Below are 57,205 nucleotides of genomic sequence, written 5' to 3' on the forward strand. Positions count from 1 at the left end.
CGTGTGAAAGCCCTCCGTCGCTTTACCGTCCGTGCCCATCTGCCCGAGCGGCTCGCCGCACTGGAACAGCTGTCGATCAATCTGCGGTGGTCCTGGGACAAGGCGACGCAAGACTTATTCGCGAGCATTGATCCAACGCTGTGGACGAATTGTGGCAACGATCCCGTGGCCCTGCTGGGCGCCGTCAACCCGGCTCGTCTCGACGAGTTAGCGCTCGACGAAGGGTTCCTGCGCTGGCTCGACGAGCTGTCCGCCAACTTGAACGACTACCTGAACCGTCCGCTGTGGTATCAGCAACAGCAGGAGGCCGGGGTCGCGACGCCGACCGGTATTGCCTACTTCTCGATGGAGTTCGGGGTTGCCGAGGTGCTGCCCAATTACTCGGGCGGCCTGGGCATCCTCGCCGGCGATCACCTCAAGTCCGCGTCCGATCTGGGCGTACCGCTGATCGCCGTGGGGCTCTACTACCGCTCCGGGTATTTCCGGCAGTCGCTGACCGCGGAAGGCTGGCAAAACGAGACCTATCCGTCGCTGGATCCGCAGGGGCTCCCGCTGCGGTTGCTCACCGATGCCGCCGGTGATCCCGCGCTGGTGGAACTGACGTTGCCCGACGCCGCGCGCCTGTCCGCGCGGGTATGGGTGGCGCAGGTGGGTCGGGTTCCGCTGCTGCTGCTCGATTCCGACGTTCCCGAGAATGAGCACGATCTGCGCAGCGTGACCGACCGCCTGTACGGCGGCGACCAGGAACACCGGATGCGACAGGAGATCCTGGCCGGCATCGGTGGGGTGCGAGCGATCCGCGCGTTCACCGCTATCGAAGGCCTGCCCGCCCCCGAGGTATTCCACATGAACGAGGGGCACGCGGGGTTCCTCGGCGTGGAACGCATTCGCGAACTGATTACCAATTCCGGATTGGACTTCGACACTGCCCTCACGGTGGTGCGGTCCAGCACTGTCTTCACCACCCACACGCCGGTGCCTGCCGGTATCGACCGCTTCCCGGTCGAGATGGTGCGGCTCTACTTCGACGACCACCTGGACGAGGATCTCGACGACCGGGCGCCCGCGTTGCTGCCGGGTGTGCCGATCAATCGGGTGATCGCGCTCGGCGCCGAGGACGATGTGACCAAGTTCAATATGGCGCATATGGGGATGCGGCTTGCGCAACGGGCCAACGGCGTCTCGCTACTTCACGGCCGAGTGAGCCGGGCCATGTTCAACGAGCTCTGGCCGGGATTCGACCGCGCCGAGGTGCCGATCGGGTCGATCACCAACGGCGTGCACGCCCGCACCTGGGCGGCGCCGCAATGGTTGCAGCTGGGCCATGAGCTAGCCGGTTCGGACTCGTTCAGCGATCCGGGCGTGTGGCTGCGACTGCGGGAAGTCGACACGGGCCACCTGTGGTGGATCCGCTCACAACTGCGATCACTCCTCGTCGACGACGTCCGGCGGCGGCTGCGCCGTTCGTGGCTGGAGCGCGGCGCGTCTGACGCTGAATTAGGTTGGATTGCAACTGCTTTCGATCCAGAAGTGCTCACCATCGGGTTCGCCCGTCGGGTGCCCACCTACAAGCGGTTGACGCTGATGCTCAGCGACCCCGACCGCCTGGAACAACTGCTGCTGAACGAAGAGCGGCCGATCCAGTTGATCGTCGCCGGTAAATCACACCCGGCCGACGACGGGGGCAAAGCCCTGATCCAGCAAGTGGTGCGCTTCGCCGACCGGCCCGAGGTGCGCCACCGCATCGCCTTCCTGCCCGACTACGACATGTCCATGGCCCGGTTGCTGTATTGGGGCTGCGACGTCTGGCTCAACAACCCGCTGCGGCCGTTGGAGGCCTGCGGCACTTCGGGAATGAAGAGCGCGCTCAACGGCGGATTGAACCTGTCCATTCGCGACGGTTGGTGGGACGAGTGGTACGACGGCGAAAACGGTTGGGAGATACCGTCGGCCGACGGGGTGAGCCACGAGGAGCGGCGCGACGAGCTGGAGTCCAGCGCCCTCTACGACTTGCTGGAGCGAGCGGTGGCGCCGAAGTTCTATGAGCGCGACGAACACGGGGTGCCGCCGCGCTGGATCGAAATGGTGCGGCACACCGTCCAAACGCTCGGCCCCAAGGTGCTGGCTTCCCGGATGGTGCGCGACTACGTCGAGCAGTACTACACGCCGGCGGCCGAATCGCTGCGCAAGACCATCGCCGACACTGGTGAGGGCGAATTCGGTGCCGCGCGCGAGCTGGCCGCCTACCGGCGGCGCGCCGAGCAGGCGTGGCCCAAGATCCAGATCACCGACGTCGATTCCACCGGTTTGCCCGATACTCCGGTGCTCGGCTCGAAGCTCACCCTGACCGCGACCGTGCAGCTCGCCGGGCTCGCGCCCGACGAGGTCACCGTGCAGGCGGTGGTGGGCCGGGTCGACACCGGTGATGCACTGCTGGACCCGGTCACCGTCGAAATGTCGTACACCGGTACCGCCGAAGGGGGCAGCCAGGTGTTCTCGACGACCACCTCGCTGCCGGTGGCGGGAGCGGTCGGTTACACGGTCCGGGTGCTGCCGCATCATCCGATGCTGGCGGCCGGCAGCGAGCTCGGCCTGGTCACTCTCGCCGGATAGCCCGTGTCAGGCGGACAGGCCGTCGGGCGTGGCGCGTAGCCGCTCGAGGGCGCTGCGGACCTGCGCGGCGTTGGTGGTCTGCCAGAACGGCGGCAGCGATGCGCGCAGGTAGCCGCCGTAGCGGGCGGTGGCCATCCGCGAGTCGAGTACCGCCACCACTCCGCGGTCGCTGACGCGGCGCAGCAGCCGCCCCGAGCCCTGCGCCAGCAATAGCGCCGCATGGCTTGCCGCGACGGCCATGAAACCGTTGCCGCCGCGGGCGGCCACTGCTCGCTGCCGGGCACCCAGCAGCGGATCGTCCGGCCGCGGGAACGGGATCCGGTCGATCAGCACCAACGACAGCGACGGCCCCGGCACGTCGACGCCCTGCCACAACGACAGCGTGCCGAACAACGAGGTTTCCGCTTCGGCGCTGAACTGTTCGACCAACGCCGAGGTGCTGTCGTCGCCCTGACACAACACCGGCGTGGACAGCCGTTCGCGCATGGCCTCGGCCGCGGACCGGGCGGCGCGCATCGACGAGAACAGCCCCAGGGTGCGCCCGCCGGCGGCGGTGATCAGTTCGGCGATCTCGGTCAACTGCTCGGCAGAGCCGGTGCCGTCACGCCCCGGCGGCGGCAAATGTGCGGCCACGTAGAGGATTCCCGCCTTGGCGTGCTGGAACGGCGATCCGACATCGAGGCCACGCCAAGACGGGTAGTCGGTGCTGTCGTCGGGTCCGGTCAGACCCCATGCCGCGGCCATCGCGTCAAAGGACCCGCCGACCGTCAGCGTGGCCGAGGTCAGCACGGTCGTCGACCGAGAGAACACGTGGTAGCGCAGCAGGCCGGCCACCGTCAGCGGCGCCACTCGCAGTACGGGGCGCGGTGCACCTCGGTTGTCCTCGTGATCCAGCCAAACCACTTCGGTGCGATCGGGAATAGCCGGCCCGAACGACGCCAGGATCCGCGACGTTGTGTCGGTGATCTCACTCAGTGCCGCAACGGCTTCCGCGCGCGCCGCGGCCGCCTTGGCGTCGCTGGTGGTGTCGATGTCGGAGCGCGCCGCGCTGGCCACGTCGCGCAGCGCCCGCAGGTAGGTCGCCATCTCGTCGTCGAGATGATCGATACGGCCCGGTGTGGCGTCATGGATGGCCGCGGCGAAGGTGGCGGTCGTGGCCTCCAGGCGATGGATCAGCTCCGGATGCACCAGGCGGGTGATCCGCCGGGCGGCGACACCCAGGGACGCCGACGTCAACTCCGCGGTGGCCACCGATGTCACCCGGTCGACCAACTCGTGCGCCTCGTCGACTACCAGCAGCGAATGTTCGGGCAGCACGGTCGATTCGGAGACGGCGTCGATGGCCAGCAGGGCGTGATTGGTGACGACGACGTCGGCCACGCCGGCGCGGCCGCGGGCGCGTTCGGAAAAGCACTCCGAGCCAAACGGGCAGCGGGCGACCCCGAGACATTCCCGCGCCGAAACGCTGACCTGTGACCAGGATCGTTCTGGCACACCGGGTTTGAGGTCATCACGGTCACCCGTATCGGTCGTCGAGGCCCAGGCGGTGAGTCGTTGCACGTCGCGGCCCAGGGCGCTGGCCGCCATCGGGTTGAACAGCTCCTCTTGTGGCCGTCCCTCGTCGGCATCCGGCTCGTCGGTAGAGCCGTTGTGAATTTTATTCAGGCACAGGTAGTTCCGTCGCCCCTTGAGCAACGCGAACTGCGGGGAATGCGGCAGCGCGTCGGCGAGTGCGTCGGCCAACCGCGGCAGGTCGCGATCGACAAGCTGGCGCTGCAGGGCGATCGTCGCGGTCGAGACCACGACCGGCGTCTCGTCGGCGATCGCGTGGACGATCGCGGGAATCAGATACGCCAGCGACTTGCCGGTTCCGGTGCCCGCCTGCACGGCAAGGTGTTCACCGGTATCGAATGCGCGCGCGACCGCGGCGGCCATCTCCTGCTGGCCGCTGCGGTCGCTGCCGCCGAGCGCGGCCACGGCAATGGCCAGCAGCTCGGGCACGGACCTGGAAGCGGACTCCGACACGTGTCGACGTTATCCGAATCCGGTGATCAGGCCGGTATGTGCAGCGTCGGAATTGCCGGGTCCCCGTGCGCCAACTTCAAGCCCTCCCACGGCAGGCTGTGCAGCCCGGACGCCACCAGTCCCCGGGCGGCGGTCAGAGCCGCGTGGTGCGTGCCGGCCACCACCTCGCCGCCGCGGACCAGCGGGGTGGTCAGCACCCGGAACGGTTCGGTGGTCGAGGGTGGACGGCCCGCCGGATGCACAACCTCTTCGGTGATCGTGCCGGTCGGGCGGGAGAGTCGCAGCGCCTCTTTGTGGCCGCCCTGGGATTCCTTGTGGCTGCTGCGTTTCTGCACCGGTATGCCGTCCACTTCGACCAGTTTGTAGACCATGTTCGCGGTCGGGGCGCCCGACCCGGTGACCACCGATGTGCCGACGCCGTAACTATCCACCGGCTCGGCACGCAGCGCGGCGATGGAGAACTCGTCGAGATCGCCGGACACCACGATGCGGGTGCGGGTAGCGCCCAGCTGGTCGAGCTGCTGGCGCACCTGACGGGCCAGCACTCCGAGCTCACCGGAGTCCAGCCGCACCGCACCGAGCGTCGCCCCGGCCGCGGCCACGGCATTGGCCACGCCGCTCGTCACGTCATAGGTATCCACCAGCAGCGTGGTGCCCACGCCCAACGCGTCGACCTGGGCGCGAAACGCCGCCAACTCGTCCGGCCCGCCCTCGCCGGTGTGCAGCATGGTGAACGCGTGCGCGGCGGTGCCTTCGGTAGGTACTCCGTATCGCCGCTGCGCCTCCAGGTTGGACGACGCGGCGAAGCCGGCGATATAGGCCGCACGGGCCGCGGCGACGGCGGCGCGTTCGTGGGTTCGCCGTGATCCCATCTCGATGAGCGGACGTTCGCCGGCCGCGCTGACCATCCGGGCCGCCGCGGACGCGATCGCCGTGTCGTGGTTGAACATCGACAGCGCCAGCGTTTCGAGCACCACGCATTCGGCGAAGCTGCCGCGCACCGACAACACTGGAGACCCGGGGAAATACAGCTCGCCTTCGGCGTAGCCGTCGATGTCGCCGCCGAATCGGAATTCGCGGAGATAACGCAACGTGTCCGGGTCGAGAAACTGCGCCAGCAACAGGCATGCATCGTCGTCGAACCTGAACTGCGGCAACGATTCCAGCAAACGGCCGGTCCCGGCGACCACGCCGTAACGCCGGCCTTCGGGAAGGCGGCGGGCGAACAGTTCGAATGTGGTCCGGCGCTCAGCAGTGCCGTCGCGCAGCGCCGCTGCCAGCATGGTCAACTCGTACTTGTCGGTTAACAGCCCAGCTAAGGCCGGCGCGTTCATCCCGCAACGGTAACGGCTGGCGGCGGGCAGCCGGTCTCTCGGTATCCTGGAGGTCATGGTTGTTGCGTCAGCGCCCACCAAGCCCGGCACCACCGGGCAACGCGAGGCCGCTCCGGTGCACGTCACGGCCAGTCCATGGGTCACAGTCGTGTGGGACGACCCCGTCAATTTGATGACCTATGTGACGTATGTGTTCCAGAAGTTGTTCGGCTACAGCGAGCCGCATGCCACCAAGCTGATGTTGCAGGTGCACAACGAGGGCAAGGCGGTGGTATCGGCCGGTAGCCGGGAATCCATGGAAGTCGACGTGTCCAAGCTGCACGCTGCCGGTTTGTGGGCGACGCTGCAGCAGGACCGCTGAGATCCGAGGGTATCCGGGATATCTTGTGCGCAAATGGAAGCGGGTCGAGACCGCTGAGGGTCCCCGTTTCCGGTCATCGTTGGCTTCGCATGAGGCGGACCTGCTCAAGAACCTGGTCAACGCGTTGATCGACTTGCTCGACGAACGCGAATCATCTTCGCCGCCAGACGAACTCGAGGAGATCACCGGGATCAAGACCGGTAATTCGGAACCTCCCGGGGATCCGACGCTGCGTCGGCTGCTGCCCGATTTCTTCCGGCCCGGCGACGAGGACACCACGGGCTCCGGAACCGAGACGCCCGCCGGTCTCAACGCCGCGCTGCGCAATCTGCACGAGCCGGAGATCATCGATGCCAAACGTGTTGCGGCACAGCAGTTATTGGACACAGTTCCGGAGAGCGGTGGACGGTTCGCGCTGACCGAGGACCAGGCGAACGCCTGGGTTTCGGCCGTCAACGACATTCGGCTGGCGCTGGGGGTCATGCTCGAGATCGGGCCGGACGGGCCCGAACGGCTGCCTACCGACCATCCGATGGCCACGCACTTCGACGTCTACCAGTGGCTCACCGTCCTGCAGGAGTACCTGGTCGTGGTGCTGATGGGGCCCCGATCATCTTGACGGCGGACCGGACGAACTCGCTCACCGATGTCGGTGGCATCCGTGTCGGCCACTACCAGCGGCTGGATCCTGACGCGTCGTTGGGCGCCGGATGGGCCAGCGGCGTCACCGTCGTACTGACACCGCCGGGGACTGTCGCTGCGGTCGATTGCCGCGGCGGCGCGCCCGGCACCCGGGAGACCGATCTGCTGGACCCGGCCAACACGGTCAGGTTCGTCGACGCCGTACTGCTCGCCGGCGGCAGCGCCTACGGTTTGGCCGCCGCCGACGGTGTCATGCGCTGGCTGGAGGAACACGATCGGGGCGTGGCGATGGATGGCGGCGTGGTGCCCATCGTGCCGGGCGCGGTCATCTTCGACCTGCCGGTCGGCGGCTGGGGCTGCCGGCCGACGGCCGAATTCGGCTACGCCGCCTGCGAGGCCGCCGGCGCACTGACGGCCGTCGGCACGGTCGGCGCCGGTGTGGGGGCGAGGGCCGGTGTACTCAAGGGCGGTATCGGCACGGCGTCGACGACGCTGCCCTCCGGCGTCACCGTCGGCGCGGTCGTCGCGGTGAACTCCGCCGGCGAAGTCGTGGACCGGGCCACCGGCCTGCCGTGGATGGCGGACTTGATCGAGGAGTTCGCGCTGACGCGGCCGCCGGCCGACCAGATCGACGCGCTCGCGCAGCTGCGTTCTCCGCTGGAGCCGCTCAACACGACGATCGCCGTGGTGGCGACCGACGCGGCGCTGAGCTCGGCGGCCTGCCGGCGCATCGCGATCGCCGCCCAGGACGGCCTGGCCCGCACCATCCGGCCGGCGCATACCCCGCTGGACGGTGACACCGTGTTCGCCTTGGCCACTGGGGCGGTCGAAGTGCCCCCGCCGGCTGATGCGCCCGCCGCGATGTCGCCCGAGACGCGGTTGGTCACCGAGGTGGGCGCCGCCGCGGCCGATTGCCTGGCCCGTGCGGTGCTGGTCGGTGTGCTTGCGGCCGCGTCGGTCGCCGGAATACCGACTTACCGCGACATGTTGCCCGGCGCATTCGGCCGAGGGGGCAGTTGACGTGCTGGTGATTCGCGCCGACCTGGCGGAGGCGATGGTTGCCCACGCCCGGCGCGACCACCCCGACGAAGCGTGCGGGATATTGGCCGGCCCGGAGGGAACCGACCGCCCCGAACGCCACATCCCGATGGCCAATGCGGAGCGCTCGCCGACGTTCTACCGCTTCGACTCCCACGAGCAGCTCATCGTGTGGCGAGCGCTGGACGACGCCGATGAGGTGCCCGTCGTCATCTACCACTCACACACCGCGACCGAGGCGTACCCCAGCCGCACCGACGTGCAGCTGGCCGCCGAACCGGGCGCCCACTATGTGCTGGTGTCCACGCGCGACCCCGAGCGCCACGAGCTGCGCAGCTATCGCATCGTCGACGGCGAGGTCACCGAAGAAACCGTCGATATCGTCGAGCAGTACTGACACGTCGACCGGCGCCTATGCCGGTAGCCTGGACGATGCCGAAGAAGCTTTAGAAGGGCAGTTGTGGGGATGACCGGACAAGGCGGACAACCCGCGACGCAGACGACCAAGCATCCGCGGTGGATGGTGGGCGGCGCGACGATTCTCACTTTTACGGCGCTGCTCTACCTGATCGAGCTGATCGACCAACTGTCTCAGCACTCCCTGGACGCCAACGGCATCAGGCCACTGGAAACCGACGGCCTGTGGGGGATCCTGTTCGCACCGGTGCTGCACGCCAATTGGCCGCACCTGATGGCCAACACGATCCCGCTGCTGGTGCTCGGATTTCTGATGACGCTGGCCGGATTGTCCCGATTCGTGTGGGCCACCGTGATCGTGTGGATCCTCGGCGGCTTCGGCACCTGGCTGATCGGCAACTGGGGCAGCAACTGCGGGCCGACGGACCACATCGGAGCCTCCGGGCTGATCTTCGGCTGGTTGGCTTTTCTGCTGGTGTTCGGAATATTCGTCCGGCGGTTCACCGACATCGTCATCGGTCTGGTGGTGCTGTTCGTCTACGGTGGCGTCCTGATCGGCGCGATGCCGGTGCTCGGTCGGTGCGGCGGGGTGTCGTGGCAGGGCCATTTGTGTGGTGCCCTCGCCGGCGTCGTCGCGGCGTATTTGTTGTCCGCTCCCGAGCGCAAGGCCCGGGCGCAGCGAAAAGCCGGCACTGCGCCGCGCCTGACGACATGAGCTCTCCACTGGCGCCCGTCGGGGTCTTCGACTCCGGCGTCGGGGGACTGACGGTAGCCCGCGCGATCATCGACCAACTGCCGGACGAAGACATCGTCTACGTCGGCGACACCGGCAACGGTCCCTATGGTCCGCTCACCATCCCCGAGGTGCGCGCCCACGCACTGGCCATCGGTGACGATCTGGTCGGCCGCGGCGTGAAGGCGTTGGTGATCGCCTGCAATACGGCCTCGGCCGCATGCCTGCGCGATGCCCGCGAGCGCTACGACGTGCCCGTCGTCGAGGTGATCCTGCCGGCGGTGCGCCGCGCCGTCGCCACGACCCGCAACGGCCGCATCGGCGTCATCGGCACTCAGGCGACCATCACCTCGCACGCCTACCAGGACGCGTTCGCAGCCGCCCGCGACACCGAGATCACCGCGGTGGCCTGCCCGCGCTTCGTCGACTTCGTCGAGCGCGGCGTGACGAGCGGGCGTCAGGTGCTGGGACTGGCCGAGGGGTATCTGGAGCCGCTGCAACGCGCCCAGGTCGACACGTTGGTGCTGGGATGTACGCACTATCCTTTGCTGTCCGGGTTGATCCAGCTGGCGATGGGCGAAAATGTAACGCTGGTTTCCAGCGCCGAGGAAACCGCGAAGGAAGTGCTGCGGGTGCTCACCGAACGGGATTTGCTGCGCCCGCATGATGCGGCCCCGGCCACCCGCGTTTTCGAAGCTACTGGCGACCCCGAGGCGTTCACGAAATTGGCGGCGCGATTCCTGGGGCCCGCCGTCAGCGGTGTCCGGCCGGTGCATCACTCGCCCATCGGCTAGCCCGCAGAGAGATTCTCATCACATCAATGCGGCGATGTTTTTCTCATGGTGCTTCCGGGCATGGCACAGTAGTGTCCGTGCGAATAACCGTGCTCGGCTGCTCAGGCAGCGTGGTGGGTCCGGATTCGCCTGCGTCGGGATATTTGCTTCGCGCGCCGGACACTCCGCCGCTGGCCCTCGACTTCGGCGGGGGTGTGCTAGGCGCCTTGCAGCGCTACGCCGACCCGGCTTCGGTACACGTGCTCTTGTCGCATCTGCATGCTGACCACTGTCTGGATATGCCGGGCCTGTTCGTGTGGCGTCGTTACCATCCCTCGGCGCGTCCCCTCGGCAAGGCGATGCTGTACGGCCCGAGCGACACCTGGTCGCGATTGGGTGCCGCGTCGTCACCCTACGGCGGTGAAATAGACGACTGCTCGGATATCTTCGACGTCCGTCACTGGATCGACGGCGAAAAGGTCGACATCGGTGCGCTCAGCGTGACGCCGCGAGTGGTGGCTCACCCCACCGAGTCCTACGGCTTGCGGATCACCGATCCCAGCGGTGCCTCGTTCGTCTACAGCGGCGACACCGGAGTCTGTGATCAGCTCATCGATCTGGCTCGCGACGCCGACGTGTTCCTCTGCGAAGCATCCTGGACGCATGCGCCGGATCGCCCGCCCGCCCTGCACTTGTCGGGTACCGAGGCCGGCCGGGTCGCCGCGCAGGCCGGGGTTCGTGAGCTGCTGCTGACACACATCCCACCGTGGACCTCGCGCGAGGACGTGATCAGCGAGGCCAAGGCCGAGTTCGATGGTCCCGTGCACGCGGTGGTGTGCGGCGAGACGTTCGACGTTCGGCACTCCGAACGAGTCTGATCCAACCCACCCGGCCCCTTCGCCGCCGCGCGGCTGGGGTGCCCCACCAGCCGCCGCTGTGACGCACCGGAGAGCTAGGGTGGCGTCGTGTCGAAACGAGAAGACGGTCGCAATGACGACGAGCTTCGCCCGGTGGTCATCACCCGGGGCTTCACCGAAAACCCCGCGGGCTCGGTACTGATCGCATTCGGTCAAACCAAAGTGCTGTGCACCGCCAGCGTCACCGAGGGGGTGCCGCGCTGGCGCAAGGGGTCGGGTCTGGGGTGGCTGACCGCGGAGTACGCGATGCTGCCGTCCGCCACCCACACCCGCTCGGACCGGGAGTCGGTGAAGGGCCGACTGTCCGGGCGCACCCAGGAAATCAGCCGGCTCGTCGGCCGGTCGCTGCGCGCGTGCATCGACCTGGCGGCATTGGGGGAGAACACCATCGCCGTGGACTGCGACGTGTTGCAGGCTGACGGCGGCACCCGCACCGCCGCGATCACCGGTGCCTATGTCGCGCTGGCCGACGCGGTGAGCTACCTGTCGGCGGCGGGCAAGCTGTCGGATCCACGGCCGCTGTCATGTGCGATCGCCGCGGTCAGCGTCGGCGTGGTCGACGGCAGGGTCCGGGTCGATCTGCCGTACGAGGAGGACTCGCGTGCCGAGGTCGACATGAACGTCGTCGCCACCGACACCGGAACACTCGTGGAGGTCCAGGGCACCGGTGAGGGTGCGACGTTCCCGCGTTCGACGCTGGACAAGCTGCTCGACCTGGCGCTCGGCGCGTGCGACACGCTGTTCGCCGCACAGCGCGAGGCGCTGGAGTTGCCGTACCCGGGTGTATTGCCGGACGGGCCGAATCCATCGAGGGCGTTCGGAAGCTGACCCGGCTGCTGGTCGCCAGCCGCGGTTAGGGTGCGGGCGGGGCTGGCGGTGCGGGCGGAATTGCCCCGTCGCAGCCACCGGGCGGTGGCGGTGCCGGGAAGGTGTTGTTGCCGCTGTCGCCGACGCAGTCGTAGTACCACTTCGGCCCGCCGAAGTTGTTGGTTTTCATCCACTGGTGCCAGTAGGACCCGTCGGGATACTTCTCGCCGTCGCACACTCCCAAACTGCCGAACCCCCATTGTCCGCCCGGGCAGTAGCTCTTCGTGATGTCCGGCTTGTGAGGGTCGGGCGGATCGGCGCTGGCAACCGCAGCAGGAAGCACGATCGCCGCAGCAGCACCAAGCATCGCAGCGCACATGCGAAGAGGTTTTAACTCCATGTCGACTCCATGTCCGCAAGAACGCCGAGAGCGCCAAATCCTTTCAAGATGCGACAAATGTCACGGTGGCGGAACTGCTCATGAGCGCCTCACTTACAGGCCGCCACACTGTGCCGGGCCGCTGAAGATTGTGGCCCAGGGAGGACAACTCGGGTCACGCGGCGCCGGGCCCGTTTCCGCCTGCATGTGTGGCCCAGGTGGGTAGTCCTGATCGGAGAAGTGGTAGTCGTGGCAGGCGGTCATGTCCCAATCGCCTACGACATGGCCCCCAGCGGGCATCCGCTGTCCCGGGCACCAACAGGCCGAATATTGACTGCAGCCGGGCGGGTTGGCGTGGGCGGCACCTGCGGTCAATCCCAGACCGGCCAGCCCTAAGCCGCCGGATACAACCACCGTCGCTGCGAACCATGCGGTTGGTCGCCTCATAAGCTGCGAATTATCCGCCGTTTCTGCGGGCGTGTACAGGTGTCACCTGCGGAGCTGGCGAACGGATAGTAAGTGAGGAAGATTCATGCGCTCTGTTCGGAATGACTGTTGACCCGGCTGCTGGTCGCCAGCCGAAACTCCAAGAAGCTGGCCGAACTGCGCCGGGTACTGGACGGCGCCGGATTGTCGGGGCTGACGCTGGTGTCGCTCAACGATGTGGCACCGTTCGACGAGGCGCCCGAGACCGGTGCCACGTTCGAGGACAACGCGTTGGCCAAGGCGCGGGATGGGTTCGCCGCAACGGGGTTAGCCACCGTGGCCGATGATTCCGGCTTGGCGGTGGCCGCGCTGGGCGGCATGCCCGGCGTCCTGTCGGCGCGCTGGGCGGGCAATCACGGCGACGACGCCGGCAACACCGCGCTGCTGCTTGCCCAGTTGCGTGACGTGCCCGACGAACGGCGCTCGGCGGCGTTCGTGTCGGCCTGCGCGCTGGTCTCGGCGGGCGGTGAAGTCGTCGTCCGCGGCGAGTGGCCGGGCGCGATCGCCCGCGAGCCACGCGGCGACGGCGGGTTCGGCTACGACCCGATTTTCGTCCCGGTTGGCCTTGAATTCGGGGCCCGCACCGCGGCGCAGCTCAGCCCGGAGGAGAAGGACGCGGCCTCGCATCGTGGTCGCGCGCTGGCCCTGCTGTTGCCTGCATTGCTCGAGCTCAAAGCCCGAAGCGGGCCTTGATCGACTTGGTCTGGAAGTGCTCGACGATGATGCCCAGCAGCGGGATCGTGCCGGCCAGCAGCACGCCGACGGTCTTGCCGATCGGCCAACGGACCTTGATCGCCAGATTGAACGCCGTGAGCACATACGCGAAATACACCCAGCCGTGCACCACTTCGATCCACCGAATCTCACGGTGGAATGCGAGGTGCGAGACGATCTCGTAGCACAGTGCGATCAGCCACAGACCCGTCGTCCACGCCATGATCCGGTAGCCGAGCAGGGCAGGGCGGATCCGGTCAGCGGAGACGGCTCCGGGTGTCTCGGGTGTCGTCATGCGGTGGTCCTGTTCTGCTTTTCGGCATCTTTGGCAGCGAGCTCGGCCAGGTAAGCGTTGTACTCCCGCAGCGCGGGATCGTCGGGTGGTTGCGGCACGGGCTCCGGCCGCTCGGGTAGCAGCCCGGCCGGTATCTCGGTGAGCATGCCCTGGTTGCGTGGCTCCGGCGGTGCCTCTTCGTAGCGGACGAAGTTGCGGTACGCGTAGATGCAGAACCACGCGAATAGCGGCCACTGCAGCGCGTAGCCGAGGTTCTGGAACGTGCCCGACGGCGACTGAAACCGTGTCCATTGCCACCAGCCGAGGGCCAGGCAGCCACAGGCCGCAGCGATCACCAGAATGATCAGTGCGGGCCGGTGATGGCGCCTTCGATGGGCCTCGCTGGACACCTCTCGACGGTACCGTGCGGTCGGCCGTGTGACGGCCACGTGGCGAGCAGGTCGACTATGCATTCAGTGAACAATTGTTTATTGAAGGCCGTTCCGGGGAAGCCGACGGTAACCGTGTTCTCAGCCGACGCACGGAACCTTCGACCAACCACACCGGGACAAATTATGGGTTCTACCCTGCGCAGCCTCACTCGTTGGAGCACGGCGCCTGCGAAAGGCGTTGAAACCGTCAAGTCCTGGGTCAACGTGCCACGCGGGCTTGCGGCCCGCGCGACCACGCCGTTGCTGCCCGATGACTACCTCAAAATGCTCAACCCGCTGTGGTCGGCGCGCGAACTGCGCGGCCTCATCGTGGATGTGCATCCCGAGACCGCGGATTCGGCAACGGTGACGATAAAGCCGGGCTGGGGGTTTTCCGGCAGATACCGACCGGGACAGTACGTCGGCATCGGATTGCGGATTGACGGCCGGTGGCACTGGCGCTCGTATTCATTGACATCGATTCCACGGCGCGACAACAAGAACATCACGATCACCGTGAAGGCCACTCCCGAGGGTTTCCTGTCGACACACCTAGTGACGGGGGTAAAGCCGGGGACCATCGTGCGCCTGGCCTCGCCGAAGGGGGAGTTCGCGCTACCCGACCCGCCGCCGGCCAAGATCCTGTTCGTCACCGCGGGCAGCGGCATCACGCCGGTGATGGCCATGTTGCGGACGCTGAACTCCCGTAAACAGAGCGCCGATATCGTGCACATTCACTCGGCGCCCAGTGCGGACGACGTGATCTTCCACGACGAGTTGCGCGAGCTCGAAGAATCCCAGGACGGGTATCGACTTCGCTTGCAGCTCACCGAATCTCAGGGCCACGTCGACTTCGACGAGATCGACGACGTCGTGGCCGACTGGCGGGACCGCCACGCGTGGGTGTGTGGACCGACGGCTCTGTTGGACACGGTCGAAGAGGTCTGGAAGGGCGCGGATCTGGAAGATCTCCTGCACACCGAACGCTTCAGCATCGCCGCCACCGACAAGGGCGGCGAAGGGGGCACTGTTACCTTCGCGATTTCCGATAAAACCATCGAAATCGATGGCGCCACTTCGCTTTTGGAAGCCGGTGAAGAGGTAGGCATCCAGATGCCGTTCGGCTGCCGGATGGGTATCTGCCAGAGCTGTGTGCTCCCGTTGGAGTCCGGGCACGTACGCGACTTCAGGTCCGGGACCGAACACGGCGAAGGCGATCGCATCCAAACCTGCATCTCCACGGCATCCGGCAACTGCACCCTCAAGATTTAAGGAGAACTAATGGCTATCACCGACGTAAAGCAATACGCACACCTCAGCGCCGAGGACGTCGAAGCGCTAGGGCGCGAACTCGACGCGATCCGCACCGACATCGAGGAGTCCCGGGGCGAACGCGACGCCCGCTATATCCGCCGATCCGTCCAGCTGCAACGCGCCTTGGTGGTCGGCTCTCGGATCGTGTTGATGGCTAGCGGCAATAAGTACGCCTGGACCGCTGGGACGGCGATGCTCGGCACCGGCAAGATCATCGAGAACATGGAACTCGGGCACAACATCACCCACGGTCAGTGGGACTGGATGAACGATCCGGAGATCCACTCCACCGAATGGGAGTGGGACACCACCTCGCCGAGTGTGCATTGGAAGAAGTCGCACAACTTCATCCACCACAAGAACACCAACATCGTCGGCATGGATGACGATGTCGGCTACGGCATCATGCGCGTCACCCGGGACGAGCCCTGGAAGCGCTGGATGATCGGTAACCCGATCTACAACATCCTGCTGGGCACATTCTTCGAATGGGGTGTCGCCGCACACGGACTGGAGCTTTCGGCGGTCCGCAGGCACGACAAGACTTGGGCTGAAGTGCGCAAAGACCTGCGGATCATCGGTAAGAAGGTCGGTAGGCAGGTCGGCAAGGACTACGTCGTTTTTCCGGCGTTAGCCGGGCGCAACTGGAAGCACACCCTGCGGGCCAACGCGGTCGCCAACCTGATCCGCAACTACTGGTCCTACATGGTGATCTTCTGTGGCCACTTTCCCGACGGTGCCGAGAAGTTCACCAAGGAGGAGTTCGAAAACGAGACGCAAGGGGAGTGGTATCTGCGCGAGATGCTCGGGTCGGCGAACTTCAACGCCGGACCGGTGCTGGCATTTATGAGTGGCAATTTGTGCTATCAGATCGAGCATCATCTCTTTCCGGATCTGCCGAGCAATCGCTACCGGGAGATCTCGGTGCGGGTGCGCGAACTGTGTGAGAAGTACGACCTGCCCTACACCACGGGATCTCTTGCGCGGCAGTACTGGCAGTCGTTCTGGACGATCTTCAAGCTCGCGCTGCCCGACAAGCTGCTCAAAGGGACGCCCGATGACGCCCCGGAGACCAATTCCGAGTTGAAGTTCCGGGTCCGCGACGGATTGCGGGAAAGCTTCGTCGACCCAGCGACAGGTAAACGGCGGGGCCTGCGCACCGCGCTGCGTGAACTGCGGGCCGCTTCCAGCGCGGCGTAACTCGAGGGCTCCGACGGTGTAACCCTCACCACTAGGAAGAAGGCTAGCCTAGCCTTATCTCACCGTGTAGGGTCGCTGGCCATGGCCTCCTCTTCTTCTACGGTGACCACTGCGCTGCAAAGCATTCTGCGTGAAGACCTCAACGTCGACATGGCCCGGGTCACCCCCGAAGCCAGGTTGATCGACGACGTCGGGTTGGACTCGGTGGCGTTTGCTGTCGGCATGGTCGCCATCGAAGAGCGGCTCGGCGTCGCGCTGTCCGAGGAAGAGCTTTTGACCTGTGACACCGTCGGCGATCTCGACGCGGCGATCGCGGCAAAATCGGGCACATGAGCGAACTCGCGGCGGCGATCACGCGGTCGATGCAGACCGCGACATCTGAATTGGCCGTCTTCGACCGCGAGACCTCGGCGTGGCAACGGCGCGCGTGGCCGGAAGTACACGGGCTGGCCGAAGGAGTTGCGGCCTGGCTACTGGCCCATGATCAACCCGCCGCTGTCGGTCTCGTCGGCGAACCGACCGTCGAGTTCATCGCCGCGATCCAGGGCACCTGGCTCACGGGCGCGGCCGTCTCGATACTGCCGGGGCCGGTGCGCGGCGCCGACTTACGGCATTGGGCGGAGTCGACGCTGACCCGATTCACCGAGATCGGGGCACGCACGGTCCTCAGCCACGGCTCCTATCTCGACGGCCTGCGGGAGGCCGCGCCAGTAGATGTCGTTGTCGAAGATGTCGCGACAGCAGCGCGCACCAGTCGATCAGCAGCAGGAACGCCGAGCGGAGACGGCACCGGCCCCGCCATCCTGCAAGGAACCGCGGGTTCCACTGGCGCACCCAAAACCGCCGCGCTTGCCCCGGCTGCCGTACTCAGCAACCTGCGCGGGCTCGACCAACGGTGTGCCCTCGACTCGTCGATCGACGCCTGTTGTTCATGGCTGCCGCTTTATCACGACATGGGGCTCAGCTTTGTGTTTGCCTCGGCGTTGGGCCGGTTGCCGCTGTGGCTGGCCCCGACGGCGGCGTTCGCTGCGTCGCCGTTCAATTGGTTGACGTGGCTCTCGGACAGCCATGCGACGATCACCGCCGCGCCAAACTTCGCCTACAACCTGCTCGGCAAATATGCCCGGCGAGTATCCGACATCGATCTCGGCGGACTGCGGGTGGCGATCAACGGTGGGGAACCGGTGGACTGCGAGGGGTTCCAACGTTTCGCCGAAGAAATGGCGCCGTTCGGATTCAACGCCGGCGCGGCTGCGCCCTCGTACGGCCTCGCCGAGTCCACATGTGCGGTAACGATGCCGGTGCCGGGCACCGGGTTGCGGTTGGCCAGCTTCTCAGACGACACCGGCTCACACAAACACGCGGTCCTCGGTGATCCGATCCCCGGCATGCAGGTGCGGATCTCCTCCAGCGATCGGTACGACAACGTGACCGGCCCCGAGGTCGGCGAGATCGAGATTCGCGGTACGTCGATGATGAACGGCTACCTTGGACACCCGGCCATCGATCGCGACGACTGGTTTCCCACTGGCGATTTGGGCTTCGTCGGCGATGGAGGTCTCGTCGTGTGCGGGCGGGCCAAGGAAATCATCTCGATCGCGGGGCGCAACATTTTCCCGACGGAGATCGAGCTGGTCGCGGCCCAAGTACGCGGTGTGCGGGAAGGCGCCGTGGTCGCTTTGGGTACCGGCGAACGCTCCGCCCGCCCCGGTCTGGTCGTCGCGGCCGAGTTTCGTGGGCCTAATCAGGACGAGGCGCGCACCGAAGTGATCCAGCGCATTGCCTCGGTGTGCGGAGTGGTTCCGTCGGACGTGGTCTTCATGTCGCCGGGGTCCCTGCCGCGCACCTCCTCGGGCAAATTGCGCCGTCTGGAAGTCCGGCGTTCGCTTGAGCTGGTGGACTGAAATGATCGCGATAAGCGAGACCGTCTTCGATGTTGACTATCGCGCGCTGCTCTCCGAGGTTTTCGACGACCGCGTCACGGAGTGGACGGCCGAAGCCGAGGTGCAGCAACGCTTTCCGCGGAAGCTGATCGAGCATCTGGGAGCAAGCGGTGTCTTTGCCGCCAAGTGGTCCGACCAAACCCAGCCCGATGTCAACAAGCTGGTCGAGCTCGCCTTCGCGCTGGGCCACCTGGCGTCCGCCGGCATCGGAGTGGGCGTAAGCCTGCACGATTCGGCCATCGCCCTGCTGCGCCGTTTCGGCAAGTCGGACTACCTGAAAGACATTTGCGAACAAGCGATTCGCGGCGAAGCCGTGCTCTGCATCGGTGCCTCGGAAGAATCCGGCGGATCGGATCTACAGATCGTCGAAACCGAGGTTCGCTCGTGTGACGGTGGTTTCGAAGTCCGCGGCGTCAAGAAGTTCGTGTCGCTTTCGCCCATCGCCGACCACATCATGGTTGTGGCACGCAGCGTCGACCACGACTCGGCCAGCCGGCACGGCAATGTCGTGGTGGTGGCGGTGCCGACCACCCATGTCAACGTGCAGCAGCCCTACAACAAGATGGGTGCGGGGCGGCTGGACACCGCGGCGGTTCACATCGATACCTGGGTTCCGGCCGATGCGCTCGTCGCACGGGCCGGTACCGGGCTGGCCGCCATTAGTTGGGGATTGGCGCACGAGCGGATGTCGATTGCCGGGCAGGTCGCGGCTTCGTGCCAGCGGGTGATCGGAATTACCTTGGCCCGCATGATGACTCGGCGTCAGTTCGGCCAAACGCTGTTCGAGCATCAGGCCCTGCGGCTGCGGATGGCGGATCTGCAGGCGCGGGTCGACCAGCTCGGCTACGCGCTGCACGGCATCGCCGCGCGGGGGCGGCTGGATTTGCGTGCGGCCGCCGGCATCAAGGTAACCGCGGCCCGCCTCGGCGAAGAGGTAGTCGGCGAGTGCATGCACATCTTCGGTGGGTCGGGCTATCTCGTCGACGAAACACCCCTGGGCAGGATGTGGCGAGACATGAAGCTGGCCCGGGTCGGCGGCGGCACCGATGAAGTCCTCTGGGAACTGGTCGCGGCCGGCATGAAACCCGATCACGCCGGCTACGAGGACTGGGTAGGACGCTCCAACGCATAGAGCACCATGCGCCGATTTGGCGTGTCGTGCTCGCCGAGAGAACGGCATCCGACGTACTCGCACAATCGGCGGACAACGGTGTTGCGGTGATCGGGGTCGAACATGATCCGGCCGCAGCGGGGTTCCTGTGCGAACAGGCTGGCCACGATTCGCGGGAGTAGTCGCGGGCCGAGGCCGCGGTTGACCAGCGCCAGATCCGCGATGGCGGCGTGCAGCCCCACATCGTAGGGATCGGCGTCATAGTGATGCGAAATCAGATCCTTTGCTGCCCAGTAGATTTCTAAATAGGCGCACTCTTCGCCGCGCAGGGTTCCGATCACTGGCAGCGAATAGGTACCGTCGAGCTGCGCCGTGATGTGTTGGCGCCAGCGCGAGGTCGGCCAGGCGTATTCCCACGCCTCGGCTAGATGAGGGCGATTCATCCACTCCGCCACCATCTCTGCGTCGCTGCTTGCCGCGGCACGCAGGGCGTATGGGTGCTCCACCTCCGGGACGGCAAGCCGGTCGATGCGCTGTACCTCTTCGGATACATCCGTGCGCTCGCGCTTCAGTACGTGAGTCGGCGCGTCATCGGTCTGGGTGCGTGGGGCGGCTCCGTTCATCGTTTGCTGACCTTACCCGAGCAGGGTTCATGGATTAGGTTAGGCATGCCAAATTTTGATGCGGATGCCTTAACAGGGCATCCGCGGTGGGTCGCCGCAGTGATGTTTGCTCGGCCGCCGGAGCGGTAATATCGCTAGGCCCAGGCGCGAGTGGCGGAATTGGTAGACGCGCTGGATTTAGGTTCCAGTGTCTTAGGACGTGGGGGTTCGAGTCCCCCCTTGCGCACTCCGGCGTTTCAGCCGAAGAGGTCGCGGTGTTGTTCGAGGAATTCCCGCACCGATTGCGGGGGGTGGCCGGTGATGTCTTCGAAGTCGTGGGTTGACCGGTTGTAGCGGTCTTCGCGGTGCAGCCGGGCCATGGTGGCGATGTGTTGTTGCACGTGAGGCGGCAGTCCGACCTGGCTCAAAACTTCCTGCCACTCTTCATAGGGCGGCCGGGCCGCGGATACGGGTCGGCCCAGGGCTTGTGCGTACTGTGCGGCGAGCTCGTCGATGTCCAGGGTCGTGGGACCGGTCAATTCGTAGACCGCACCCAGATGGTCACGCGGTGCGCACAGCACCGTCGTCACGACTTCGGCGACGTCGCGGGACGCGAGCGGTGAAGTGCGGCCTGTTCCGAACGGAAGGGATAGTTGGCCGGTCTCCCGGATGGAGCGGGCCGCCAAGGTCGCGAAGAGAGGATTCTCGAGCAAGACGGTCGGCCGGATGTGCACGGCTGGGATGCCCGACCAGTCGATGACGTGCTCGGCGAGCCAGTGCAGGCGTTGCTGTTTGGATTCTTCGGTGCTGGTGACGGTCATCTGAGAGACCGTCATTTGCGACATGTTGACCAGAACTTCGAGGTTGTCCAGCTCCTTTGCCATCGCGCACGCCAGAGCGGTGGCTTGCAGGTAATCCGGTGAGACGCTCATGTTGAAGAACATCCGCGTGACACCGGACATCGCCGCGAAGACGTCGGCCGGGTTGGTCAGGTCGCCGACGACCACATCGGCACCCTGTACACGCAGCGCGTCGGCCCGGGCGTCGTCATGGTGCACCATGGCCCGGACCGTCTCGCCGCGGTCGCGGAGCCGGGTCACCACCTGTGGGCTGATACCGGCGACTCCGCCGCCAGCGCCGGTGACCAGGTAGGTCGGTGACTTACTCATGGAAGTGGCCCTGTTTCAACTGATCTCGTAGCGCAGCCGTCGGATCGAGTGCGGAAACCGCGGAACACAATCCTAACCCGGTCGGCTTGCGCGCTACCGCTGTCACCGTGAGTCCGCCGCCGTCGAGCACCGCTCCTCGACCCACCCGTGAGCTTCGGCTATGGTAAGGCAACCCTTAGTTGACGGGTAACTACTTCGTCCAGGTGTGAAAGGACCGCTGATGGCACGCGGGTTTCAGGGCGCGATGCTGCGCGGTTTCGGCGCGCGCGATCACACCGCGACGGTGCTCGAAACCGTGCAGATCGCACCGCATTTCGTGCGGATACGGTTGGAGTCAGCGACTCTGTTCGACGACGCGGAGGCCGAGCCCGCAGCGTGGCTGCGGTTTTGGTTCCCCGACCCGGACGGATCGAATACCGAGTTCCAGCGCGCCTACACGATCTCCGAGGCGGATGTGCCCGCCGGCCGCTTCGCCGTCGACGTCGTGCTGCACGAGCCCGCCGGCCCGGCGTCGAAATGGGCACGCACCGTCGAACCCGGCACCACGATCGCGCTGATGTCGCTGATGGGGTCCTCGCGGTTCGACCCACCCGAGGAGCAACCGGCGGGTTATCTGCTGATCGGCGACTCGGCATCGATCCCCGGGATGAACGGAATCATCGGCACGGTTCCCGACGATGTCCCGATCGAGATGTACCTCGAACAGCATGACGAAAACGACACGGCGATCCCGATCGCGCAGCATCCGCGGCTGCGGCTGCACTGGGTCAGCCGTCGCGACGAGAAATCGCTGGCCGACGCGATCGAGACGCGGGATTGGTCGAATTGGTATGCCTGGGCGACCCCCGAGGCCACCACGCTGAAAAACGTTCGCAAGCGACTGCGTGATGCGTTCGGTTTCCCCAAGTCGGAGGTCCACGCGCAGGCGTATTGGAGCGCCGGCCGCGAGATGGGCACCACCCGCGGCGGCGAGCCGGAGGAGGCTACCGACAGCATCGCCCCGGTGCCCGGTGACGACCTTGCGCCGGAAAGCGTTGCAGCCCAGCCCGAGACACCGCCGGCCGGCACCGACGATGTGTTTGCCCCGGCTAACCGCGGTAGTTGGCGCGCTCAGGCCGCCGGCCGGTTGCTCGCGCCGCTGCGATCGGCGCTGATCGTCTCCGGCGTGCTGCAAGCGGTGATCACGCTCGTGCAGCTCGCGCCGTTCGTGCTGCTGGTGGAACTGTCCCGGCTACTGGTGTCGGGCGCCGACGCGTCCCGACTGTGGGGCGTCGGCATCGCTGCCGTTTCGCTGCTGGGTTTGGGCACCGTGCTCGGTGCCGCGCTCACCCTCTGGCTGCACGTCATCGACGCACGGTTCGCGAGCGATCTGCGGTCGCGGCTGTTGAGCAAGATGTCTCGGCTGCCGCTGGGCTGGTTCACCGCCCGCGGATCCGGTTCGATCAAGCAACTGGTGACCGACGACACGCTGTCGTTGCACTATCTGGTCACCCACGCGATACCGGACGCGGTCAACGCGGTCGTCGCGCCGGTGGCGGTGCTGGTCTATCTGTTCGCCGTCGACTGGCGAGTGGCGCTGGTGTTGTTCGCTCCGGTACTGGTCTATCTGGTGATGACGTCGTCGTTGACGATCCAATCCGGCCCGCGGATCGTTCAAGCACAGCGCTGGGCCGAAAGGATGAACGGCGAAGCCGGTGCCTATCTCGAGGGCCAGCCGGTGATTCGCGTCTTCGGCGGGGCGGCGGCCTCCAGCTTCCGGCGCCGGTTGGACGGGTACGTCGGATTCCTGGTGGCCTGGCAGCGCCCGCTGGCGGGCAAGAAGACCGCGATGGATCTGACCACCCGCCCGTCCACCTTCCTGTGGCTGATCGCGGTCGCCGGCACCCTGCTGGTCGTGTCGCACCGGATGGATCCGGTCAACCTGCTGCCGTTTTTGTTGTTGGGCACCACATTCGGTGTCCGACTGCTCGGCATCGCCTACGGGATCGGCGGCATCCGCGCCGGAATGCTCGCCGCCCGGCGTGTCCAAATTGCACTCGACGAACAAGATCTCGCGGTACAAGAACAGCCGGGCGCGGCGCCCGGTGGCGACGCGGCCACGGTGGTGTTCGACCACGTCGGATTCAGCTACCGCCCCGGGGTTCCAGTGATCCAGGACGTATCACTGGAACTGCGCCCGGGCACGGTTACCGCGCTAGTCGGCCCGTCCGGATCCGGGAAGTCGACGCTCGCAGCGCTGCTGGCCCGGTTCCACGACGTCGAACAAGGCGCGATACGCGTTGGGGGACAAGATATCCGGTCGCTGACGGCCGACGAGCTCTATGCCCGAGTCGGCTTCGTGCTGCAGGAAACCCAACTCGTGCACGGCACTGTCGCGGAGAACATCGCGCTGGCTGTCCCCGATGCCACCCCCGAACAGATCCAGGCCGCGGCCCGCGAAGCGCAAATTCACGACCGGGTGCTGCGGCTGCCGGATGGTTACGACACCGTGCTGGGTGCGAGCGCCGCGCTATCCGGTGGTGAGCGCCAACGCCTCACCATCGCCCGCGCGATCCTTGCCGACACTCCAGTCCTGATCCTCGACGAGGCCACGGCATTCGCCGATCCGGAGTCGGAATATCTTGTGCAGCAAGCACTTAACCGGCTTACCCACGATCGGACCGTGTTGGTGATCGCCCATCGGCTGCACACCATCACCCGGGCCGATCAGATCGTCGTGCTCGATCACGGACGGATTGCCGAACGCGGTACGCACGAGGAGTTGCTCGCCGCCGACGGTCGGTATCGCCGGTTGTGGGACACCGGCCAGGGCAATCCGGTGGCCGTGACCGGGGCGGCGCAGGAGGGCGGGCGATGATCCGCACCTGGATAAGCCTGGTTCCGGCGGACCGCCGCGCCAAGGTGACCGTCTATGCCGTGCTCGCGTTCGTTTCGGTCGTGGTGCGCGCGGTGGGTGCGGTACTGCTCGTCCCGCTGGTAGGGGCGTTGTTCAGTGACGCACCGCAACACGCGTTGGCGTGGCTGGGCTGGCTAACCGTTGCGACCGTGAGCGGATGGATCGTCGATGCCGTGATCGCGCGGATCGGCTTCGATTTGGGTTTCGCCGTGCTCGACCACTCGCAGCACGATGTCGCCGACCGGCTTCCCGGGGTGCGGCTGGACTGGTTCACCGCCGACAACACCGCGATGTCCCGCCAGGCGATCGCGGCCACCGGGCCGGAACTCGTCGGCCTAGTGGTCAACCTGCTGACGCCGCTGACCACGGCGGTTCTGCTGCCCCCGGTCATCGCCCTGGCGCTGTTGCCCATCTCCTGGCAACTCGGGGTGGCGGCGCTGGCCGGTGTGCCCTTACTGCTCGGGGCGCTGTGGGCCTCATTGCGTTTGACGCGTCGCGCTGACGCGGCGGCCGGTGTCGCCAATACCGCACTGACCGAACGGATCATCGAGTTCGCGCGGACCCAGCAAGCGCTGCGCGCGGCGCGACGGGTCGAGCCGGCCCGCAGCCTGGTGGGCTCCGCCCTGGCCGCACAGCACACCGCGACGATGCGCCTGCTCGGCATGCAGATCCCGGGTCAGCTGTTGTTCAGCGTTGCCAGCCAGCTGGCATTGATCGCGCTGGCCGGTACCACCACGGCGCTGACCATGGACGGCACGCTCAACGTGGCCGAGGCGGTCGCCCTGATCGTCGTGATCGCTCGCTACCTGGAGCCGTTCGCCACCGTCAGCGAGTTGGCGCCGGCGCTGGAGAGCACCCGCGCCACGCTCGACCGCATTCAGGGCGTGCTGACCGCACCGGCCGTCGTGGCCGGGGCCGATAGCTTGCGTGATGCGGCCGTTGCCTCGCACATCGAATTCGATGACGTCGCTTTCGGTTACGACGGCGCCAGCACACCGGTGCTGGACGGGGTCAGCTTCGCCTTGCAGCCGGGAACCACGACGGCGATCGTCGGGCCGTCGGGCTCCGGAAAAAGCACGATCCTGGCGCTGATCGCCGGGCTGCACCAACCGACCCGCGGTCGCGTGGTCATCGACGGCGCCGACGCCGCCACGCTGAGCGCGGAGGCGCGCCGCGCAGTCAGCAGCGTGGTATTCCAGCACCCGTACTTGTTCCACGGGACGATCCGCGACAACGTATTCGCCGGAAACCCCACCGCCGGCGACGACCAGTTCGGCCGGGTCGTCGCGCTGGCGCGGGTCGACGAGCTGATCGGCAGGTTGCCCGACGGCGCCGACACGATCGTCGGCGAAGCCGGCTCGACGTTGTCCGGCGGCGAGCGGCAACGGGTCAGCATCGCGCGTGCGCTGTTGAAGGCCGCTCCCGTGCTGCTGGTCGACGAGGCGACGAGCGCCCTGGATACCGAGAACGAGGTTGCGGTGGTCGACGCGCTCACGGCCGACCCCCAAGCACGCACCCGAGTGATCGTGGCCCATCGGTTGGCCAGTATCCGCCACGCCGATCGCGTTCTCTTCGTCGACAATGGGCGAGTGGTCGAGGACGGTTCGATCGACGAATTGCTGACGGCGGGCGGCCGTTTCAGCGAGTTCTGGCGCCAGCAGCATGAGGCCGCCGACTGGCACATCGTCGCCGAATAGGCCACGGCGGGTGACTCTTGCCGTATGCCTTACAGTTGATCAGTCAGTCGGCTGGTTGAGTCCTGGAGGCGTGGTCACTTATGAGTGCTGTGGTGTCGATTCCGCGGTACCCCGGCGACGTGACACCCGAATGGTTATCCGCAGCGCTTAGCGAACGCCACACACCGGTCGAGGTGTCCGATGTCGACGTGGTGGCCATTGGCACCGGCCAGACCGGGGCGACCTATCGCGTGACGGCCCGCTACGCCGCGGAGCGCGGTGACCTGCCACAAACATTCGTGATCAAGCTGCCCGCCCAGGACGACGCCGTGCGCGACCGCGTCGTCATCGGCTACCGCAGCGAATGCGCGTTCTACACCTCGGTCGCCGACCGGGTGCGGGTGCCGACCCCGAGCTGCTTCTACTGCCAGATCACCGACGACGCTATGGAATACGCGCTGCTGCTCGCCGACCAAGCGCCGGCGGTGCAAGGAGATCAGATCGCGGGCTGCGGCGAGCAGGAGGCGCGGCTCTCGGTGATGGCGCTGGCCGGGCTGCACGGGCCGAGCTGGTGTGACCCCTTCTGGCTGGATCTGCCGGGCCTGGCGTTTCCCCGTCCGGATGAGGCCGGGGCCAAGGGTCTTGGCGACGTGGCGAAGATGAGCGCCGACATCACCCTGGAAAAGCTGGGTGACCGGATGAGCGCCGAAGACCGCGAGACCTTCACCACCACAATGGGTTTGGTGACGCCGTGGCTGTTCACCGAGCGGGATCGGTTCGCGCTGCTGCACGGTGACTACCGGCTCGACAACCTGCTGTTCGACCCGGCGCACAGCTGGGTGAGCGTGGTCGACTGGCAGACGCTCGGCGTGGGTCTGCCGGCGCGGGATCTCGCGTATTTCACGGCAACGAGCCTGAATTCGGAGCTGCGGTTGGCAATCGAGAACGACCTTGTCGACGAATATCATCGAGCGTTGTTAGGTTATGGCGTTACCGGCTACGACCGTGAAACATGTTGGCGCGATTACCGGCTCGGGATGCCGCAGGCGCTGCTGATCTCGGCGCTCGGATTCGCGTTCGCCACCGCCACCGAACGCGGTGACGACATGGTGCTCGCCATGCTCAGTCGCGGCTGTCAGGCCGTCCGCGATCTGGGAACCGTGGAGCTGCTCAGTTGAGCGTGGTTACCGGCTGAACCGTCCGGCCAGGTACTCGGCCCGGCACGCATTGCGGGCGAGTTTGCCGCTGGTGGTGCGGGGAATGGCGCCGGCGGCGACGAGCCGGATCTCGGCGACCCGGACCTGATGATTGCGGGCGATTGCTGCCCGCACGGTCGCGGCGATTGCGTCCGGGTCTGCGCGCCCGACACCTGCGGCACGTTCGGCGACGACCACAAGCTGCTCGCGGGATTCGCTGTCCGGAACCGAAAATGCGGCCACGTAGCCGGTCCGGATCGCGGGCGAAGCATGACTGACGGTGGTCTCGATGTCGTGCGGGTAGTGGTTGCGGCCATCGATGATGACGAGGTCTTTTATCCGTCCCGTCAGGTACAGCTCGTCGTCGATGTAGACGCCGAGATCGCCGGTGGCCAACCAGTAGCAGTTGTCCGGGGCGCCCTCGGCGTGGCTGTCCTGCTCGGTCCGAGACTGCAGCTTGTTGCCGAATGTGCGTTGTGATTCTTCCTCGCGGCCGAAGTATCCGCGGGCGATGTTGTTGCCGTGCAGCCAGATTTCCCCGACGGCGCCGTCGGGCACCTCGGCACCGTCCGGGCTGGCGATCACCGCCCAGACATCCCGGAAAGGCTGGCCGCAGGAGACATAGGCGACCGCACCGTCGGCGTCCGGCTCGACGATCACCGCGTGTCCGGCGGCGAGTTGAACACGGTCGAGGAACACCGCGTGGGCCGCCGCGTCCGGGGCGGTCATGGCCACTCCCAGTGTCGCTTCGGCCATCCCGTAAGCCGGTTTGACCGCCGTCGCGGGTAGGCCGTAGGGGGCGAACGTCTTGGTGAATTTCTCGATGGCCGACATGGTCACCGGCTCCGAGCCGTTGAGCAGCCCGACGACGTTGTGTAGGTCAATGGTGGCGGCTTCCGGGGGCAGCCCCCGCTCGGCGGTCAAGTCGTACGCGAAATTGGGCGCGGCCGCAAATGTCGGGCCGTTGCTGGCTTCCGCGCTCAGTTCCTTGATCCACCGGAAGGGCCGACGGACGAACGCCATCGGATCCAGCAGCGTGAGGTATTCGCCACCGCACAACGCCGGGAACATGATCATGATCAGTCCCATGTCGTGGTAGAGCGGCAACCAGCTGACGCTGTGGGTGTTTCGGTGCAGGTTGGCGCCCAGGATCATCTGCAGCACATTGGTGACCACAGCGCGGTGCGTGACCTCCACGCCGGCCGGGCTGCGCGTCGACCCGGACGTGTACTGCAGATACGCAGTATCGTCCGTGGCGATGGTGGGCTCGGCGAACATCGAGGCCAGCGATGCCGGGATCGCGTCGACCGCGATCAATCGCGGCCGCCCGGTCACCGGATGCGCCCGCAGCGATTGCCGCACGGACTCGGCCGCGGCGGTGTTCGTCAGCACCACGGCGGGCTGGGCGTCGCCCAACACCGCCGTCAACCGCTCGGTGTGCCCGGCCAGTGTTGGCGCAAACAGCGGGACCGCGATATTGCCCGCATGGACCGCGGCGAAGAAAGAGGCCACGTAGTCCAGACCATGTGGTGCCAAGATCGCCACCCGGTCCCCGGGCTTGGCGACTTGCTGGAGGCGGGCGCCGATCGCACGGACCTTGGTCCACAGGTCATTCCAGCTCAGTTCGACGACGCGCCCGTCCTGCTCTTTCGCGTAGTCGATGAACCGGTACGACGGACGGTCGCCGAATGCTGCCCGGTTTTGGTCGAAGAACGACGTGAGCGTCAAACCATCGGGCAAGGCAATGGTGCCGTCGTCGAGAACATAATCATTTACGTCAGCCGCTAGGGGCTGAACAGCGTCAATCGACAAATGGGGCCGACCCATGTAACTGAGAATAGGAGTGGTACTAAACGTTTTGCATCACCGGGTGGGTGTGTCGCCCAGCACGTTAAATATTGATGCGATGTAGATCACATCGGACCGTCACAATGGTTAGCGGATTTAACGAAAAGGCGGCGCCGAGCCGGCTCGCTGAGCGGGAAATATATCTTGGCGCGACACGCGCCTCGGGACGGCGTTGCGGCCGCGTACGTCGGCCCGGCGCTGGCTTTCCCCGGGGCCGCGAGTGCGGTACCGGATTTCAGCCGCGACGGGCTGCTTCTTGAACCAGCTGCATGCGCGACGTGAGCCCGAGCTTGGCGTAGACGTGCGTGAGATGGGTTTGAACCGTGCGCGGGGAGATGAAAAGCCGGCTGCCGATGTCCTTGTTGCCGAGTCCCTCGCTGACGAGGCGGACCACATCGCGCTCGGTCGGGGTCATCGAGGCCCAACCTGTCGACGGTCGTTTGCGTTCGCCGCGGCCGCGCTGGGCGTAGGCGATGGCTTCGTCGGTGGACAGCGCCATGCCGGCGTTCCACGCCAGGTCGAATTGTTCGTCGCTCAACGCTTTGTGGGTTATTTCCACCGATGCCGCGTGTTGTGCCTCGTATATCTGAAAACGGACGATTCCGGTTCGTTGACGGATCGTGTGCGCGGCAGCAAATAGCCTCACCGCTTCGAGATGGTTGCCAGCGCCGTGAGCAAGGCCGCCGAGACACTCCAGCAGGTCTGGGACGAATAAATGGGCCCGTATCTCGGCGGCACGTGTCAGCGCGTCGTGGGCATCGCGTTCGGCTTGACCGGTTTCGTTTTCTGCCAACGCGACGCGCGCCCGGGTGGCCAGCGCCTGCACCATGAACCAGCCCGCCGCGGCGGAGACGTCCTCATCGGCGAACCGGCGTGCCGCCGTCAGATCGCCACGAGCCAGCGCGACCTGCGCCCAGGATTTGGCAGTAGTGGTCGCAAGCCGGGGCAACATCCCCACCAATCGCTCGCGCGCCGCCTCGCTGGCGTCGCGGGCAGCGTCGACACCGCCACCGGCCAGCTCCGCGACGGCGAGCGCCGCGTACACGACACCTTCCTGGTACCGGCCTATTTCGGCGGCGCCGTCGAGCGCCTCAAGGGCAAGTGCGCGACCCTCGTCTGCTCGTCCGCTGTGTGCCAGCACGTGGCACAGCAGCGACCGCGCATTGACCTGCCAGATCAGCGCGTGCGCCCCGTCGGCTTCCGTCGTCAACTCGCGGAACTGCGCCTCTGCCACGGCGATATCTCCGAGCACCCAGTGTGCTGCGCCCAGACACCATCGGCACCCCCGCGAGTAGCCCCGGTCGCCGATCTCGTCGGCGAGCTCACAGCCCTCCTTCGCGGTCGCGATGCAGGTGTCGACATCACCCGCGCCCATCGCCGCGGCGAACGCCTGGCTGTAGAGGATCTGGCTCAGCCGCCACCGATCGCCAATCGCTCGGGCCAAGTCGGCTGCCTCCGACAAGTACGGCCCGGCTACTTTGGCGTCCCAACCGGCGACGCGGCCGCAAGCGGTGAGAGTCCGCGCCAGCAGCGCGGGATCGTCGACCTCGCGCGCGATCGCCAGCGAACGTTGTGCTCGCGCCATGCTTTTCGCGTCGCGCATGTTGCCGAGGAATGCTTTATCGGCCAGCGCGCGCGCCAGCGCCCCAGGTGTCACTTCGGCGTCCGCGATCTCAGCCTCGGCGAGACCGATGTCGAGCCAGTCCGACCCCTCCTTGAGGCAGCCCCGTGTCAGCCACAGCGGCTGCAGGGACGTGGCGAGCTGCAATGCGCTATCGATGTTGGAGTTCTCCCGGCTCCACGCGAACGCGGCACGCAGATTGTCTATTTCGGCCTCTGCATGGTCGAGCAGCAGCTCCAAGCTGGTGGTAGCCGGACCGTCCAGTGCCGTGGCCATTGCGGTGTAGTGATCACGGTGCCGGTTCCGGACAACGACGGCCTCAGCGGATTCGCCGAGCTTCTCCTGCGAATATTGGCGAATTGTTTCCAGCAGTCGGTATCGGGTTGGGCCCCCGGCTGTTTCGGCGACCACCAGCGATTTGTCAACGAGCAGGGCTAGTACATCGAGCACCTGGTGGGGCGCTAGATCCTTGTCGCAAACGACCCTTTGGCAGGCTTCGAGGTCGAACCCGCCCGAGAAAGCGGCCAGCCGGCGGAACAGAATCCGCTCGGGCTCGGTCAACAATGCGTGTGACCAGTCCACTGACGCCTGCAACGTCTGTTGACGACGCACCGCGGTTCGCGATCCTCCGGTCAGCAACCGGAACCGGTCTTGCAGGCCGGCGAGAATCTCCTGTGGCGACAACGCGCGTACCCGCGCCGCTGCCAACTCGATCGCCAGCGGCATGCCGTCTAACCGACGGCAGATCTCGGCTACCGTGGCCGCATTGTCATCAGTGACGCTGACGCCGGGCCGCGCGTGGCCGGCCCGGTCGCTGAACAATCGGATGGCGTCGCTCGTCAGTGCCAAGGACGGCACCCGCCAGGTCACCTCGCCCGCCACTCCGATCGGCTCGCGACTGGTCGCCAATACCGTCAGCTGAGGACAGGCGCTTAACATCGCCGCGATCAGCGACGCGCTGGCATCCAGCAGATGCTCGCAGTTATCCAACATCATCAATATCTGCCGCCCGCCGATGAACTGCAGCAGGCGGTTCTCCTGGGAACTTCCCGGCTGATCCGGCAGACCCAGCGCCCGGGCCGCGGTGATCGGCACCAGGTCGGGGTCGGTGATCGGCGCCAGGTCCACAGCCCACGCTCCGTCGCCGTAGTTTTCCGCGACTGCCCCCGCGACCTCCACCGCCAGCCGGGTCTTGCCTACGCCGCCAGCACCTGTCAACGTCACCAACCGGTTCTGCGTGAGAATGCCGCGCACTTCGACGATCTCCGAGTCGCGTCCCACAAAGCTGGTGAGCTGCACGGGAAGATGTTGGGCGACAATGGGTTCGCGCATCCGAAGCGGCGGAAATTCGTTGCAGAGGTCGGGGTGACACAGTTGCACAACACGCTCGGGACGGGGGAGATCCCGCAGTGGATGCGTGCCCAGATCGCTCAGCCATACGTCGTCGGCGAGCGTGTCGGCGACCAGGTCGCTGGTGGTGCCCGACAGCACCGTCTGGCCGCCATGCGCGAGTTCACGCAGCCGCGCGGTCCGATTGATGGCCGGCCCGACATAGTTGCTCTCGTCTCGCAGCTGCACCTCGCCGGTGTGCACGCCGATCCGTAGCTGCAACGGTGCCAAAGGCGCCCGCTGCAGCGCGAGCGCGCATGCCACCGCGTTGGACGCTCGGCTGAACGCGATGACGAAGCTGTCGCCTTCACCTTGCTCGACCGGACGCACACCATGGTGCAGGCTCACCAGTTCGGCAAGCGTTCGATCCAGGTTCGCGATCGCCGTGGTCATCGCTTCGGGCTCGGATTCCCACAATTGGGTCGAACCCTCGACGTCGGCCAACAACAGCGTCACGGTCCCACTGGGCACCGGATCGCTCATGGCTTCATCGCTCCAGTCCAACGGCGGGACGTACGCCCGTGGATCGATTTCGCTCATGTTAGCCAGCATGCGGCGACCGCACGCCGCAAACATCGGCGCTTGCGCGTATTTTTCGGCCGGGCCACGACCCGCGTAGCCTCGTCGGCCACGCGTCAGTACTGAGAGGACCCCTGGTCGACCCGGATCTGGGCCGCGGTGACCTTACGCGACTCGTCGCTGGCCAGCCAGCACACGGTGTCGGCGATCTCTTCCGGCTCGGCCACCCAATCGGGCAGAAACGGCGTGAGAACGTGCGAGAGCTGGGGGTTGGTTGCCGTGGCCCTGGCCACCGCCTCGACCATGTCGCCGGAGCCCATCGGGGTATTCACCGGGCCGGGGTGGACGCTGTTGACCCGGATCGAGTGTTTGCCCAATTCGGCGGCGAAGGCCCGGGTCAGCCCGGTGACGGCGTGCTTACTGGCGGTGTAGTGCACCATGAACGGCTGCATTTTCACCCCGGCCGCCGAGCTGATCAGGATGATCGAGCCGCCGCGGCCCCCTTCGATGATCTTGTCGGCGCCGGCCATCACGGTGTTCCAGGTGCCCGTCACGTTGATGTCCATCACGTCGCGAAAGGATTCGGGCGTGATCTCGTTCCAGGCCTGGGGAGCGGCGACGCCGGCATTGGCCACGATGATGTCGAGGCGCCCCAGTGTGGCGACGCCGTCGTCGACGGCCTTGCGGAGTGCATCCAGGTCGCGTGTGTCGACGACGGAGGCGAGGATCCGGCGGTTTGTGTCTTCGACCAGGCGAACGGTTTCGGCAAGATCCTCTTCGGTCGCCGGATCGTAGGGAACGCAGGCCGGGAGCTTCGCGGCAATGTCGACGGCGATGATGTCGGCGCCCTCCTGGGCCATGCGGACCGCGTGCGCGCGACCCTGGCCGCGTGCCGCCCCGGTGATCAGGGCGACTCGTCCCTCGAGCTTGCCGGTCATCAGCGCTCCTTCGTAGTGGTAGCTCGTTGTGCCGCCTTGACCAGGTTCGAACCGATGATCAAGCGCTGGATCTCGCTGGTGCCCTCATACAACCGCAGCAGGCGCACGTCGCGGTAGATGCGTTCGACGGCGACGCCTCGCATATAACCACTGCCGCCGTGGATCTGGACCGCGAGATCTGCGACCTTGCCGGCCATTTCGGTGCAGAAGACCTTGGCGGCCGACGGCGCGATCCTGCGATCCTCGCCTGAGACCCACAGCCGTGCGGCTTCGCGCACCAGCGCACGGCCGGCCATGACCCCGGTCTGCTGGTCGGCGAGCATCGCCTGCACCAACTGGAAGTTCCCGATCGCCGTACCACCCTGGGTTGCGGTCGCGGCATACGCGACGGACTCGTCAAGTGCGCGCGCCGCTACGCCCACTGCCAACGCGGCGATGTGGACCCGTCCGCGCGCCAACGAGGTCATCGCGGCCCGGTAGCCGACGTCTTCGCTGCCTCCGACGAGTGCATCGGATCCGACGCGGACGTCGGTGAAGCTGACGTCGGCCGTCCACGCTCCCTCCTGGCCCATCTTGGCGTCCTTGGCGCCCACCTCGACGCCTGCGGAATCCGCGGGAACCAGGAAGACGGCGATCCCCGGGCCCTGGTCGTCGGCGGGCCGGGTGCGCGCGAACACCACGAACAGATCGGCGACGGGTGCGTTGGTGATGAAGCGTTTCTGGCCGGAGATCACCCAATCGTCGTTGTCCCGAACGGCTTTGGTCCGCAAGCCGGCAGGGTTCGATCCGGCGCCGGCTTCGGTCAGGGCGAAGGAGGCGACGACGTCGCCGGACGCGATCGCCTCCAGCCAGCGGGACTTCTGTTCATCGGTGCCGAACCCGACCAGAACCTGTCCGGCGATGCCGTTGTTGGTGCCGAACATCGAACGCAACGCCAGCGATGTGTAGCCCAACTCCATCGCCAGCTCGACGTCTTGCATGAGGTTGACCCCGAGGCCGCCCCATTCCTGGGGAATCGCGTAGCCGAACAGGCCCATCTTCTTGGCTTCGTCGCGGAGGTCGTCGGGGACCCGATCCTCGTCGAGAATCTCCTGCTCGCGGGGGACGACCGCGGTGCGGACGAATTGCCTTGTCTGAGCAAGGATTTCGCGGAAGTCCTCGTCCGAGACTGCGGCGGATTCGGCGGTGGTCATTGGCTCCACACTCCTCTCCCGACGGCGGACACCCCGGTCCAGAGCAGGATCCTATATCAAATATGATATCTGGCTTGGGGGTGCCCGATGGTTGCGCTAACAGTGAAGGATGTGTGATTCAGGTGTCGTTGTTGACAGGTCAGACCGCGGTGATCACAGGCGGAGGGCAAGGGCTGGGTCTGGCCATCGCGGAGCGGTTTGTCGCCGAGGGTGCGCGAGTGGTGCTCGGCGACGTCAATCTCGAGGCGACCCAGGTCGTGGCCAAGGAGCTCGGCGGTGATGACGTCGCGGTAGCGGTCCGGTGCGACGTCACGCAGGCCTCCGACGTGGAAACCCTGATCCAGACCGCGGTCGAGCACTTCGGCGGCCTGGACATCATGGTCAACAACGCCGGCATCACCCGCGACGCCACGATGCGCAAGATGACCGAGGAGCAGTTCGATCAGGTCATCGACGTGCATCTGAAGGGGACCTGGAACGGGACCCGGCTGGCCGCAGCGATCATGCGGGAAAACAAGCGGGGCGCAATCATCAACATGTCCTCGGTGTCGGGGAAGGTCGGCATGGTCGGCCAGACCAACTACTCGGCGGCCAAGGCCGGCATCGTCGGCATGACCAAGGCGGCCGCCAAAGAGCTGGCCTACCTGGGTGTGCGGGTGAACGCGATCGCCCCCGGTTTGATCCGCTCTGCGATGACGGAAGCCATGCCGCAACGCATTTGGGACTCGAAGGTCGCCGAGGTGCCGATGGGCCGGGCCGGCGAGCCCAGCGAGGTCGCCAGCGTGGCGCTGTTCCTGGCGTCGGACCTGTCGTCGTATATGACCGGCACCGTCATGGAAATCACCGGCGGCCGGCATCTCTGAGATGGGCAACGCAACGCGTGAAGCCGTCATCTGTGAACCCGTCCGGACGCCGATCGGCCGCTACGGCGGAATGTTCAAGTCGCGCAGCGCCGTCGACCTCGGCGTCACCGCGCTGAAAGGGCTGCTCGAGCGAACCGGTCTGGCGCCCGACGCCGTGCAAGACGTCATTCTGGGCCACTGCTATCCCAACAGCGATGCCCCGGCGGTCGGGCGCGTGGTGGCGTTGGATGCCGGCTTGCCGGTGACGGTTCCCGGCATGCAGGTCGACCGCCGCTGCGGGTCGGGGCTGCAGGCAGTCATCCAAGCATGCCTGCAGGTCGGCAATGGGGACCATGACCTCGTCGTGGCCGGTGGTTGCGAAAGCATGAGCAACGTCGCCTTCTACTCCACCGATATGCGTTGGGGCGGCGCCCGCGACGGTGTGCGGGTACACGACGGGCTGGCGCGGGGACGTGCGACTGCCGGCGGCCGCCACTACCCGGTTCCGGGTGGGATGCTCGAGACCGCCGAGAACTTGCGCCGCCAGTACGGCATTTCACGCCAGGAGCAAGACGAGCTTGCGGTGCGATCGCATCAGCGCGCCGTTGCCGCGCAGAAGGATGGCGTTCTGGCCGAGGAGATCATTCCCGTGATCGTCCGGAACCGACAGGGCGAGGAACTCATCGACACCGATGAGCATCCACGCGCCGACACGTCGGTGGAGTCGCTGAGCAAGCTCAAACCGGTTCTGCTGGCTGATGATCCGGAGGCGACGGTCACGGCGGGTAACGCCAGCGGGCAGAACGACGCCGCATCCATGTGTGTGGTGACCACCGCGGAGAAAGCGGCCGAATACGGCCTGACACCGCTCGTCCGGATGGTGTCCTGGGGACTGGCGGGGGTGGCGCCCAACATCATGGGTATCGGCCCGGTACCCGCAACCCAAGCCGCGCTGGCCAAAGCCGGATTGCAACTGTCCGATATTGACCTCATCGAACTCAACGAAGCCTTTGCCGCCCAAGCACTTGCGGTGACGCGCGAGTGGAATTTCGGGGCCGCCGACTTCGACCGAACCAACGTGCACGGCTCGGGAATCTCGCTCGGACATCCGGTCGGCGCGACCGGCGGTCGGATGCTGGCCAGCTTGGCCCGTGAGCTCAATCGTCGCCAGGCGCGCTACGGGTTGGAGACCATGTGCATCGGCGGCGGCCAAGGGCTAGCCGCAATTTTCGAACGGGTCGCCCAGACATGAGCAGCCCCGGGTTGCCGCTGAGCGGTCTCACCGTTGTCGAGGTGTCCAGTTTCGTGGCCGCGCCGCTGTGCGGTGTGACCCTGAATCAGCTCGGCGCACAGGTGATCCGTATCGATCCGATCGGCGGCGCCTCGGACGTGAAGCGGTGGCCGCTGGCCGCCGACGGCACGTCGATTTACTGGACCGGGCTGAACAAGGGGAAGCGCTCGGCCACGATCGATGTCCGCTCGGCCGAGGGGCAAGAACTGGTCCGGCGACTGGTCGTGGAGGGCGACGGCATTGTCGTGACCAATGCGGTGTTGCCCTGGCTGGGTCATGATGTGTTGGCCGCCAAGCGTTCCGATGTCATCCACGTGCAGCTGCTCGGGCGCGGCGACGGATCCACCGGGGTCGACTACACCGTGAACGCGGCCATCGGATATCCACTGGTGACCGGTCCGGCCAACCATGCCGGCCCGATCAACCATGTGCTGCCCGCCTGGGATGTCTGCTGCGGCCTGTATGCGGCGCTGGCCGTTGTCTCTGCGGTGCACCGGCGTGAGCGGTCCGGGGCGGGCGCTCGGGTCACCCTCGCACTAGAGGACGTCGCGCTGGCCACGGCCGGAAATCTGGGATTGTTGACCGAGCCCCAGGTGAATGGGACCCAGCGAGAGCGGCTGGGCAACACCATCTACGGCCAGTATGGCCAGGACTTCACCAGTTCCGACGGGGTGGCCTTCATGGTGGTCATATTGACTCCCAGGCATTTTCGCGACATGGTCGACGTGACCGGCACCGGCTCCGCGGTGGCCGCGCTGGCCGAGGCGCTGGGCGTGGACTTCAATGACGAAGGCGACCGGTACCGGTACCGGGACGTGCTGTCCGGTCTGTTCGCCGCCTGGTTCGCCGAGCATACGGCCGAACAGGTCACCGCGGCGCTGTCGAGCACCACCGTGCTGTTCGAGCGATACCGCACCTTTGCGGAGGTTGTCCAAGACCCGAAAGTGACTGACAATCCGCTGTTTTCCCGGCTGAACCAACCGGGTATCGGCGATTATCTGGCCGCCGGCCTGCCGGCCGCGTTCGACGGGGTCCACCCCGCTAGCGCGGCCGCGCCGGCGCTGGGCCAGGACACTGCCGACGTCCTCACCGAAAATCTAGGCTTGACCGCCGCGGACATCGCGCGTTTGACCGACACCAAAACGATCGCCTGAAGGGACCACGCATGACAAAACTCGCCCAGACCCTCGGGCTGACCGAATTCCAGACCGAGATTATCGCTACGGTAAGGCAATTCGTCGAGAAGGAAGTCATTCCCCACGCGGCCGAGCTCGAACGCACCGACACCTACCCGCAGGAGATCGTCGATCAGATGCGGGAGATGGGCCTGTTCGGGTTGATGATTCCGCAGGAGTACGGCGGACTGGGGGAGTCGCTGTTGACCTACGCGCTGTGTGTCGAGGAGCTGGCGCGGGGCTGGATGAGCGTATCCGGGGTGCTCAATACCCATTTCATCGTGGCGTACATGCTGCGCCAGCACGGCACCGACGAGCAGAAGCAGCGGTTCCTGCCCCGGATGGCGGCCGGTGAGACGCGCGGCGCCTTTTCGATGTCGGAGCCGGAGCTGGGTTCCGATGTGGCCGCGATTCGCACGCGGGCCCGCCGCAATTCCGACGGCACGTACACCATCGATGGCCAGAAGATGTGGCTGACCAACGGCGCCACCTCGACGCTGGTGGCGGTACTGGTGCGCACGGACGAAGGCTCGGACAAACCGCACCGCAACCTGACCGCGTTCCTCGTCGAGAAGCCGGTCGGTTTCGGCGAAGTCGTTGCCGGCCTGCATATTCCGGGCAAGATCGACAAGCTGGGCTACAAGGGCATCGAAACCACCGAGATGATCTTCGACGGCTACCAGGCCGGTGCCGATGACGTTCTCGGCGGCACCACCGGGCAGGGCTTCTTCCAGATGATGGACGGCATCGAGGTCGGCCGGGTCAACGTGTCGGCGCGCGCTTGTGGAGTCGGGCTACGTGCTTTCGAACTCGCGGTGCGCTACGCGCAACAACGCGAAACCTTCGGTAAGCCGATCGCCGAACACCAGGCCATCGCGTTTCAGTTGGCCGAGATGGCGACCAAAGTCGAAGCGGCACACCTGATGATGGTCAACGCGGCGCGGCTGAAGGATTCGGGCGAGCGTAACGACGTCGCTGCCGGCATGGCCAAATACCTGTGCAGCGAATACTGCACCGAGGTCACTCAGCAGAGCTTCCGAATCCACGGCGGCTACGGCTATTCCAAGGAATATGAAATCGAGCGGCTGATGCGTGATGCGCCGTTCCTGCTGATCGGTGAGGGAACCAGCGAAATTCAGAAGTCCATCATCAGCAAGCGACTGCTCGCCGAGTATCAGGTGTGAGGCGATGAGCGTTCCGGATTTCGCTGCGCGGCCTCAACTTTTTGAGGACGTCGCGCGATTGATCCGCGGGCGGATATTCGATGGCAGCTACGCCGCGGGGTCCTACGTGCGTCTGGACCAATTGGCCGCGGAGTTGGGGATCAGTGTCACGCCGGTGCGAGAGGCGCTGTTCGCGCTGCGCTCAGAAGGCCTGATCGCTCAGCAGCCCCGCCGCGGCTTCGTGGTGTTGCCGGTCACCGGGCGAGACGTCACCGACGTCGCGAATGTGCAGGCTCATGTCGGTGGGGAACTGGCCGCGCGGGCCGCGGTCAACGTCACCCACGATCAGCTGCACGAGCTCAAGGAAATTCAGGCCCAGTTGGAGGAGGCCTATGCCGGCGATGACCACGAGCGGACCGTTCGGCTGAACCATGAGTTCCACCGCGCCATCAATGTCGCGGCGGACTCGCCAAAGCTTGCCCAGCTGATGCTGCAGATTACCCGTTACGCTCCCGAGTCGGTCTTTCCGACGATTGAGGGCTGGCCTGGTCAGTCGATCGAGGATCACCGGCGGATCCTGGCTGCGCTCGAGATACATGACGATGTGCTGGCCCGCGCCGCGATGTCCGAACATCTTGCGGCGGGCGCCGTTCCGTTGATCGATCACCTTGTTGCTCGTGGCGTGGTGGCAGATACGGATCGCCCTCGGCCTCGGTGAGCCCGACGCGGGTTGTTCCGCGACCGACCTGGGCATACGCTGCTTTCAGGGTGGCGACAGTCTGGAGAAGAACATGCGCCGAACACTTCCCGCATTGGCCGTATCCGTTGCTGGCATGACGGCGATCGCGTTCGCGTCTCCAGCCAGTGCCGATCTGTTGGACCCGATTCCGGGGAACGGTGTCTTTGTCGTCGGGCCTGACGTGGCGCCGGGCCTTTACCGCACGGGTGGGTCCGCGTCGACCTTTGGGGTTTGGATCAACAATGTGCCGACCCAGAGCTCGATGTGCGCATGGTTCACCTACAGCACGCCCGATGCGAACAAGGAGCATGTACTCCAGACGAATATCTCTGTCGGACCGATGTTCGCGAATATCAACACAAGCGTTAAGGCCTTCGAGTCACAAAACTGTCAACCCTGGACCCGGGTCCCCTAGGACGATTGGCTGACGAGCATCTCGCGCAGCCGATGGATGTCGACCTTGCCGGTACCACCGCGTGGAACGTCATCGTCGGAATCCAGCAATAGCCACACCGTCGGAACCTTGAAGGCACTCAGCAGAGCCCGCGCGCGGCCGCGCAGCTGCTCGGCCGTCAGCGCGGCGTTGCCGCACACCACCGCCGCGCCCACCCGCTCGCCCGCGGCGCCCGGCACCTTGGTGACGAAGGCGTTGTCGATACCGTCGATCGTGCGTAGCGCCCGCTCGACCTCACTGGGGTAGACGGTCGCGCCGCTGACTTTGAACATGTCGTCGGATCGCCCGTGGTAGAACAGGAATCCGTCCTCGTCGAGGTGGCCCAGGTCGCCGGTCGGATAAAAACCGTCGGCGGTGAACAGCTCCTCGCGGCTGCGACCGCAAATGCCGCGCAGCGTGTGCGGTCCGCGGATGTGGATCATGCCGGCGGCGCCCGCTGCCACGGGCTCGCCGCTGTCGGAGTCGACGATGCGAACTTCCATGCCTGCGAACGGCTTTCCGCAACTGCCCCATGTCGTCGCGGGCATGTCGGAATCGGCGGGGTAGCCGCAGTACGGACCGAACGCCTCGGTCATGCCGAACAGCGTGGCCCGCGCCCCGGGCGCGGCCCGCTGCTCGGGCGGCAGCAGGGCTTCCAGGCTGCCAGGTTGCAGTGCCGAGAGATCAGCGCCGACCGAGCTCGCGTGCCGCGCCAGTGCCTCGGCCTGATCGGGCCAGCCGCGGAACAGGGTGACCCGTTCGCGCTCTAGCAGTCGCAGGGTGGTTTCGGGCCGAGGGATTTCTTCGGTCACCAGGGTGGCGCCGGCCAGCAGGGCCGACAGTATTCCGCTGCCGAAACCGCCCACCCAGAAGAACGGCATCGGCAGGTACAGACGGGTTTCGGAGGTGATGCAACGTGCCGCGAGACCCGCTTGCACCGCACCTAACGCATTGCCGTGGGAGTGCACGACTCCCTTGGGCGCTCCGCTGCTGCCCGAGGTGAACATGATGACCAGCGGGTCGGCGGCGGTGACCGTGTCGGTCATCGTGTCGATGATCTGCCGGGCCCGATCGGTCGCAGCGGCGCTATCGAGCTGTTCGATCGACCAAACCTGGCGTAAGGCAGGAAGTTCGGGTTGCCGCATGGCCTTCAGGTCGTCGAGATAGCGATGGCCGCGGAACTCCTCGACGCTCACCAGGAACTGCACGGCCGCGACTCGCAGCTGCGCGACGAGTTCGCCGGCCTGCAGCAGCGTGCTCAGGGGTACCAGGACAGCGCCGATGCGGGTCAGTGCGATGGCGACCTGCACCCAGCGGGTGCTGTTGGGCATGATCAATCCCACCCGGGTGCCCTTGCTCACGCCGGCTTCGACGAATACCGCAGCCAATTCGCTTGTGGTCAAGTCGAGTTCGCGGTAGCTGAGGCGGGAGGTGGGATCGATCACCATCGGTGTGTCCCCGTCGTGGTCGGCTCGAAACCGCACCAGTTGGTCGATGGTGCGTGCGCTCGGGTCAGGCATCGAAGAGCTTCCGCAGGCGCCGCGTGTCGACCTTGCCGCTGGACAACAGCGGCACGTCGGCGCGGGACAGGGTGATGAACCGCTTGGGAATCTTGTACACGGACAATTCGGTTTTGAGTCGTTCGCCCAACGCCTCGTCGTCGAACGCCGTGGCGCCCTCCGGCCGGACCAGAACCGCGGCAACGAGTTGCCCACGCCTGGCGTCCGGGATGCCGATGACGTAAGCCGGTGCTCCGCCGGTGACCTTGGTGATGGCCTGCTCCACCTCCGCCGCCGAGACATTGGCGCCTGCCGTTTTGATCATCGCGCTGAGCCGGCCGACGAAATAGACGAATCCGTCGGCATCGGTGCGCACCAAATCGCCGGTGTGGAACCAGCCGTCCGCATCAAAGCACTCTTCGCGACTGCGCTTGTAATAGCACTGCATCAGGTAAGGCCCGCGGATGCACAGTTCGCCGACCTCTCCGACGCCAACTCGTTCCCTCGTGTCGCGGTCGATGATCCTCGTCTCGAATCCGGGTGCGGGCTTGCCGAATGATCCGCGCCGCGCTTCGGGCTGGTCGGACTCGTCTTCGGCGATCAGCACGACGCTGCCGGCTTCGGTCATCCCGAGCATGTTGTGCCGCAGCTCTGGGTCGGCCGGCCGGGTATCGGGGGCCATGATCGGGTAGAGGTTGCCGCGCCGCATCGACGACAAATCACGCGCGGCGTAGCTCGGGTCGTCGGCCAGGTGAGCGATCCCTGCAGCGAACCCGTTTGTCATGGTGGGCTTTTCGGCTTCCAACAGATCGAGCGTCGCCCCCGTATCGGTGGCGTTGGAGCACACCAACGTCGACCCGGCCACCAAGGTGGCGAGCAGGCCGAACGCGAACCCACCGATCCAGAAGAACGGCGAATTGCAGAACAGCCTGTCCGCCGCGGTCAAACCGCGGATCTCGTTGAGGTTCTGCTGATGTCCGAGCAGGGCGGCATGTGTGTGCACTACGCCCTTGGGGGTGCTGGTGGATCCCGACGTGTAGACGATCGCCAGCGGGTCACACCCGTAGACGTCGTCTTCCATCGCCTGCAGCAGCTCCGGGTCGATGGTGTCGGCTCGTCGGTACACCGTCTCGTGAGTGATCACCACGTGGCGCAGTTGTGGGGCGGCCGCACAAAACAGCCGGGAATCGAGGTCGGCGCCCGGAAGAACCTCGGACAGTCGCTGCACGTAGTCATGGGAGCGGAAAGACGCGACGGACAAAAGGATTTCGACGTCGCTATCGAGCAGTTGCTCGCGGATTTCGCGGGCGGTGGCGAAGGTGGAAAACGGGATCACCACGGCGCCGATTCGTGCGGCCGCCAGCATGGCGACGACGAACTGGGTGCCGTTGGGGTAGAGCAGCCCCACGTGGGTGCCCTTGCCGGCACCAAGGGCGATCAGTCCACGGGCAAGCTCCGCTGACCGGAAGTCGGCCTCGGCGTAGCTGATGCGGTCCGCGTCGCAGACGAGAAGAGGATGGTCTTCGCGCGAGCGGGCTTGATGTCGCAGGATCTCGGCGACCGTGGAATCACCGGGCATGGTCGCTGTCGACAGCGGACTCTTCGAAGAGGCGTCGGATCTCGTTCAGGTCGGCTTTGCCCGACGGGGTGCGGGGGATCGTGCCGACGATCGCGATCTCGGTGGGAATCTCGTAGCGAGCCAATCGTGTTCGCAGGTACTCCAGCAACGTGTCGGTATCGGTGGCGGCGGACTCGCGCAGTTCCACCAAGGCGACCGGCGTCTCACCGAGGCGTGCGTCGGGTCGCCCGACCACAGCCGCGCCCGCCACCGCGGGATGTCTCTCCAGCGCGACACGGACATCGTCGGGCATGACCTTGAACCCACCGCGAATGATCGCCTGATCGGCCCGCCCGACGATCCAGAGAAAGCCGTCCGCGTCGATGCGTGCCAAATCGGTGGTCCGCATCCACTGCGCCGATCGCCCCAGCTGTCCCGGCTTGACCTCGAGCAGCCCAACCTGGTCCGGCCCGAGCTGCGTGCCGGCGTCGTCGACCACCCGCAACTGCGCACCGGTGTTGGCCCGCCCGACGCTACCGCGTTTGGCGGTCCAATACTTCTGGTAGTCGGTCAGGGTCCAGCCGGCCACACCGCCACCGAATTCTGTTGCGGCGTACGAGGTGAGAACGGGTACACCATATTTTTCGGTGAAGGCGTCGGCGTCGTCGGCCGACAGCGGGGCCGTGCCGCAGGTGACGGCGCGGATGCTGTCCAGATCGGCTCGCGACAGGTCGGAGTGCAACACCGTCCGCAATGCGGCCGGCACCAACGACACCGCGCGGGGCCGGTGCTTGCGCACCGCCTGAGCCCACACGTTGAGCTCGAAGCGTTCCAGCAGCACAAAGGATCGCGCCTCGGCGACGCACTGCAGCACCCGGAAGACGCCGCCGATGTGCACCAGCGGTGAGTTCACGATCGCGACACCGGGTCGCAGCTCTTGAGGCCGCGGCGCGTGATCTGGATCAGGACCCATCACGCTGCGCGCCAACATATCGTAGCTGAGGTCAATTCGCTTGGGCGGACCCGTCGTTCCGCTGGTCAGCATGCGCACCGCGACTTCGGGTGCGGCAACGGGACCGCTGCCGGGTCGCACCGACTCGCTGGGCTCATCCAGACAACCCGAAATCGACAGGGTCGGCGTTCCGGGGGCCACCAGCGTCGCCAGATCGTCGGGCTCACCGACCACCACGGGCAGTCGCAGTGCGGCGATATCGGCCCGGGTGCGCTCGTCGCCGCGCGACGGGTTGATGGTGACCACGGTCCCGCCGGCCAGCAGCACCCCCAGGAATGCCGCCACCTGGCCCGGCCGGTTGCGCAGCAGCATCCCGACCGCAGGATCGTCGCCGCGTCCGGCAGTCAACGACGCCATGTGCCGTGCCGCCTCGCCCACCTGTCCCCACGAGAGCCATCGACCGTCGTACTCGATCGCGGGTGCGCCCGGCTGCAGATCCAGCACGTCGGCGATGCGTTGACTCAGTGGATGATCGGCCATCAGCGGATCTTTGGTTCGCTCCTGGCACCCTTGCCGTCGGAGCCTTGCTGCGCCGCCAGTTCGGCGGTGCCCAGCGGGTTGCCCAGCCGCGTGTAGATCAGGCCCTGATCCAAGGCGGCACGGTAGGGCTTGTCGAGCGACTCCCAGATCGCCTTGACGGTGCCCTGGGTCGCCGACGGCGGCTTGGCCGCGATCGCGGCGGCAATCTCGTGGGCACGGCCCCACAGCTGGTCGGCAGCGACCACCTCGGACACCAACCCGATCCGCAACGCGCTGTCAGCGCCCACCCGTTCGTCGTTGCCCATCAGGGCGATACGCAACGTTTCGCCCAGGCCGATGCGGCGCATCAGACCGATCGGCTCCAGCGCGCAGACCAGGCCTGCCGACACGTGTGAATCGAAAAACGTTGCATCGGTGGAGCAGATGACGACATCGGACTCGTTGATGAAGTAGAACGCGCCCGCGGTACACATACCCTGAACGGCGCACACCACCGGCTTCCACATCTTCTGCCACTTGGGGCTGAGTAATTCACCGGGATCCTCGTGATTCCACACGTTTTCGGGCTGCCCGTACGGCGTCTTGATGTCCAGGCCCGCGCTGAACGCCCGGCCGCCGGCTGCCCGCAGCACCACCGCATGCACCGACTCGTCGAGTTTGACGGTGCGCCAGGCTTGGGCTATCTCCTCACACATCGTGCGGTTGAACGCGTTCAGCTGCTCGGGACGATTCAGCGTGATGGTCGCGACGTGGTCGTCCGCGTCGACGTCGAGGAGAATGGTTTCGAAATCGGCTGACTTCACTGGCATTTCCAATTCGGTTTCCGCTTTTCCACAAAGGCCTTGGGGCCTTCCTGCGCGTCTTGCGTTCGCAGTACCCGCTCACGGAAGGTTTCGGCCATTATTTCGGCCTCGTGCAGGGGCACGTTCAGGCCCTTGAGAATCGCCAACCGGGTTCCCCGAACCGCCAGCGGCGCATTGGAGTTGACGATATCGGCGATCTCGCGAGCCCGGTCCAGGAGGCGGTCGTGCTCGACGACCTCGCTGATCAATCCGAGGTCGTAGGCGCGTTGTGCGCTCATCCGCTCGTGCTTGCCCATCAACGCCATCCGCAGGGCGATCGAGCGGGGCAACACCCGCGCCACCCGCACCAATTCACGTCCGGCCACCAGCCCGATGCTGACGTGCGGATCGAAGAAGGTCGCCTGCTCGGATGCGATGACGATGTCGGTCGTGGTGACCCAATCCATGCCCGCGCCGCAGCACAATCCGTTGACCGCGGTCAACACCGGCTTGGCCATGGTGCGAAACGGCGGTGTGCCCTCCTGCGGGGCCTCCCACTGGTCGTAGGTCGACAGGTAGGGCCGCTCGTAGATCACCTTGCCGTCCTCGGGAATGGCTTTGACATCCGCCCCCGTGCAGAATGCGCGGCCGGTGCCGGTGACGATGAGCAGCCATACCTTGTCGTCGTTTTCGGCCTCGTCGTAGGCGGTCCGAAGCTCGGTGACCATGTGCGGACTCAGCGCGTTGAGGGCGTCGGGACGGTTGAGTGTGATGGTGGCGGTATGCCCGTCGACCTCGTAGTTGATGGTGTCGAACGAGTCAGCAGGCATCCGTGTTCCCTTCGTATAGCGCCCGGCGCGACCGAAAGCCGATCCGGTCAGCGTCCATCGAATTTCGGCGTGCGCCGTTGCCGAAAGGCTTCCAGGCCTTCCTTGAAATCGCTTGTCCGACAGGATAGTTCCAGGTTGAACAGTTCCTGGGTCAGGGACTGGTTCAGTGACGCGTGCTGGCCGTAGTTCAGGGCTTGCTTGGCCATCCCGATCGCGACCGTTGGCCCGTCGGCCAGTCGCGCCAGCAGTTGCTCGGCCGTATCGTCGAGTTCGGCCGGGCCGACGGTCTGGTGAATCAACCCCCAGTCGGCCGCGTCGGTCCCGCTGACTTTCTCACCCAGCAGCAGCATCCGCCGGGCTCGTGCCACCCCGATCAGCCGGGGGAGCAGCCAGGTAGCACCCGAATCCGGGCTGAATCCGCGGTCGATGAACGGCTCCCAGAACACGGCATCGGTGGCAGCCACGGCAAAGTCGGCGGCCAGGGCGAGATTGCAACCCATCCCCACTGCCCAGCCCCGCACGGTGCAGACCACCGGGAGCTGGATGTCGTGTACGAGTTCGATCAACCGGTGGGCGGCGTGCGGAATCCGGCGCACCAGATCACCGGTGCGCGGGCGTTGTCCGGTTCCGCTGTTGGTGGCGACCCAGTCGGCCCCGGAGCAGAAGTCTTCGCCGGCCCCGCGGAGGTGAATCGCGCGCAACGAGTCGTCGGCGGCGGCCTCGGTCAGCGCACGGATCAATGTCTCGATCATTAAGTGGGTCAACGAATTACGCCGCTGCGGACGATCAAGCGTGAGTCGCAGAATCGCCCCATCCCGGCGTGCTGTCACCGAACCCTCGGCGTCGGCCGCATCGGTGTTGTGACTCACCGTCGAATCCGGCCTTTCTCAGCGATACGGGAACCCATACAGTAGGCAATACGATTGATACGCTGTATAAGTTATCAAGGAAACGCTGCCGACGGAACAACCGGGTGAAACCCGGTGGAAGTAGGGTCGCATGGCCGAGGGCGCACCGACGCGCACCGATGACGCGAAATTCGGCGAGACGCCCCTGGCCCAGACCGTGGCGGCCGCCGCTGCCATGAGGCGCCTGAGCTCATTGCTGCTGTCGCTCGAACAGCCGCACCCGACGGTGGACGCCATGCTGGCGAAGTTCGACGAATGGGAAAGCGAGCTAGCGCCCGCGGCTCCGCGGGACAACGCACCCCGGATTGGCGAGCTCGACAACGATCCGCGCCGGGTTTATCTCAACCACGCCACCGATATCGGTTCCTACAACCCGTCCTTTCCCGAATACTCCTTCGATTACCTCGACGCTGACAAGGCCGAAGGTCGGGTCGTCTTCCCGCTGGTCTACGAAGGACCGCCGGGACTGGTACACGGCGGCTTTCTCGCCGTCTTTTTCGATTGTGTGATCCAGCACCACAGTTGCGTCATGGGGCTGTCCGGGAAGACGCGGTCGCTCGCCGTGTCCTTCCGGCGGCCGACGCCGGTGCTGACCGAGCTGCGCTTCGACATTGTCCGGCGCCACGTCGAGCGGGGCATCGCGTCGACGGCGCGGCTGCTGCTCGACGACGAGGTGCTGTGCACCGGCGAGGTCAACACGCTGGCGTCGCAGCCGGACAAGCTGACCGGATACACCTTCGGGAGGCGTCGAAAGGAGTCCGCTACATGACTGCCTCGAACGACGATCGGGTGCTTTTCGAGGTCGATCCCGCCCGGCGAATCGCGACGATCACACTGAACAATCCCAAGCAACGCAACTCCTATGACGCCACCATGCGCGAGGCCGTCGGTCGCTGCCTGGATATTGTGGCCGACGACGACGATTTGACGGTGGTGCTGCTGCGCGGGGCCGAGGGAGTCTTTTCCACCGGGGCCGACATGAACAACGCATACGGCTGGTACGGCGACAAGACCAAGGTGCCCGATGACGCGGCCAAGCGCCGGCCCAGTCAGCGCAGACGACTCACCGTGGACCGCAAGTCATTTGGCTTCTATCACAACTTCATGGGTTTCCCGAAGGTGACGGTGGGGGAGATCTCCGGCTACGCCCTGGGTGGTGGCTTCGAGATGGCGCTGATGACCGACATCTCGGTGATCGCACGCGATACGAAGATCGGCATGCCGGCCACGCGCTTCCTGGGGCCAGCGCTTGGCAGCCTGCACATGTTCTTCCATCGGTTGGGACCGGTTATGGCCCGGCGCCTGCTGCTGACCGGTGACGTCATCGAAGCGGGCGAGATCGAGCATCTTGGAATCTTCACCGAGACATGCGATCCCGGCGCGGTCACCGCGCGCGCCCGGTACTGGGCCGAGAAGGCCGCGAAGATGCCTGCCGACGGGGTCGTCATCGCCAAGGAAGCATTCCGCCTCGTCGAACAGACCCAGGCCTACCACGGCGAGGAAGTCGCGAGCTATCTCTTCCACGCATATGGCACGAACCTGCAATTCGGGCCAGAGGAGTTCAACTTCGTCAAAACCCGTGCACAGCATGGCACCAAGGAAGCGTTCCGGCTACGTGACGAGCACTTCCATGTGCCGGAACCTGAAGCCTAACAACCAGATCGCGGGCTAGCCGTCCGCCGTCGCCTTGGCCCGACTGCGCTGACCGGGTGACTTGGTCGCCTTGCCTGCACGGGACGGCGCCGACTTGTTGCCTTTCGATCCCTCGTCGATCAACCGGCTGGCGTGGTCGAGGATGCAGGCGAGGCCGTACTCGAAATTGGTTTCATCGGGCGCCCCGATTCGGTGACCTATCCGGCTTACTTGGGCAAGCAGCGGAGTCTTTTCGGGGTCGATGGAAACGGCATCCTCGATGGCGCGCGGACCGACGTCGGAGGACTGGTTCTTTTCGTAGAGTCGCTGCAGCACCACTGAGCCGCGGACGTGGACCGAAACCGCCGAGTAGGTGTCAAAGGCGTCTTCGGGTGGCAGGCCGGCCTCGACCAGGTTCGCGATCGCCTTCTCCATCTCCAGAGCGCCCAATCGCGCCGCCTTGGGACTGAGAGCGGCGCGAATCAAAATCAGGTCGCACAGAATTGGGTTGCCCATGAACGTCTTCCGCATCAACCGTGCGTGGTTCCGCAGCGTTTCGCGCCAGTCGCTGGCTTCGACGTAGGGGGTGGCGAACACGTACTTGCTCAAGGCGCGGTCGGTCATCGCGTTGAGCAGATCGTCCTTCTTGCGGAAATACCAGTAAATGCTGGTAACGCCGACGCCGAGGTGTTTGCCGAGCAGCGGCATGCTGAGGTTGTCTATCGACACTTGCTCCGCGAGTTCGAATGCGCCGCTGATGATGTCATCGGGGTTGATGGACCCGCGTTCGCGTCGTTGACGCTTATCAGCGGTTGCCTGCTTTGCCACTACCGGCACCTCCATCAAAATGTATCCTGTGCGTACGGTCTGCAGCCGTGCCACCGATTGAACCAAATCTACCGGCAGATGCGCTCCCACCTGCGTATATGTAGGCGTGTCGTCATTCGGCTATGGCCGTCAACCGGGCTCTCGTACGCTTTTCCATCTGCTACTGTAATACCTATCGTAGGCTTTTTGGTATATGCGGCTGGACGGGCGAAGATGACCGGACACATGCCATTGGATAACCCGCCGGATGAGCCCCGGACATCGTCGTGGATTTAGGGCTGGCGAATGCCACAGCTGTCGTAGTCGGCGGTAGCCGCGGCATGGGTTTGGCGGCCGCCCGTTGTCTTGCCGAGGACGGCGCCCGGGTGGCGCTGGTCGGCCGAACCCAGGCCTTCCTCGACAGCGCGGTAGCCGATTTGACGGACTGCGGCAGTCCGGACGCCGTCGGATTCGCTGCCGACATCGGTGACACCGCTGACGTCGACAAGGTTTTCGCCGAGATCGCGGCCCGCTGGAACGGTGAACTCAACGTGCTCATCAATACGGTCGGGCCGGGAGCGCCGGGCAGCTTCGAAGATCTGACCGACGATCAGTGGCGCGAGTCCGTCGAAGACGGAGTGATGGGAATGGTGCGCTGCGTGCGATCGGCGCTTCCGCTGGTGCGTAAGGCGCAGTGGGCGCGGATCGTCAACTTTTCGGCGCATTCGACCCAACGGCAAAGCGTCATGTTGCCCGCCTACACCGCGGCCAAGTCGATGCTGACGAGCGTCTCGAAAAACCTGTCGTTGTTGCTCGCCAAAGACGAGATCATGGTCAACGTGGTGTCACCGGGCAGCATCGCATCCGAATCGCTTGTCGGCTGGGCCGACTCGGTCGGCGTTGACGGCAACGACCCCTATCGCCTGATGGAGGCCATCGGCAAGCACTTTGGACATCCGGCGCACATGCCGCGTGCCGGCCTCCCCGAAGAAATCGGACCCGTCGTCGCGTTCCTCGCGTCGCGGCGCAACTCCTACATGACCGGCGCCAACATCAACGTCGACGGCGGTTCCGACTTCACCTGACTTCAAATCTCTTGGCCGACAGAAGGAGTGGACTGTGGCGACAGCCGGTGAGGCGCGTGCTTGGGCGCGCGGAGCTTTGCGGGGAATCGGCGACTCCCTCTACACACCTTTCTGCGGTACCGACGGCGACGACATCGACTGGGACGCCTACCGGACGTTGGTGCGCTACTGCGTCGGCGATCTCGGGCACCCGATGTTGTGGTGTACCAGCGGACTCGCCGAGTTCTGGTCGCTGACCATCGACGAGCGGAAGCGCTTGCTGGAGGTGGCGATCGAGGAAGCGCGCAGCATCAATCCCGACGTCGTGGTGCAGGCCTGTACGGCGGCCATGGCGGCGAAGGACTGTTTGGATTTGACGCTGCACGCCCAGGAGGCGGGCGCTGACATCGTCTACATCCAAACGCCGATGATGGAGGCCCACGGCGGCGAAGGCGTGCTGCGCTTTTTCAAATACGTTGCTGGGCGCACGGATATCGCGTTGGGCATGTTCAATTCCCCGTCGTCGGGCTATGTGTTAACCCCGGCCGAAAGCGCCCGGATTTATCACGAGGTGCCCGCGGTATGCGCCACCAAGGAGGGCGCGTTCCGGCCGGCGAGCAGCCGGATGCTGCATGAACTGGCGCCTGGTCTGGCTGTGTGGGAATGCGACAAGACGGTGTACCGGGCGGGATGGTTGCGCGACGGGATCGTCTGCCCGGCGCAGTTGGGCACCGCGGGTTACTTATTCGAGACCCCACAGCGGCGACTGTTTTCCGAGTACTGGGACCTGGTGTTGTCCGACAAGCTGCTCGAGGCAATGGATTACGGCCGTGACTCCGGTCTGGACCAGTTCGATCTCGACCTCGGGCCGTGGTGGACCTGCTACCCGGGACGATCGGATTACTTCACCCACTGGGGAGGGGCGTTCAAATACGCGGCCTCCGTACTCGGCCTGCCGATAGGCGCCTATCCGCATTCCCGGCCTCCGCAGGCGGAGTTGCCGGCCGAGGCCAAAACACAAATCGAGACGGCTTATCGCCGCCTCGGGCTCATCAATTCGTAACGGATCACCCAAAACCATTGTGGCGCGGGCCTATGCGAAGGCCCGGCCACCGAGGGGTGACCGGTCCTTGCGCACGCACTTGATTACTGTTGCTCGGCGCGCTCGCGTGCTTCGTGAATTTTCGCTTCGGCACGAGCCTTGTCGGCCTGAGCTTCTTTCTTCGTAGCGTTGCGCAGTGCTTCCGCCTTGTCCTGCTGCGCCTGACCTTCGCTGATCCAGTCATTGCGACCCGCGACCGTACCGACGACTTCCTTGGTCTTGCCCACGACGCCGTCCACGACGCCCTTGATGATGTCAACCATTGGCGTTGCTCCCTCCTCCTGCCTAGTGGGTGCCATCAGTACCTCTTCCCGATCACCCGCGGAAGGAAAACATGATCGAAACGTGGCGCTCGCCACAGCATCAGTTGACCAGCCCATTCGCGGCTGCGTTCGTCGAGGCAGTGGGTGCCGGCCCGGCCGCTTCGGCATCCGCGGCCGGCGCTGTGGCCGTATCCACCCGTGGAGGTCCACCGCGGGTTCGCCGCCGTCGTGCCTGCACAACGAGCCCGACGAGAACACCTAGCGTTCCTAACGCGAGCAGAAATTGCGCGCCCACCCAGGCCGCCTCGATCCGCAGTACCGCTGACCGCGCCTGCTTCAGGCGATGTGCTACCGATTTTGCTGCCGACTTCACTAGTGATCCCCTCAGGTGCCGGATATTGACGTCTCGGTGTCGGTAACCCGGCGAATCGCCATCCCAAACCGCGCGGTTCAACATCGGTGAAATTCGCTGTTAACCAGGGGTTCGCAGGGGTTCGCGGACAGTTGTGGAATGCGGTACCGATAGGTATACAGTATGGGTACAAAGCCCCCTGAATCCCGTCGTCAAAGCATGAGGAGGTGCCGCGGAAGATGTCCGGCAGCGACGGTGCTTTCGATGCCGACGACGCGGTGCTCTACGAGGCCACAGACAGTGGGGTCGCAATCCTGACCTTCAATCGGCCGGACCGCCTCAACGCCTGGGGCCCGGACATTGCGGCCGCGTTCTACGCCGCCATCGACCGCGCCGAACAGGATCCCGCCATCCGGGCGATCGTGCTGACCGGCAGCGGGCGGGGATTCTGTGCCGGCGCCTATCTGGGCGCGCCGAGTTCGGTCTCCACGTACGGCGAAACCATGAAGAAGGCGGAAGGGACGAACCTGGCCGACTTGGTCGGCGAACGGCCGCCGCACTTTGTGACGACGCTGCGCAAGCCCGTCATCGCGGCCATCAACGGTGCGTGTGTCGGCATCGGTCTGACCCAGGCGCTGATGTGCGACGTGCGGTTTGCCGCCGCCGGCGCCAAGTTCGGCGCGGTGTTTGCTCGTCGCGGGCTGATCGCCGAATTCGGCATCTCCTGGATCCTTCCGCGGCTGACCGGCATGGCCGTCGCCCTCGATCTGTTGCTGAGCGGTCGCACGTTTCTCGCGGAAGAGGCCGCCGAACTGGGCCTGGTGAAAGAAGTCGTAGCGGCTGACGACCTAATGAAACGTGCGCTGGAATACGCCGAGGACATGGCCGCCAACTGTTCGCCCGCATCGATGGCGGTGATCAAACGTCAGGTCTACGGTGACGCCACACGCGATGTCGTGGAAGCTAACTCGCTTGCCGACACCTTGCTCCAAGAGTCGCTGCCGAGGCCGGATGTCATCGAGGGGATCACCAGTTTCCTAGAGAAGCGGCCGCCGCAATTTCCATCGCTAACGTCTTCCGACGCTTCGCCGGTGTGACCGGAAAGGATGATCATGGGTAACTTGGGCTACCAGCCAATCGACGTCGACAATCACTACTACGAACCGCTGGACTCCTTCACTCGCCACCTGGACAAGGCCTTCAGAAGCCGCGGCGTGCAGATGCTCACCCAAGGCAAGCGCACGTCGGCCGTCATCGGGGGCCGCGTCAACAACTTCGTCCCCAACCCCACCTTCGACCCGATCATCGTCCCGGGCTGCCTGGACCTGTTGTTCCGCGGTGAGATTCCCGAAGGCGTCGACCCGGCCTCGCTGATGAAGGTCGAGCGGATGGCCGACCACCCGGAGTACCAGAACCGCGATGCCCGCATCGCAGTGATGGACACCCAGGACATCGAGACCGTGTTCATGCTGCCGACATTCGGCTGCGGGGTCGAGGAGGCGCTCAAGCACGACATCGACGCGACGATGGCGTCGGTGCACGCCTTCAACCTGTGGCTCGATGAGGACTGGGGCTTCGACCGGCCCGACCACCGGATCATTGCCGCGCCGATCATTTCGCTCGCCGATCCGGTCAAGGCACTCGAAGAGGTTGATTTCGTGTTGGCACGCGGCGCCAAGCTGGTGTTGGTGCGGCCGGCGCCGGTCCCCGGCTTGGTCAAGCCGCGGTCGCTGGGCGATCGCAGCCACGACCCGGTCTGGGCCCGGCTGGCCGAGGCGGGGGTTCCGGTCGGATTCCACCTCAGCGACAGCGGTTATCTGCACATCGCGGCGGCGTGGGGCGGGAAGGCGACGTTCGAGGGCTTCGGCGCCAAGGATCCGTTGGACAACGTACTTCTCGATGACCGCGCCATCCACGACACCATGGCCTCGATGATCGTGCACGGCGTCTTCACCCGTCATCCGAAACTCAAGGCGGTCAGCATCGAAAACGGCTCATACTTCGTCCACCGCTTGGTCAAGCGCCTGAAGAAGGCCGCCAACACCCAGCCCCGTGACTTCCCGGTGGACCCGGTCGAGCAGCTGCGCAACAACGTGTGGATCGCCCCGTACTACGAGGACGATCTACCGGAGCTGGCCGAGGTCATCGGCGTCGATAAGATCTTGTTCGGCTCTGACTGGCCGCACGGTGAGGGTCTCGAGTCGCCGGTGTCGTTCACCGAAGAACTGACGAATTTCAGCGAATCAGATGTCCGGAAGATCATGCGCGATAACGCTTTAGATCTCCTCGGCCTCAAAGTCACTGCTTAGTCGCCATGAGTGAATGGACCATCGGGGCGGTTCTCGACGCCATCGCCGACGTCATCCCCGACCGTTTGATGACCGTGTGCGGATCCCGTCGCAGCACCTTCTCCGAGTCGGCAGACCGTAGCCGCCGGCTGGCGAACTTTTTGGCCGGCAAGGGATTCGGCGCACATCGCGAGCGCGATACTCTCGAGCGCTGGGAGTGCGGGCAGGATCGCGTCGCGTTGATCATGCATAACGATCTCTACACCGACATGGTGATCGGTTGCCTCAAGGCGCGCACCGTCCCAGTCAACATCAACTACAACTACACGCCGCGTGAGGTCGGCGAGTTGCTCGACTACGTGCAACCACGGGCGGTTATCTATCACCGCTCGCTGGGCGCCAAGTTCGCCGATGTGCTGCCGCCCGACAGCACCGACCTATTGGTGTCCGTCGATGACGGCAGCACCGCCCCGCAATTGGCCGGCGCGGTGGCATTGGATGATGCACTGGCACAGGGTGATACCGACCACGGCATGACGGCATCGCCCGACGATCTACTGATGATCTGCACCGGAGGCACCACCGGTCGGCCCAAGGGCGTGCTCTGGCGACAATCCGACATCTACGTGTCGTCGATGGTGGGGGCCGACCATGAAAGCGCCACCGAGATTCACGACAAGGTGCACGCCGGCGGGCCGCCGTGGTTCGCTGTCTCACCGCTGATGCACGCCGCCGGCATGTGGACGGCGTTCGCGGCGGTCCTGGCCGGCACGCCCGTGGTGCTGTACGACACGAGTAACAAGCTCGATCCGCGATCGGTGTGGGAGACCGCTGAGCGCGAGAAGGTCGGCATGATGACGATGGTCGGGGACGCATACGCGGCGCCGCTGGTCGCCGAGTTACAACGTGGCCACTACGACTTGTCGTCGCTGTATGCGATTGGCACCGGTGGGGCCGCAACCAATGCGAAATATCAACGGGCGCTGTTGGACTTGCTGCCCCAGCTCACGCTCATCAATGGGTTTGGATCGTCGGAGACCGGAAACATGGGCTTCGGGCACAGCCGCGCCGACACTCGAACCGACACCTTCACGCTGCGCGAGGGCGGCTTGGTCCTCTCCGAGGACTACAGCCACTTTCTTACGCCCGGCGAACAGGAGGTGGGCTGGGTCGCCAGGGAAGGCCGGATCCCGCTCGGATACCTCAATGATCCCGACGCCACGCGCAAGACCTTCCCTGAGGTCGCCGGTAAGCGGGTGGTGATTTCTGGGGACCGCGCTGCTTTGGAGTCCGACGGCACCTTGCGGTTGTTCGGCCGTGACTCGCAGGTGATCAATACCGGCGGCGAAAAGGTGTTCGCCGAAGAAGTCGAAGAGGTACTGCGTGCCCATTCGGCGATCGCCGACGCTTTGGTGGTGGGCCGCCCGAGTGAGCGCTGGGGCGAAGAAGTGGTCGCCCTCGTCGAACTGCGCGATGGAGCCGATGCGGGCCATGAGTTGCTGCACGCACATTGTACGGCGCAGCTGGCGCGGTTCAAGGCGCCCAAGGAGTTCATTTTCGTCGACCACGTCCAACGCTTAGGCAACGGCAAGGCCGACTACCGATGGGCGAAACGTTCGGCGCGCGACAAGGATCCGGTGTCCAAATGACAGAAAGCCGTGCCATCGACTGCCTGATCAACGTCCACTTCGGTGAGACCGATCAGCAACCCACGTGGATGCTCAAGGTCCGCGACGACTACTTCAAAGGTCCGGAGTCGATGTTCGCGCCGGTCGACCTGTCCGAGCTGCTCGACGAGATGGACGAGCAAGGGGTGCAAAAAGCTGTCCTGATGGACAACCTCGTCAGCCCGTCGACCACCGCACGGAAGTTCGTCGAAGCCAAGCCGGAACGATTCGCGCTGGCCATGGGTGGAGTCAACCTGCTGCGTCCGGTGCGGTCGCTGCGCGAACTGACCGCCATCGTCGCCGACCTACCGGTCGCGTATGCCGTAGTGGGACCGAGCTTTTGGGGTGACGGGCAGTATCCGCCCAGCGATGCTGTCTACTATCCGCTCTACGCCAAGTGCGCGGAGCTCAACCTGCCGCTGTGCGTCAACACGGGTATTCCCGGGCCGCCGATCCCCGGAGAGGTGCAAAATCCCATTCATCTCGACCGGGTGTGCGTGCGGTTTCCGGAATTGAAGCTGTGCATGATCCACGGAGCAGATCCGTGGTGGGACGTCGCGATCCGGCTGCTGCTCAAGTACGCCAATCTTCGCCTGATGACCTCGGCCTGGTCGCCCAAGCGACTGCCGGAAAGCCTGCTGCACTATATGCGTACGCGCGGTCCGGACAAGGTCATCTACGCATCGGACTGGCCGGTATTGCGGATGCGCCGGGTGGTGCCCGAAGCCCGAGCGCTGGATCTGCCCGCCGAGGTGCTGG

Annotated in this window: 50 protein-coding genes, 1 tRNA gene and 2 pseudogenes (1 of these 53 running past the window's edge); 34 read left to right on the forward strand and 19 right to left on the reverse strand. The window is 65.6% G+C overall.

Annotation, left to right across the window (positions count from 1 at the left end; translation table 11 throughout):
- The first annotated feature begins 3 nt into the window (after positions 1 to 3).
- Positions 4 to 2,613: an alpha-glucan family phosphorylase gene (glgP, locus tag ACTXG5_RS13615; protein ID WP_445164130.1), complete on the forward strand. Its 2,610-nt coding sequence runs from the start codon at positions 4 to 6 to the stop codon at positions 2,611 to 2,613.
- A 6-nt stretch (positions 2,614 to 2,619) separates the two neighbouring features.
- On the opposite strand, the gene ACTXG5_RS13620 is transcribed toward glgP, so the two are convergent.
- Positions 2,620 to 4,638, reverse strand: a complete 2,019-nt coding sequence (locus ACTXG5_RS13620; protein ID WP_445164131.1) for an ATP-dependent DNA helicase — start codon at positions 4,636 to 4,638, stop codon at positions 2,620 to 2,622.
- Between the two features lie 26 nt (positions 4,639 to 4,664).
- Entirely contained in the window at positions 4,665 to 5,972 is a 1,308-nt protein-coding gene (locus tag ACTXG5_RS13625) for a nicotinate phosphoribosyltransferase (RefSeq protein WP_445164132.1), read from the reverse strand.
- Positions 5,973 to 6,027: 55 nt separating this feature from the next.
- Between ACTXG5_RS13625 and clpS the strand changes: the two genes are divergently transcribed.
- From clpS to rph, 9 genes and pseudogenes are all read left to right on the forward strand, one after another.
- Positions 6,028 to 6,333 (forward strand): ATP-dependent Clp protease adapter ClpS, encoded by a 306-nt coding sequence (gene clpS, locus ACTXG5_RS13630; RefSeq protein WP_313866020.1) that lies wholly within the window; start codon positions 6,028 to 6,030, stop codon positions 6,331 to 6,333.
- A gap of 25 nt (positions 6,334 to 6,358) precedes the next feature.
- Positions 6,359 to 6,952, forward strand: a complete 594-nt coding sequence (gene aosR / locus ACTXG5_RS13635) for an oxidative stress transcriptional regulator AosR (RefSeq protein WP_445164133.1) — start codon at positions 6,359 to 6,361, stop codon at positions 6,950 to 6,952.
- On the forward strand, positions 6,949 to 7,995 hold the full coding sequence (locus tag ACTXG5_RS13640; protein WP_445164134.1) for a P1 family peptidase: 1,047 nt from the start codon (positions 6,949 to 6,951) through the stop codon (positions 7,993 to 7,995). The genes aosR and ACTXG5_RS13640 overlap by 4 nt, the downstream gene beginning before the upstream one ends.
- Position 7,996: 1 nt before the next feature.
- Complete coding sequence (locus ACTXG5_RS13645; protein ID WP_445164135.1) at positions 7,997 to 8,410, forward strand: Mov34/MPN/PAD-1 family protein; 414 nt, start codon at positions 7,997 to 7,999, stop codon at positions 8,408 to 8,410.
- 4 nt (positions 8,411 to 8,414) lie between these two features.
- Positions 8,415 to 8,483 (forward strand): annotated as a pseudogene (locus ACTXG5_RS13650) (hypothetical protein); the annotation flags it as partial.
- Positions 8,480 to 9,145, forward strand: a complete 666-nt coding sequence (locus ACTXG5_RS13655) for a rhomboid family intramembrane serine protease (RefSeq protein WP_445164136.1) — start codon at positions 8,480 to 8,482, stop codon at positions 9,143 to 9,145. The pseudogene ACTXG5_RS13650 and the gene ACTXG5_RS13655, both read left to right, overlap by 4 nt.
- Positions 9,142 to 9,957: a glutamate racemase gene (gene murI / locus ACTXG5_RS13660; protein ID WP_445164137.1), complete on the forward strand. Its 816-nt coding sequence runs from the start codon at positions 9,142 to 9,144 to the stop codon at positions 9,955 to 9,957. The genes ACTXG5_RS13655 and murI overlap by 4 nt, the downstream gene beginning before the upstream one ends.
- A gap of 71 nt (positions 9,958 to 10,028) precedes the next feature.
- Entirely contained in the window at positions 10,029 to 10,814 is a 786-nt protein-coding gene (locus ACTXG5_RS13665) for a cyclic nucleotide-degrading phosphodiesterase (RefSeq protein WP_445164138.1), read from the forward strand.
- An 87-nt stretch (positions 10,815 to 10,901) separates the two neighbouring features.
- Positions 10,902 to 11,681, forward strand: a complete 780-nt coding sequence (gene rph / locus ACTXG5_RS13670; protein ID WP_445164139.1) for a ribonuclease PH — start codon at positions 10,902 to 10,904, stop codon at positions 11,679 to 11,681.
- A gap of 25 nt (positions 11,682 to 11,706) precedes the next feature.
- On the opposite strand, the gene ACTXG5_RS13675 is transcribed toward rph, so the two are convergent.
- Positions 11,707 to 12,060 carry a hypothetical protein gene (locus ACTXG5_RS13675; protein ID WP_445164140.1) on the reverse strand — a complete coding sequence of 118 codons (354 nt, stop codon included), beginning with the start codon at positions 12,058 to 12,060 and terminating at the stop codon, positions 11,707 to 11,709.
- A gap of 531 nt (positions 12,061 to 12,591) precedes the next feature.
- Between ACTXG5_RS13675 and ACTXG5_RS13680 the strand changes: the two genes are divergently transcribed.
- Entirely contained in the window at positions 12,592 to 13,218 is a 627-nt protein-coding gene (locus ACTXG5_RS13680) for a non-canonical purine NTP pyrophosphatase (RefSeq protein WP_445164410.1), read from the forward strand.
- Here the strand turns inward: ACTXG5_RS13680 and ACTXG5_RS13685 are convergent.
- The gene (locus tag ACTXG5_RS13685; RefSeq protein ID WP_445164141.1) at positions 13,196 to 13,534 is read right to left on the reverse strand and encodes a DUF3817 domain-containing protein; all 339 of its coding nucleotides are present in this window, start codon (positions 13,532 to 13,534) and stop codon (positions 13,196 to 13,198) included. The two genes, ACTXG5_RS13680 and ACTXG5_RS13685, sit on opposite strands and share 23 nt — an antisense overlap.
- Entirely contained in the window at positions 13,531 to 13,923 is a 393-nt protein-coding gene (locus ACTXG5_RS13690) for a hypothetical protein (protein WP_445164142.1), read from the reverse strand. The genes ACTXG5_RS13685 and ACTXG5_RS13690 overlap by 4 nt, the downstream gene beginning before the upstream one ends.
- A gap of 165 nt (positions 13,924 to 14,088) precedes the next feature.
- On the opposite strand from ACTXG5_RS13690, the gene ACTXG5_RS13695 reads away from it, so the two are divergent.
- From ACTXG5_RS13695 to mbtN, 5 genes and pseudogenes are all read left to right on the forward strand, one after another.
- Entirely contained in the window at positions 14,089 to 15,216 is a 1,128-nt protein-coding gene (locus tag ACTXG5_RS13695; RefSeq protein WP_445164143.1) for a ferredoxin reductase, read from the forward strand.
- 9 nt (positions 15,217 to 15,225) lie between these two features.
- A complete protein-coding gene (locus ACTXG5_RS13700; protein ID WP_445164144.1) occupies positions 15,226 to 16,458 on the forward strand; it encodes a fatty acid desaturase family protein in 1,233 nt (410 codons plus the stop codon).
- A 66-nt stretch (positions 16,459 to 16,524) separates the two neighbouring features.
- Positions 16,525 to 16,791: pseudogene (locus ACTXG5_RS13705) on the forward strand (acyl carrier protein); the annotation flags it as partial.
- On the forward strand, positions 16,788 to 18,362 hold the full coding sequence (gene mbtM, locus ACTXG5_RS13710; RefSeq protein WP_445164145.1) for a long-chain-fatty acid--ACP ligase MbtM: 1,575 nt from the start codon (positions 16,788 to 16,790) through the stop codon (positions 18,360 to 18,362). The pseudogene ACTXG5_RS13705 and the gene mbtM, both read left to right, overlap by 4 nt.
- A 1-nt stretch (position 18,363) precedes the next feature.
- Positions 18,364 to 19,533: a mycobactin biosynthesis acyl-ACP dehydrogenase MbtN gene (mbtN, locus tag ACTXG5_RS13715; RefSeq protein WP_445164146.1), complete on the forward strand. Its 1,170-nt coding sequence runs from the start codon at positions 18,364 to 18,366 to the stop codon at positions 19,531 to 19,533.
- On the opposite strand, the gene ACTXG5_RS13720 is transcribed toward mbtN, so the two are convergent.
- On the reverse strand, positions 19,500 to 20,135 hold the full coding sequence (locus tag ACTXG5_RS13720; RefSeq protein WP_445164147.1) for a GNAT family N-acetyltransferase: 636 nt from the start codon (positions 20,133 to 20,135) through the stop codon (positions 19,500 to 19,502). The two genes, mbtN and ACTXG5_RS13720, sit on opposite strands and share 34 nt — an antisense overlap.
- Positions 20,136 to 20,279: 144 nt before the next feature.
- Here ACTXG5_RS13720 and ACTXG5_RS13725 point away from each other — a divergent pair.
- A tRNA-Leu gene (locus ACTXG5_RS13725) sits at positions 20,280 to 20,361 on the forward strand.
- Between the two features lie 10 nt (positions 20,362 to 20,371).
- Here the strand turns inward: ACTXG5_RS13725 and ACTXG5_RS13730 are convergent.
- The gene (locus ACTXG5_RS13730) at positions 20,372 to 21,283 is read right to left on the reverse strand and encodes an NmrA family NAD(P)-binding protein (RefSeq protein WP_445164148.1); all 912 of its coding nucleotides are present in this window, start codon (positions 21,281 to 21,283) and stop codon (positions 20,372 to 20,374) included.
- A 220-nt stretch (positions 21,284 to 21,503) separates the two neighbouring features.
- On the opposite strand from ACTXG5_RS13730, the gene ACTXG5_RS13735 reads away from it, so the two are divergent.
- From ACTXG5_RS13735 to ACTXG5_RS13745, 3 genes are all read left to right on the forward strand, one after another.
- Positions 21,504 to 24,140 carry an ABC transporter ATP-binding protein/permease gene (locus ACTXG5_RS13735; protein ID WP_445164149.1) on the forward strand — a complete coding sequence of 879 codons (2,637 nt, stop codon included), beginning with the start codon at positions 21,504 to 21,506 and terminating at the stop codon, positions 24,138 to 24,140.
- A complete protein-coding gene (locus ACTXG5_RS13740; RefSeq protein WP_445164150.1) occupies positions 24,137 to 25,876 on the forward strand; it encodes an ABC transporter ATP-binding protein in 1,740 nt (579 codons plus the stop codon). The genes ACTXG5_RS13735 and ACTXG5_RS13740 overlap by 4 nt, the downstream gene beginning before the upstream one ends.
- 80 nt (positions 25,877 to 25,956) lie before the next feature.
- Positions 25,957 to 27,033 carry a phosphotransferase family protein gene (locus ACTXG5_RS13745; protein WP_445164151.1) on the forward strand — a complete coding sequence of 359 codons (1,077 nt, stop codon included), beginning with the start codon at positions 25,957 to 25,959 and terminating at the stop codon, positions 27,031 to 27,033.
- Between the two features lie 6 nt (positions 27,034 to 27,039).
- Here the strand turns inward: ACTXG5_RS13745 and ACTXG5_RS13750 are convergent, their stop codons facing one another.
- The 4 genes from ACTXG5_RS13750 to ACTXG5_RS13765 form a co-directional block, all read right to left on the reverse strand.
- Positions 27,040 to 28,878, reverse strand: a complete 1,839-nt coding sequence (locus ACTXG5_RS13750) for a fatty acyl-AMP ligase (RefSeq protein ID WP_445164152.1) — start codon at positions 28,876 to 28,878, stop codon at positions 27,040 to 27,042.
- A 256-nt stretch (positions 28,879 to 29,134) separates the two neighbouring features.
- The gene (locus tag ACTXG5_RS13755) at positions 29,135 to 32,449 is read right to left on the reverse strand and encodes a LuxR C-terminal-related transcriptional regulator (RefSeq protein WP_445164153.1); all 3,315 of its coding nucleotides are present in this window, start codon (positions 32,447 to 32,449) and stop codon (positions 29,135 to 29,137) included.
- Between the two features lie 95 nt (positions 32,450 to 32,544).
- The gene (locus tag ACTXG5_RS13760; RefSeq protein ID WP_445164154.1) at positions 32,545 to 33,366 is read right to left on the reverse strand and encodes a mycofactocin-coupled SDR family oxidoreductase; all 822 of its coding nucleotides are present in this window, start codon (positions 33,364 to 33,366) and stop codon (positions 32,545 to 32,547) included.
- A complete protein-coding gene (locus ACTXG5_RS13765; RefSeq protein WP_445164155.1) occupies positions 33,366 to 34,559 on the reverse strand; it encodes an acyl-CoA dehydrogenase family protein in 1,194 nt (397 codons plus the stop codon). The genes ACTXG5_RS13760 and ACTXG5_RS13765 overlap by 1 nt, the downstream gene beginning before the upstream one ends.
- Positions 34,560 to 34,672: 113 nt before the next feature.
- On the opposite strand from ACTXG5_RS13765, the gene fabG reads away from it, so the two are divergent.
- The 6 genes from fabG to ACTXG5_RS13795 all read left to right on the forward strand — a co-directional run bounded on the left by fabG (position 34,673) and on the right by ACTXG5_RS13795 (position 40,184).
- Positions 34,673 to 35,422 (forward strand): 3-oxoacyl-ACP reductase FabG, encoded by a 750-nt coding sequence (fabG, locus tag ACTXG5_RS13770; RefSeq protein WP_445164156.1) that lies wholly within the window; start codon positions 34,673 to 34,675, stop codon positions 35,420 to 35,422.
- A 1-nt stretch (position 35,423) separates the two neighbouring features.
- Positions 35,424 to 36,653: an acetyl-CoA C-acetyltransferase gene (locus ACTXG5_RS13775; RefSeq protein ID WP_445164157.1), complete on the forward strand. Its 1,230-nt coding sequence runs from the start codon at positions 35,424 to 35,426 to the stop codon at positions 36,651 to 36,653.
- A complete protein-coding gene (locus ACTXG5_RS13780; protein ID WP_445164158.1) occupies positions 36,650 to 37,846 on the forward strand; it encodes a CoA transferase in 1,197 nt (398 codons plus the stop codon). Before ACTXG5_RS13775 ends, ACTXG5_RS13780 begins: the two co-directional genes overlap by 4 nt.
- A gap of 11 nt (positions 37,847 to 37,857) precedes the next feature.
- Positions 37,858 to 39,051 (forward strand): acyl-CoA dehydrogenase family protein, encoded by a 1,194-nt coding sequence (locus tag ACTXG5_RS13785; RefSeq protein ID WP_445164159.1) that lies wholly within the window; start codon positions 37,858 to 37,860, stop codon positions 39,049 to 39,051.
- 4 nt (positions 39,052 to 39,055) lie between these two features.
- Positions 39,056 to 39,748 carry a GntR family transcriptional regulator gene (locus ACTXG5_RS13790; RefSeq protein WP_445164160.1) on the forward strand — a complete coding sequence of 231 codons (693 nt, stop codon included), beginning with the start codon at positions 39,056 to 39,058 and terminating at the stop codon, positions 39,746 to 39,748.
- 73 nt (positions 39,749 to 39,821) lie between these two features.
- On the forward strand, positions 39,822 to 40,184 hold the full coding sequence (locus ACTXG5_RS13795) for a hypothetical protein (protein ID WP_445164411.1): 363 nt from the start codon (positions 39,822 to 39,824) through the stop codon (positions 40,182 to 40,184).
- On the opposite strand, the gene ACTXG5_RS13800 is transcribed toward ACTXG5_RS13795, so the two are convergent.
- From ACTXG5_RS13800 to ACTXG5_RS13825, 6 genes are read right to left on the reverse strand one after another with little or no spacing between them, the layout of a single operon-like run.
- On the reverse strand, positions 40,181 to 41,722 hold the full coding sequence (locus ACTXG5_RS13800) for a class I adenylate-forming enzyme family protein (RefSeq protein WP_445164161.1): 1,542 nt from the start codon (positions 41,720 to 41,722) through the stop codon (positions 40,181 to 40,183). The two genes, ACTXG5_RS13795 and ACTXG5_RS13800, sit on opposite strands and share 4 nt — an antisense overlap.
- Positions 41,715 to 43,280 carry a class I adenylate-forming enzyme family protein gene (locus ACTXG5_RS13805; RefSeq protein WP_445164162.1) on the reverse strand — a complete coding sequence of 522 codons (1,566 nt, stop codon included), beginning with the start codon at positions 43,278 to 43,280 and terminating at the stop codon, positions 41,715 to 41,717. The genes ACTXG5_RS13800 and ACTXG5_RS13805 overlap by 8 nt, the downstream gene beginning before the upstream one ends.
- On the reverse strand, positions 43,270 to 44,751 hold the full coding sequence (locus tag ACTXG5_RS13810; RefSeq protein ID WP_445164163.1) for a class I adenylate-forming enzyme family protein: 1,482 nt from the start codon (positions 44,749 to 44,751) through the stop codon (positions 43,270 to 43,272). The genes ACTXG5_RS13805 and ACTXG5_RS13810 overlap by 11 nt, the downstream gene beginning before the upstream one ends.
- A complete protein-coding gene (locus tag ACTXG5_RS13815) occupies positions 44,751 to 45,560 on the reverse strand; it encodes an enoyl-CoA hydratase/isomerase family protein (protein ID WP_445164164.1) in 810 nt (269 codons plus the stop codon). The genes ACTXG5_RS13810 and ACTXG5_RS13815 overlap by 1 nt, the downstream gene beginning before the upstream one ends.
- Positions 45,551 to 46,363, reverse strand: coding sequence for an enoyl-CoA hydratase/isomerase family protein (locus ACTXG5_RS13820; RefSeq protein WP_445164165.1), 813 nt, complete (start codon positions 46,361 to 46,363; stop codon positions 45,551 to 45,553). Before ACTXG5_RS13820 ends, ACTXG5_RS13815 begins: the two co-directional genes overlap by 10 nt.
- A gap of 47 nt (positions 46,364 to 46,410) precedes the next feature.
- Positions 46,411 to 47,232, reverse strand: a complete 822-nt coding sequence (locus tag ACTXG5_RS13825) for an enoyl-CoA hydratase/isomerase family protein (protein WP_445164166.1) — start codon at positions 47,230 to 47,232, stop codon at positions 46,411 to 46,413.
- A gap of 130 nt (positions 47,233 to 47,362) precedes the next feature.
- Between ACTXG5_RS13825 and ACTXG5_RS13830 the strand changes: the two genes are divergently transcribed.
- Both ACTXG5_RS13830 and ACTXG5_RS13835 read left to right on the forward strand, forming a co-directional pair.
- Positions 47,363 to 48,040, forward strand: coding sequence for a hypothetical protein (locus ACTXG5_RS13830; RefSeq protein ID WP_445164167.1), 678 nt, complete (start codon positions 47,363 to 47,365; stop codon positions 48,038 to 48,040).
- Positions 48,037 to 48,924 carry an enoyl-CoA hydratase/isomerase family protein gene (locus ACTXG5_RS13835; RefSeq protein ID WP_445164168.1) on the forward strand — a complete coding sequence of 296 codons (888 nt, stop codon included), beginning with the start codon at positions 48,037 to 48,039 and terminating at the stop codon, positions 48,922 to 48,924. Before ACTXG5_RS13830 ends, ACTXG5_RS13835 begins: the two co-directional genes overlap by 4 nt.
- Before the next feature lie 15 nt (positions 48,925 to 48,939).
- On the opposite strand, the gene ACTXG5_RS13840 is transcribed toward ACTXG5_RS13835, so the two are convergent.
- Positions 48,940 to 49,746, reverse strand: coding sequence for a TetR/AcrR family transcriptional regulator (locus ACTXG5_RS13840; protein WP_445164169.1), 807 nt, complete (start codon positions 49,744 to 49,746; stop codon positions 48,940 to 48,942).
- 251 nt (positions 49,747 to 49,997) lie between these two features.
- Here ACTXG5_RS13840 and ACTXG5_RS13845 point away from each other — a divergent pair, with 251 nt between their 5' ends.
- Positions 49,998 to 50,795, forward strand: coding sequence for an SDR family NAD(P)-dependent oxidoreductase (locus tag ACTXG5_RS13845; RefSeq protein ID WP_445164170.1), 798 nt, complete (start codon positions 49,998 to 50,000; stop codon positions 50,793 to 50,795).
- A 34-nt stretch (positions 50,796 to 50,829) separates the two neighbouring features.
- Positions 50,830 to 51,837, forward strand: a complete 1,008-nt coding sequence (locus ACTXG5_RS13850) for a dihydrodipicolinate synthase family protein (RefSeq protein ID WP_445164171.1) — start codon at positions 50,830 to 50,832, stop codon at positions 51,835 to 51,837.
- Positions 51,838 to 51,920: 83 nt separating this feature from the next.
- Here ACTXG5_RS13850 and mbp1 read toward each other — a convergent pair whose 3' ends face one another.
- The gene (gene mbp1 / locus ACTXG5_RS13855; RefSeq protein ID WP_445164172.1) at positions 51,921 to 52,139 is read right to left on the reverse strand and encodes a microaggregate-binding protein 1; all 219 of its coding nucleotides are present in this window, start codon (positions 52,137 to 52,139) and stop codon (positions 51,921 to 51,923) included.
- Between the two features lie 591 nt (positions 52,140 to 52,730).
- On the opposite strand from mbp1, the gene ACTXG5_RS13860 reads away from it, so the two are divergent.
- The 4 genes in view from ACTXG5_RS13860 to ACTXG5_RS13875 are tightly spaced (at most 15 nt apart) and all read left to right on the forward strand, a layout consistent with a single transcriptional unit that may run on beyond the window.
- Complete coding sequence (locus ACTXG5_RS13860) at positions 52,731 to 53,588, forward strand: enoyl-CoA hydratase (RefSeq protein ID WP_445164173.1); 858 nt, start codon at positions 52,731 to 52,733, stop codon at positions 53,586 to 53,588.
- Between the two features lie 15 nt (positions 53,589 to 53,603).
- Complete coding sequence (locus ACTXG5_RS13865; protein ID WP_445164174.1) at positions 53,604 to 54,800, forward strand: amidohydrolase family protein; 1,197 nt, start codon at positions 53,604 to 53,606, stop codon at positions 54,798 to 54,800.
- A 5-nt stretch (positions 54,801 to 54,805) separates the two neighbouring features.
- The gene (locus ACTXG5_RS13870; RefSeq protein WP_445164175.1) at positions 54,806 to 56,428 is read left to right on the forward strand and encodes an acyl-CoA synthetase; all 1,623 of its coding nucleotides are present in this window, start codon (positions 54,806 to 54,808) and stop codon (positions 56,426 to 56,428) included.
- On the forward strand, positions 56,425 to 57,205 hold the 5' portion of the coding sequence (locus tag ACTXG5_RS13875) for an amidohydrolase family protein (RefSeq protein ID WP_445164176.1). 53 nt of this gene lie beyond the right edge of the window; 781 of the gene's 834 nt are visible here — the first part of the coding sequence; its start codon is at positions 56,425 to 56,427; the stop codon falls past the right edge of the window. Before ACTXG5_RS13870 ends, ACTXG5_RS13875 begins: the two co-directional genes overlap by 4 nt.

It is taken from the genome of Mycobacterium sp. Dal123C01, assembly GCF_052566995.1.

Coding starts and splice junctions, on each gene's coding strand:
- ACTXG5_RS13625 (WP_445164132.1), bottom strand. CDS start 5,972: ATGAACGCGCCGGCCTTAGCTGGGCTGTTAACCGACAAGTACGAGTTG.
- clpS (WP_313866020.1), top strand. CDS start 6,028: ATGGTTGTTGCGTCAGCGCCCACCAAGCCCGGCACCACCGGGCAACGC.
- ACTXG5_RS13655 (WP_445164136.1), top strand. CDS start 8,480: ATGACCGGACAAGGCGGACAACCCGCGACGCAGACGACCAAGCATCCG.
- murI (WP_445164137.1), top strand. CDS start 9,142: ATGAGCTCTCCACTGGCGCCCGTCGGGGTCTTCGACTCCGGCGTCGGG.
- ACTXG5_RS13675 (WP_445164140.1), bottom strand. CDS start 12,060: ATGGAGTTAAAACCTCTTCGCATGTGCGCTGCGATGCTTGGTGCTGCT.
- ACTXG5_RS13685 (WP_445164141.1), bottom strand. CDS start 13,534: ATGACGACACCCGAGACACCCGGAGCCGTCTCCGCTGACCGGATCCGC.
- ACTXG5_RS13695 (WP_445164143.1), top strand. CDS start 14,089: ATGGGTTCTACCCTGCGCAGCCTCACTCGTTGGAGCACGGCGCCTGCG.
- ACTXG5_RS13700 (WP_445164144.1), top strand. CDS start 15,226: ATGGCTATCACCGACGTAAAGCAATACGCACACCTCAGCGCCGAGGAC.
- mbtM (WP_445164145.1), top strand. CDS start 16,788: ATGAGCGAACTCGCGGCGGCGATCACGCGGTCGATGCAGACCGCGACA.
- mbtN (WP_445164146.1), top strand. CDS start 18,364: ATGATCGCGATAAGCGAGACCGTCTTCGATGTTGACTATCGCGCGCTG.
- ACTXG5_RS13720 (WP_445164147.1), bottom strand. CDS start 20,135: ATGAACGGAGCCGCCCCACGCACCCAGACCGATGACGCGCCGACTCAC.
- ACTXG5_RS13730 (WP_445164148.1), bottom strand. CDS start 21,283: ATGAGTAAGTCACCGACCTACCTGGTCACCGGCGCTGGCGGCGGAGTC.
- ACTXG5_RS13735 (WP_445164149.1), top strand. CDS start 21,504: ATGGCACGCGGGTTTCAGGGCGCGATGCTGCGCGGTTTCGGCGCGCGC.
- ACTXG5_RS13740 (WP_445164150.1), top strand. CDS start 24,137: ATGATCCGCACCTGGATAAGCCTGGTTCCGGCGGACCGCCGCGCCAAG.
- ACTXG5_RS13745 (WP_445164151.1), top strand. CDS start 25,957: ATGAGTGCTGTGGTGTCGATTCCGCGGTACCCCGGCGACGTGACACCC.
- ACTXG5_RS13750 (WP_445164152.1), bottom strand. CDS start 28,878: ATGGGTCGGCCCCATTTGTCGATTGACGCTGTTCAGCCCCTAGCGGCT.
- ACTXG5_RS13755 (WP_445164153.1), bottom strand. CDS start 32,449: ATGAGCGAAATCGATCCACGGGCGTACGTCCCGCCGTTGGACTGGAGC.
- ACTXG5_RS13760 (WP_445164154.1), bottom strand. CDS start 33,366: ATGACCGGCAAGCTCGAGGGACGAGTCGCCCTGATCACCGGGGCGGCA.
- ACTXG5_RS13765 (WP_445164155.1), bottom strand. CDS start 34,559: ATGACCACCGCCGAATCCGCCGCAGTCTCGGACGAGGACTTCCGCGAA.
- ACTXG5_RS13775 (WP_445164157.1), top strand. CDS start 35,424: ATGGGCAACGCAACGCGTGAAGCCGTCATCTGTGAACCCGTCCGGACG.
- ACTXG5_RS13780 (WP_445164158.1), top strand. CDS start 36,650: ATGAGCAGCCCCGGGTTGCCGCTGAGCGGTCTCACCGTTGTCGAGGTG.
- ACTXG5_RS13785 (WP_445164159.1), top strand. CDS start 37,858: ATGACAAAACTCGCCCAGACCCTCGGGCTGACCGAATTCCAGACCGAG.
- ACTXG5_RS13790 (WP_445164160.1), top strand. CDS start 39,056: ATGAGCGTTCCGGATTTCGCTGCGCGGCCTCAACTTTTTGAGGACGTC.
- ACTXG5_RS13795 (WP_445164411.1), top strand. CDS start 39,822: ATGCGCCGAACACTTCCCGCATTGGCCGTATCCGTTGCTGGCATGACG.
- ACTXG5_RS13800 (WP_445164161.1), bottom strand. CDS start 41,722: ATGCCTGACCCGAGCGCACGCACCATCGACCAACTGGTGCGGTTTCGA.
- ACTXG5_RS13805 (WP_445164162.1), bottom strand. CDS start 43,280: ATGCCCGGTGATTCCACGGTCGCCGAGATCCTGCGACATCAAGCCCGC.
- ACTXG5_RS13810 (WP_445164163.1), bottom strand. CDS start 44,751: ATGGCCGATCATCCACTGAGTCAACGCATCGCCGACGTGCTGGATCTG.
- ACTXG5_RS13815 (WP_445164164.1), bottom strand. CDS start 45,560: ATGCCAGTGAAGTCAGCCGATTTCGAAACCATTCTCCTCGACGTCGAC.
- ACTXG5_RS13820 (WP_445164165.1), bottom strand. CDS start 46,363: ATGCCTGCTGACTCGTTCGACACCATCAACTACGAGGTCGACGGGCAT.
- ACTXG5_RS13830 (WP_445164167.1), top strand. CDS start 47,363: ATGGCCGAGGGCGCACCGACGCGCACCGATGACGCGAAATTCGGCGAG.
- ACTXG5_RS13835 (WP_445164168.1), top strand. CDS start 48,037: ATGACTGCCTCGAACGACGATCGGGTGCTTTTCGAGGTCGATCCCGCC.
- ACTXG5_RS13840 (WP_445164169.1), bottom strand. CDS start 49,746: ATGGAGGTGCCGGTAGTGGCAAAGCAGGCAACCGCTGATAAGCGTCAA.
- mbp1 (WP_445164172.1), bottom strand. CDS start 52,139: ATGGTTGACATCATCAAGGGCGTCGTGGACGGCGTCGTGGGCAAGACC.
- ACTXG5_RS13860 (WP_445164173.1), top strand. CDS start 52,731: ATGTCCGGCAGCGACGGTGCTTTCGATGCCGACGACGCGGTGCTCTAC.
- ACTXG5_RS13865 (WP_445164174.1), top strand. CDS start 53,604: ATGGGTAACTTGGGCTACCAGCCAATCGACGTCGACAATCACTACTAC.
- ACTXG5_RS13870 (WP_445164175.1), top strand. CDS start 54,806: ATGAGTGAATGGACCATCGGGGCGGTTCTCGACGCCATCGCCGACGTC.